Origin of the sequence: Edaphosphingomonas laterariae (genome assembly GCF_900188165.1) — a bacterium.
GTDB classification, from domain to species: domain Bacteria; phylum Pseudomonadota; class Alphaproteobacteria; order Sphingomonadales; family Sphingomonadaceae; genus Sphingomonas_E; species Sphingomonas_E laterariae.
In genome coordinates, this window is the sequence record NZ_FZOS01000019.1 from 1 (window position 1) to 54,261 (window position 54,261).

Sequence of the window (54,261 nt, forward strand, 5' to 3'; positions counted from 1 at the left end):
CCCGTTACGACAAGCTCGCCGCCAACTTCCTCGGCTTCGTCAAACTCGCCAGCATCATGCTCTGGATCAAATAATTAAATCGTCACTACAGCCTAAGCTCTTTGTTTGCCGCGCTTTCCGAGTCAGCAGGTGATTCCACCTGCTTAGAGCTCTAGCTATTCTCGCGCGGCGCGTAACGCCGCGCCGGCAGCGAAGGGCGTCAGCGCGACCAGCAGCAGCGAGGCGGCGGCGAGCAGCTTGAGGCCGCCATTGTCCTCGGCCGAGAGCGCGCCCGCGCCGAAGATCAGGATCGGCACGGCGAGCGGCAGCATGACGAGGCCGGCCAGCGCCCCCGCGCTGCGCAGGCCGAGGGTCAGCGCACTTGTCATCAAGGCAAGCGCGGCGAGCCCCGGCGTGCCGATGGCGAGGCCGAGTTCGAGGCGGACGAGTGTCGCCCCGTCGAGCTTGAGCAGGGCGGAAGCGGGCAGGGCCGCGATCATCAGCGGTGGCCCGAAGCTCAGCCAATGGGCGATCAGCTTCGCGGTGGCGACGGCTTCCTCGCTGATCCCGCGCGTCGCGAACTGATCGAGCACGCCTGCATCCTGATCGGGCGCGAGCAGGCGATCGACGGGAAGCAAGGCGGCGAGCAGCGCCGCCATCCACAATGCGCCGCCGCCGGTGGCGGCAAGCAGCGTCGCATCCGGCCCGATCGCGAAGGGGAAGAGCGTGGCGACGAGCAGGAAGAAGAGGAGCGGCAGGGTGGCGCCGCCGCCCCGGAAGGCGCGGGCGAGATCGCGGGCGAGGATGCGGGCGAGCGGGTTCATGCCCGAAACCGGATCGGCTGCGCGTCGTCCAGCCCCAGCGGCTGGTGGCTGGCTGCCAGGATGATGCCGCCCTGGGCGCGGTGTGCGGCCATGGTGGCGGCAAGCCGATCGAGCGACGCGGCGTCAAGGCCGTTGCCGGGTTCGTCGAGCAGCCAGATGTGCGCGCGGCCGGCGATCAACCGGGCGAGCCCGGCACGGCGCGCCTGACCGGTGGAAAGCATCCTGACAGGCACTTCGGCGATCGCGCCCAGGCCGACGGCATCGAGCCCGGCCGCCACCGCGTCGCGGCCCTGCCCGTCGACACCCGCCCAGAAACCCAGCGCTTCGCCCAGCGGCTTCAGCGGATCGAGCGCGTGGCGTTCATCGGCCAGCGCGATCGTGCCTTCGCGGTGGATCGCCCCGGCGGCAGGGGCGAGCAGCCCGGCGGCCATGCGCAGCAGGCTCGATTTGCCGGTGCCGTTGGGGCCGGTGATCAGTGCCGCATCGCCGGGGCCGAGCGCGAAGCTCAGCCCTTCGAACAGCAGCCGATGGCCGCGCAGGCAGGCGACGCCATCGAAGGCCAGCCGTGCATCCCCCCCGGCCGCCATCATCCGACGGCATCCTCCAGCGCGTGCATGTCGGCATCGGACAGGCCGAAATGGTGGCCGACCTCGTGAACTAGGACATGGGTGACGAGCGCTTCGAGGCTGACCCCGGTTTCCACCCATTCGTCGAGCAGGGGGCGGCGGTAGAGCATGATCCGATCGGGGAGCGCGGCAATGTCGCTGACCGATTTTTCGCCGATCGGCGTGCCATGATAGAGGCCGGTCAGTTCGAACGGATCCTCGATGCCCATGCTGTCGAGCGTGGCATCGTCGGCGAAATCCTCCACGAACAGGGCGACATTGCCCATATGATCGCGGAACGCCTGCGGGATGCGCGCCAGCGCCGCGCGGGCAAGCGCCTCGATCTGATCGGCGGAGGGGGCGAATGTCCCGGTCATGTTCGCGGCATATATGGGAAAGCCGTCGCTTCCAATCGTTCCAATCTCGTCACCCTGAACTTGTTTCGGGGTCCATTGACGTTACGGTGATTTTCGAATGGAGCGACAATGGATGCTGGATCAAGTCCAGCACGACGAGATTGAGAGGGATGCCATGATCGAAGCCCTGAGCGATGCCGAGCGCGCCGATGCGCTCGAGGCGCTGGACGAATGGGATTATGACGAAGCGCGCGATGCGATCACGCGGACCTTCACCTTCGCCGATTTCCCGCAGGCCTTCGCCTTCATGACGCGGGTCGCGCTCGTCGCCGAGAAGATGGACCACCATCCCGAATGGTCGAACGTGTGGAACCGCGTGGAAATCCTGCTGACCACGCATGACGCCGGCGGTCTTTCGACCCGCGATGTCGTGCTGGCCGAGACGATCGACGCGATGGTTACCGGTTCTTAACCATAAGGGGCGATTCTTGGCAGCATGACAGGCCAGGATCGCCCGTGACCGCGCCCTATCTCCGTGGGCCAGGATCGATCCGCACCGATCGCGAATCGGTGCGGGCGGCGATCGGCCGCGCCGCCGAACGGACGGGCGCGAACTTCACCTATCTGCTCAACCAGGCGAAAAGCGAAAGCGGGCTGAACCCCTTCGCCAAGGCCAGCACGTCGAGCGCAGGCGGGCTCTACCAGTTCATCGATCAGAGCTGGCTGGGCGTGCTCAAGCAGCATGGCGACAAGCATGGCTATGGCTGGGCGGCCGATGCGATATCGTGGCAGGGCGGGCGCTGGCGGGTCGATCCTTCGGCGCGGCAGGCGGTGTTCAACCTGCGCAACGATGCCGATGCCTCGGCCCTGATGGCGGGTGAATTCGCGCAGGACAATGCCGAGGGGCTGGCCGCCGCGCTCGGCCGCACGCCGACATCGGGCGATCTTTATTTCGCGCATTTCCTGGGACTGGCCGGCGCCAAGAAATTTTTGAAGGCGGCGGCCGCGAGCCCCGATGCGCCCGCCGCATCGGTTTTCCCGCGTGAGGCGGCGGTCAACCGCTCGATCTTCTACAACCGCGCCGGCGAAGCGCGCAGCCTGGCGCAGGTCTATGCGCTGATGGCGAAGAAGGTCGACGGGCCGACCGAGATCGCACCCGCCGGCAACCGGATGGATACGCCGTTGCAGATGGCGGCGCTCGATATGTCGGCGGGGGTGCGGATGACCGGCACGCCGCTAGCCGCCACGCCGCCGGCGACTTCGGCGGATGTACGGCTCGTCGATCTGCCGGCATCGATCGCGCCGCAGGCACCGTCGCGCAATGGCACGACCGATGCGGCGCCGTCCGACACGATGATGGCGCTGGCCGATCGCGCCGGCGTGAACGTGCTGCGGCCCAACCCGCAATTCGCGGCGCTCGCTTATCTGCTGGTCGCCTCACCCTTCGACACGGATGGCGACCGCGACGAACGTCGCGCGATCTGACGCCGCCTCGCGCTCGCTATCGCTCCACCTGCGCCAGTTCCACCGGCGGCGGGCCATCGAACATCGGCCGATCCTCGGCGCCCGCTGGCTCCACCGGATCGGCACCGCCCGCGCTCCAGGCCAGCGTGACGGACATGCGGCGGTTGCGCGGATCATAGAGGTTCGACGGCACATAAGGTTCGCGCGAGGCAACGCCTTCGATCCGGGCGAAGCGATCGCCGATCACGCCCGACGATCCGAGGGCCGACCGGGTCGCCTCCGCGCGCGCGGTCGATAGCGTCCAGTTGTTCACGCTGCGCCCGGCGGCATAAGGCAGGGCATCGGTGTGGCCGCGCACGATGATGTCGTTGGGCACCGCCTGGATCAGCTTGGCGACTTCGCCGACCAGCTGGCGGGCATCGGGCAGCAGGCTATCGGTGCCGATCGAGAACATCGCGAAATCGGCCTCGTCCACCAGGTCGATGCGCAGCCCCTCCCGCGTTTCGGTGAAGCGGATATTCTTGTGCATCCGCGCCAGCCGGGGATCGGCCTTCATCCGCGCCTCAAGCTGTTTCCTGAGCGCGGTGAAGCGCGCGCGATCGCGGCTGCGGATCGCGGCCGCGCCTTCCTTGGCGCCGCCCGTGGCGTCCTTGGGAATGGTCAACCCACGGCTGCCGGTCTGCGTCGCGGCATGGGGATAATTGTCCTTCGCGACGATCGAATCGCCGCCGAACGGTCCGTTGGAACCCGCGCTCTTCTGCCGCATTTCGACCAATGTGGGCGAGAAATAGTCGGCGATGCCCTTGCGCTGCTTCTCGGTCGTCGCACCCAGGATCCACAGCAGCAGGAAGAAGGCCATCATCGCCGTCACGAAATCGGCATAGGCCACTTTCCAGGCGCCGCCATGGTGGCCGCCATGGCCGCCATCGACGATCTTCTTGACGATGATGATCGGGCGCGGTTCCGGCTCGTTACGGCCGCGCTTGGCGTTGGTGGCCATGGCTTAGCGGCCGCGCATGCCATCGAACACGTCGGCGAAGGCCGGCTGGTTCGAATGGCTGATGCTGGAGCGCGCGGCTTCGATCACCAGCGGCAGCGGGTGGCCGTGCAGCGAGGCGATGATGATCTGCTTCACGACATGATAGATCGCGGCGTCGCTTTCGATCACCTGCCGGCAGCGGCTGGCGAAGGGGCCGACGATGCCATAAGCGAGAAGCACGCCGAGGAAGGTGCCGACGAGCGCGGAGCCGATCATGCCGCCCAGGATCGCCGGCGGCTTGTCGATCGAGCCCATCGTCTTGACCACGCCGAGCACGGCCGCGACGATGCCGAGCGCGGGCAGTGCGTCGGCCAGGTTCTGCAGCATGTCGGCCGGGCGGATCTCGTCATGATGGTGCGTCTTGAGCGCGTTATCCATCACCTCCTCGACCGCATGGGGATCGAGCGTGCCCGACGAGACGACGACGAGGCGCAGCGTATCGGTGATCAGGTGGACCAGCGTCTGGTCCTTCATCAGCTTGGGATATTCCTGGAAGATGTTGGAGGATTTCGGATCCTCGATATGCGGTTCCAGCGCCACGGGGCCATCGGTGCGCAGCATCTTCATCAGGCTCGACACCAGGAAGATGACGTCCAGATAATCCTTCTTGTTGTAGCGGGTGCCCTTGAACACCTTGCCCAGGCCGCCGCCCAGTTGCTTCAGTTCCTTCATCGAATTGCCGGCGATGACCGCGCCGAGCGCGGCGCCGCCGATGATCAGCATTTCGTGGGGAATGGCGTGGAAGACGGGGCCAAGATCGCCGCCGGTGATGGCGAAGCCGCCGAAGACCATCGCCAGCAGGACCACCAGACCGATTGCCGCGAACATGCACACCCCCACGAAGCCACAGGCGGAGCAGGAGCCGATCGCGATTCCTGGTCCTTTCAATGAGGGTTAACGGCGGGAATTCCGGGTCTTTATGCTTAAGCTGACGTTAGCCGAAAATAATTGACGGTGCAGGGCATCAGCCCAGCAGGTCGAACAGCGTCTGCCGGTTGATCCGGGTGAACACGGCCTGCGCGGCTTCCAGCGACAATTGCTTGGCCTGCAGCTTGGCGACGGTTTCCGGGATGTCGGTATTTTCCAGCTTGCCGCGCTCTTCCGAATGGACGAGCCCCGAACTGGCGAAGCGTTCGCGCGCGCTGTCCAGCCGCGCCGCGCGCACGCCCTGATCGCCGCGCACGATCGCGGTGTTGTCGACGGCGAGCAGCACCTCGTCGAGCGCGATGGTGCTCGCGGCCTCGCGTTCGGCCTTGTCGGTCAGTTCGATGGCGTCCGCCGCCCCGCTGATGATCGCGGCGAGGCCCTTGGGGCCGCTCGCGGTCTGGAGGTTGGTGAACATGCCGTCCTGCGGCACCGACGGCGCGATGAACACGCCCGGGCCGATCGGCACGGCCAGCGGTGTGCTGTCGGGAAACAGCAGCTGCCCGCGCGAATCCTTGGTCTGCGCGATATCGCCGATTTCGGCCGCGATGCTGCGCAGTTCGACGGCGAAGGCCTTGCGATCGGCATCGTTATAGGTGCCGTTGTTGGCGAAGGTCATCAGCTCGCGCGCGCGATCGAGCATCGATGTGATGCCCGACAGCGCGGAATCGGCGCGGGTGGCGAGCGCGGAGGCGGCGTCGATATTCTTGGCCCACACCCCCTCGTTCGCCTGCGCGCGGCGGATGTCCGCCACGCGGGCGGAGGCGGCGGGATCGTCCGATGGGCGCTGCAGCCGCGTCTCGTTCGAGATGTCGGACTGGGCACGGGCGATATCGGCGGCGAGCTTCTGCTGGCGGTTGATTTCCGCCGAGAGATGGTAGCGGGTGCTGTTGATCATCGCCGATACGCCTTCAGAACAGATCCAGGATGGATTGCATGGTTTCGCGCGCGACCTGAATGATCCGTGCGGAGCCGTTATAAGCCTGCTGGAACCGGATGAGTTCCGCCGCCTCGCGATCGAGGTCGATGCCGATCACCTCGTCGCGCGATTGGAGCGCGGCATCGCGGCGCGTGCCGGTGACGTCGGCTTCGGTGCGCGCGGAGGACGTGGCCTGCGCATGACCGGCGACCAGCGCCGCCATCCGGTCCTCGGCACCGCCGGCGCGCAAATTCTGCAGCGCGATCAGGTTGCCGTTGGCGGTGACGGTGGTGCCGTCGGTCGACGCGGCGGGCACCGCATCGGGATCGGTGATGGCAAGCGCGATCGAGGCGGCCGCGCTGCCCGTGGCGGCGACGCTCATCAGCGGCTGGCCGGGATTGCCCGCCGCATCGAGGCCGGCGGCGGACCAGGTGTTGACCGTCGCGGCGAAGTCGGCGGCGATCGCATCAAGGCTGGCGCGACGATCGGCAACCGTGGCGGACACGTCGATCAGGCCGCCGATGCTGCCACCGGGCATGCCGATCGGCTGGGTGCCGCCATCGACCGAGGCGAACAGGGTGAGCGTGCCATTGGCCGCCTGCGCCACCGCGATCGGATTGGGGATGACGCCATCGACGAGCGAGGATTTGCTGTTGCGCGCCAGCTTCAGCGTGACGGTGCCGTTGGTGCCGAAGCTGGCGTCGATATCCAGCCGCGAGCTCACCTCGTCGATCAGCTTGTCGCGCTGATCGAGCAGGCTGGCATGGGATGCGCTGCCGGGTTCCGAACGGAGCAGCGCGCCGTTCAGCTTGGCCAGTGCTTCCAGATTGCCGTTCACCGCATCGACATTGGCCTGCGCATCCTTGGCGATGCCTTCGGCCGTGCGGGTCAGGCCCTGCGCCGTGGTGCGGAACGCGGTGGCGGTTTCGTCGAGCGCGGACAGCAAGGCGCGGCGCGGCATGGCGTTGCCCGGATCCGCCGCCAGCGCATCGGCGGCGTTGTAGAAGGCGGTCAGCCGCGCGCCGATGCCCGCATCGCCATCGTCGAGCGCGCTTTCGGCGGTTTCCAGCCATTGCGCGCGCGCGGCGGAGCGGCCGGCTTCGGCGCTGGCGACATGCACTTCCTTGTTGCGGAACTGATCATAAGCGCGGGTGATCGCGGTGATCTGGGTGCCGGCGAACACGGTTCCGCTGCGATAGGTGGGGTGCATCGGCAGCGATGCCACCTGTTCGCGCTGCGCCGTTCCGCGGCGCGCGAAGCCCGGCGTTTCCGAATTGGCGACATTGTCGCTGATCGCGGAAAGCGCGGTCTTGTAGGCGGAGATGCCCGAGGCACCGATGCTCAGAAGGTCGCTCATTTGCCAGTCTCTACGGCGGGGCCATCCGAATCTTTAGAAAGTGTTGCGATCGCCGTGGCGACGGGCTTGGGCGCGAACTGCGTCAGCAGCATCTCCGCGATGCCGAGCGCGCCCTTTTCCGCCATGGAATCGGCGGTGCGCGCATCGGCCATGTCGCGAAACTGATCGCCGGCGGTGGAGCCGAGAATATCCTCGCCCAGGCTCGCCGAACGCATCGACGAGATCATCTGGCGGAGGAAGACCGCCTCGAACGCCTGCGCCGCTTTCTTGAGCCCCGCCTGATCGGTGGGCTTGGGCGCCAGGCTGACGCCCGATGCAAGTGCGATGGGTGTCGTCATAGCACGATCAGCTCCGCCTTCATCGCGCCCGCCTGCTTGAGCGCTTCGAGGATGGCGACCAGATCGGCCGGCGAGGCGCCGATCGCGTTCACCGATTTCACGATGTCGGCAAGGCTGGCGCCGGGCCGGAAATCGAACATCGGCCTGCGTTCTTCCTCGACCGCGATGGTGCTCGCCGGTTCGAGCGCGGTCTGCCCGCGCGAGAAGGGGGCGGGCTGGACGATGGTGGGATCCTCGTCGACGCGCACGGTGAGCTTGCCGTGGCTGACCGCCGCCGGCGCGATGCGGACCGCGCCGTTGATGACGACGGTGCCGGTGCGGGCGTTGACGATCACGCGGGCGGGGGCGTCGGCCGGATCGACGGGCAGATTTTCGATCTGGCCCATCAGCGCGGTGCGCGCTTCGGCGCCGGCCATCGCGCTGATTTCGATCGTCACGGCATCGATGGCGCGGGCGCGGCCCGGCCCGATCGCGCCGTTGATCGCGCCGGCGACGCGGCCGGCGGTGGTCAGGTCCGCCTCGGCCAGGTTGAAGATCAGCGCCGGGCTGTTGGCGAAGCCCGCGTCGACCGCGCGCTCGACCGTGGCACCGCCCGGAATGCGGCCCGAAGTGGGGATGTTGACAGTCAGCTTGGAACCATCGGCGGCGTCGATGCCAAGGCCGCCCACCGCCAGATTGCCCTGCGCCATCGCATAGATCTGGCCGTCGGCGCCGGATAGCGGCGCCATCAGCAGCGTTCCGCCGCGCAGCGACTTGGCCTTGCCCAGCGCCGACACCGTGATGTCGAGCCGCTGGCCCGGCTTGGCGAAGGCGGGCAGTTCCGCCGTGATCATCACCGCCGCCGCATTCTTGAGCTGCGGGTTGATCCCGGCCGGCAGGTTGAGGCCGAAGCGCGATGCGACGCCCTTCATCGCCTGCGTGGCATATTCCAGGCTGTCGTCGCCCGTGCCGGCGAGGCCGACGACGATGCCATAGCCGGTCAGCTGGTTGGGGCGGACGCCCTGGAAGGTGCCGAGATCCTTGATCCGTTCGGCATAAGCCGGCGCGGTGCCAAGGAGGAGGGCGGCAAGCCCGGCGAGGAGGAAACGGATCATGGCTCCAGGCATCCTCAGAAGGGGCTGATGATCGAGAAGAACTGGCTGAGCCAGCCCGGCTTGCTAGCCCGCGCGACATCGCCCTTGCCGGCATAGCTGATGCGGGCATCGGCGACGCGGGTGGAAAGCACGCGGTTGTCGGTGCTGATGTCGGCGGCGCGGACGAGGCCGGAAATACGGATCATTTCGTCACCGCGATTGAGCGTCAGCAGCTTTTCGCCGCGCACCAGAAAGGTGCCGTTGGGATAGACGGCGGCGATCGTGACGCTGATTTCGCCCGACAGCGCGTTCGACTGGGTGGCGGCACCCTTGCCGTCGAACTTCGCGCCGCCGCTGGCGGTCACGTCGGACGGATCGAAGAAGGAGAGCGGCCCGGTCGTCGGCGGGGTCAGGCCAAGGCTGCCCGAACGATCGGTGTTGGCGGCGGCGCTCTTGCTCGCCTGCGTGCGTTCGACCAGCAGGATCGTCAGCACATCGCCGACCATCGAGGCGCGCGCGCCGCTGGTCAGCGCGGCATAGCCGTTCGCGGCCTGGAAGATCGCCCCATTGGCGGGCGGCGGCGGCGGCGGCGGCGCATAAGCCGGCGCATAATCGGGCTTCGGCTTCTTGGGGCCGAACAGCCCGGCCGTGGCGGGCGCGGCACCGAGGCCGAGCGAGACGCCGGCGGCGACCGCGATGGCGAGGGCGCGACGCATCCGATCAGAACTGCTGGTTGACATATTGCAGCATCTCGTCGGTCGCCGAGATCATCTTGGAATTGACCTCATAAGCGCGCTGCGTCTCGATCATGTCGACCAGTTCCTCGACAACATTGACGTTGGACGCTTCGAGCGAGCCCTGGCGGATCGACCCGCGCCCATCGAGCCCGGCGGTGCCGACCTGCGGCGCGCCCGAGGCAGGCGTCTCGCCCATCAGGTTATTGCCCATCGATTCCAGCCCGGCGGGGTTGGTGAAGCGCGCGGTTTCGATGCGGCCCAGTTCCTGCAATTCGGTCTGCCCCGGCAATTGCGCGGAGATCGTGCCATCGGTGCCGATGGTGATCGATTGCGCGCCTTCGGGCACCTGAACCTGCGGGATCAGCGGCATGCCATCGTCGGTGACGATGGTGCCGTCGGCCGACAGCTTGAAATCGCCCGCGCGGGTGTAGCCGGTGCGGCCATCGGGCAGCTGGATCTGGAAGAAGCCCGACCCCTCGATCGCCATGTCGAGCGCGCCGCCGGTCGTCTGCAAGGTGCCCTGCGTGTCGATCTTGGCGGTGCCCTTCACCTGCACGCCCGAGCCGAGCGAGGTGCCGGTGGCATATTTGTTGTCGGCCGAAGACGGGGCGCCGGGCGCCGTCATCGCCTGATAGGCCAGCGTTTCAAAGCTGGCGCGGTCGCGCTTGAAGCCGGTGGTGTTCACGTTCGCGAGGTTGTTCGCGATCACGCGCATCCGCAGGTTCTGCGCATCGAGCCCGGTGCGGGCGACGTGGAGGGCGGCGTTGGTCATCGTTGGCTATCCTTCGCGTTCGCGCTCAATCGGGCAGGCGCATGAGATCCGCGGCCGAGCTGTCGAGCTCCTTGGCGGTGGTGACGAGCTTGATGTTCATTTCCCACGATCGGCTGGCGTCGATCATGTCGACGAGCGCCTGGGTGGCGTTGACGTTGGATCCTTCGAGGCTGCCGGCCTTGATCCGCGCGAACGGATCGGGCGGCAGCGCGCCGCCGTCGCGGACGCGGAACAGACCGTCGAGGCCCTTGGCGATCTGCGATCCGACGGGGCTGACCAGCTTGAGCCGATCGAGCGGCTGCATCGGCTGGATCGGGTCCGCGCCTTGCGGGCGATACCAGATCTGCCCCTGTTCATCGATCTTGAGGTCGTCGGCCGGCGGCACGGTGATCGGCCCGCCATCGCCCAGCACCGGCGCGCCATCGCCGGTGGTGAGAAGGCCGCTCGCCGCGATCATCAGGTCGCCGCGCCGGGTATAGGCCTCCTCGCCATTTTCGGCCTGAACGCCAAGCAGCGCATCGGCTTCCAGCGCGATATCGAGGTTGCGGCCGGTTTCGGTGATGACGCCGGCGCGCATGTCCGCCGTCACCACTTCCTCGGACGAAGGGGCCCGGCTCTCGAACCCCTCGCCCTTCAGCCACAGCGGGCGGACCGACGCCATTTCGGCGCGGAAGCCCGTGGTGCTGGCGTTGGCGAGGTTGTTCGCCGTCGTCGCCTGGCGCGCCATCGCGCCACGCATCGCCGAAAGCGAACTGTAGATCAGCCGGTCCATGGCGTCTTGCCCCTAGCCCCCTGCCTTAGTTGCGCAGGTTGATGATCGCCTGGGTCATCGTGTTCGCGGTTTCGATGGCCTTGGCGTTCGCCTGGAAGTTGCGCTGGGCGGAGATCAGCGCGACCAGTTCCTCGGTGATGTCGACGTTCGAGCGTTCGAGCGCGCCCGACTGGATCGTGCCGAAGCTGTCGGCGGATGCGGTGCCGACGATCGGATCGCCCGATTCACCGGTGACCGTCCACTTCGCGTCGCCGATCTGGCGCAGACCCGAAGGGTTGGCGAAATTGGCGAGGATCAGCTTGCCGAGCGGCTGGGTTTCGCCGTTCGAGAAGCTGGCGGTGACCAGCCCGTCGGGCGCCACCGTCACGCCGTCGAGCTGGCCGGCGGCAAAACCGTCCTGGCTGACCGACGAGATGGTGAAGGGCGCGGAGGCCTGCTTCGTGGAAAGGCCGAAATCGATGCTCATCGACAAGGGCGCGATGGCGCCGACCGGCTGCGCATCGGCATATTGCACCGGGTTCAGCGGCCCCTGGATCTGGCCGGCGTCATTGAAGGTCAGCGTCAGCGGCGTCGGCGGGGTGGGGTTGGCCGGATCGGAACTGATTTCCTGATCGCCGATGAACAGGCGCGCTTCCCACTGGCTGGTGGGATCGGCCGAGGTCGGCAGCTTGGTGCGCGTGAAATAGAGCGTCGCCGGCAGCGCGTTGCCCACCGCGTCATAGACGGTGGTCGCGGTCGACTGGTTGTAGCTGTTCGGATCGAAACGGCTGAATTCATACGGCGTGTCGACCGTATAGGCCGGACGGGCCGAAGGCAGGTCCGCGCTGACCGGCAGCGTCACCGCCATCTTGAGCAGGCTGGTCGCCTTGGGCTGGCCCGAGGTGAGCGGCAACTGCAGGTTGCGGGTGGCATCAAGGCTGGTGGCCGTCACCGAACCGCGGCTGTCGACCGGCAGCACCTGCAGGAAGGCGCCCGACGAGTCGGTCACGAAACGCTCCTTGTCGACCGAGAAGGTGCCGTTGCGCGTGAACGCGACCTGGCCGCCGGTGATCCCCGAACGGGTGACGAAGAAGCCCTGACCGGACAAAGCGAGATCGAGCGCGCGATCGGAGGTTTCGAACCCGCCCTGCGTGAACTGCTGGGTGATGGCGCGCAGGCGCGTGCCCTGACCGGCGATCGCGGAGGATTGCAGCGGCGCGGCCGAGATGATGTCACCGAATTCGGTCTTGCTCTTCTTGAAGCCCGTCGAGCCGACATTGGCGACGTTGTTGGACACGACCGAAAGATCGGTCTGCGCTGCCTTGAGGCCGGAAAGCGAGGTGTAGAAGGACATTGCGGGTCTCCGTCAGGAAATCTGGAACAAGGTTGGCGGCCGTCAGGCGAGCCGCATCGCCTCTTCGGGCTTGACGATGCCGAGCGGCGTGATGAGCTGGGCCGCGCCGCCGGCGGCGGGCGACTGGACGCCGTTGATCATCGTCCAGCTGGAAATGGTGGTTTCCATCGCGCCTTCGGCGCCATAGGCCGTCACCATCACCTTCAGCGGGCCGGTGGCGAGGCTGTTGCCGTCTTCATCCTTGGCATCCCAGCTATAGCCGAGCGTGCCCTTGCTCTCGGCGCCGAGATTCTGGGAATGGACGACCGCGCCCGACGCATCGACGAGGTCGATCTGCACGTTGGTCGCGTCCTCGGGCAGTTCGGCCTCGAAGGCGTAGCTGCCATCGGCCAGCGGCGTCGCGGTCGACGATCCGACCAGCGCGGCCTTGCCGATCCAGGTGGCGACATTGCCGATCCGCGCGGAGGCGAGGTCGTCCGCCATGGATTTCAGGCTCTGGTTCATCTCGGCGATGCCCGAAACCTGCGAGAATTGCGCCATCTGCGCGACCATCTGGGTGTTGTCGACCGGATCGAACGGATCCTGCGTCTTCAACTGGGTGGTCATCAGCGTCAGGAACGAATTCTGGTCGAGCGTGCCATTGGGCGCCGCCTTGGCGCCGCCCGACCCCAAGGTGTCGAGATAGCCCTGTCCGGTGATCGAGGTCATTTGCCGAGCCTCAAGGTATCGAGGGTGAGTGTTTTGGCGGTCTGCAGAACCTGGACGTTGTTCTGGTAGGCCCGGGCCGTCTCCAGCATCTCGACCATTTCGGCCGCGCTATCGACGTTGGCTTCCCAGACATCGCCATTGGCATCCGCCAGCGGGTGATCGGGGGAATGCTTCTTCACCGCCTCGCTGGCCGATGTCTGGATCGACTGGACCTGGACGGTGGCAACGCCGGCGCGATCGGTGACGGGCATGAACACCGGCTTCAGCGCCTTGAACGCCGATTCCTTGTTGCCCGACACCGAACCGGCATTGGCGAGGTTGGAGGCGGTGGTGTTGAGCCGCACCATCTGCGCGGACATCGCGCGGCCGGCGATGTCGAAAACCGAAAGCGGGTTGGCCATCGTCATTCGCCCTTCAGCGCCGTCATCAACGTGTTGATGCGGCCGTTGAGGAAGGAGAGCGTGGTGCGATACTGCACGGCGTTCTCGGCGAAGATGGTCTGCTCGGTCGACAGCTCGACGGTGTTGCCGTCCTGCGTCGGCTGCACGGGCACGCGATAGCCGACATTGGCGGCGGTGGCGGCATCGGTTGCCGTGCCGCCCTGCGCCATGTCGAGCGCCTTGGTGAAATCAAGGTCGCGCGCCTTGTAGCCGGGCGTCGAGGCGTTCGCGATGTTCGAGGCGAGCATGGCGAGCCGCTGGCTGCGAAGCGCCAGCGCGTCCCCATGAACACCAAAAACCGTATCGGACGTCACCATGACGAACTTTTCCTCTAAAAGTATCGGAGGGGCGGTCGTTCCTTGCAGTGTCGGCACGGCGCCATTCCGGTCGTGCCGCTATCAGCAAAGGCCGTGCCAGAACGGGAAAACACCGGATTTCTGCGGGTCTGTGCGGATGGCGCAGGGGCGCCCGGCAAGCCTTTGCCGGGGGCGGCAATTTTTTGCCGCTCGACCGGCAATCCCATGGATCGGGGCCGGATCGGGCGGGCGGGACCGGCACCAGATGGTTTTTCTCGAACAGATCGGCCGCTTTTTCGACCCGCTTTCGCTGCTGATCGTGGTCGGCGGCGCGCTTGTCGTCGCATGGCTGCGGTCCGCGCGCGGGGAGGCGGCGGCCGCCTTCGCCGCGCTCGGGCCCCTGTTGCGTGCCGATCCCGAGGCGGATGCCGCCGCTGCCGTGCGTGTCGCCAATGCGATCGAGGCCGTGGCGCAGGCCAAGGGGCTGGCCTGTGCGGATCGCGTCGAAACCGCGGGGCGATTTCTGCGCCAGGCCGCCTTTCAGCTCGCTTCCGCCCCCACCGCCGAAAGTTTCGCGATCTGGGCGGATCGCGAACTGGAGGATCGCCGCCGTCGCCATGCAGCCGCCAGCGGCTTCTGGAACGCGGTGGCCGATACCGCACCGGCGATGGGCATGATCGGCACGATCATCGGCCTGATCGGCATGTTCGCGCAGATGGACGATCCCGCGCGCATCGGCCCGCATATGGCGATGGCGCTGCTCACCACGCTTTACGGCATCCTGCTGTCGAGCGTGATTGCCGGGCCGATCGCCGCGCGGCTGGAACGGCTGTCGGAGGCGGAACTGGCCTGGCAGCTGCGCGTGCTCGATCGTTTCACCATGCTGGCGCGGGCCGAACTGGTGCCGCTGCGGCCGGTGCTGCGGGCCGCTTCGTGACGGCCGCGCGCAGCCCCCGCTGGGCGGTGAGTTTCGCTGACCTTTGCCTGTTGTTGCTCGGCTTTTTCATCCTGTTGCAAGTGCGGAACGATCGTCCCGATCTGCTTTCGGCGGGGCTGCGTTCGGCCTTCGGCACCGCGCCGGCTGAGGGCGTGGCCGGCGCCACCCATCAGGCCGCCGCGCTGTTCCAGCCGGGGGAGGCGGTGCTGACCCCGGCGGCGAGTGCAATGCTGCGGGGGCTGGGCGCCCGGGCGCGTGCCGATCGCAAGGCGCTGCGTATCATCAGCCAGGGCAGCGACGGCGGCGCGCGGCGCTTCGACCGGTGGGAACTGGCCGCAGCGCGGGCGGCGGCGATCGGCCGGGCGGCGAGTGCCGGGGGGCTGGCCGAGGGGGATATCGAGATCGCCCTGCCGACGACGCAGGAAAGGGCCGGAAAGGGGCAGAACATCACGCTTCTGCTGGTGCCGGCGGGTTGATTGGCGCGCTTCTTGCGTATGTCGTGCTGAATCAACGGGATTGAGACGATGCAACGCAATTTGACCCTGATCGGCCTGACGCTGGCCATGGCCTGTCCCGCTTATGCGCAGGTGGGGCGGCTGGAAAATCTCGACGCGCTGGAACGGCGGCTGGTGATTTCGCTGGGGGCCGATATCGGCCAGCCGGGCGGCCCCGTCGCCCCGCTCGATCGGCGCATGAAGCTTGCTGCCTGCCCCGGCGCGGCGGTGATCGAGCCGCCGGTGGCGGGCGCGGCGGTGTTGCGCTGCGTGGAAATCGGCTGGCGCATCCGCGTCCCGGTGGCGGCGGGCGGCACGATCCGGCAGGCGCAGGCCATGCCGGCGGCGCGGCCGGCACGTCAGGCGCCGGTGATCCGGCGGGGCGATCCCGTCGAAATCCGCGCGGAACAGGCCGGTTTCGTCGTTTCCAACCAGGTGATCGCCGAACAGGATGGTGCGCCGGGCGAACGGATTCGCGTGCGTTCCGGCGTGAAATCGGCGCCGATCATGGTGGAAGTGGTCGATTTTGGTGTGGTTCGCGTTCCCGGCATTTAAAGAAAGTTGCGGGCTGCCGTTATAGGCAGATATGGACCGAACCATGTGGGCCCGAAGGACGGAAAGATGATCGACAGCATCGGACCAAAAGCGACGGGAAGACCGGAGGCAGGCCGCACCGGCGGCGTGCAGCGCGGAAGCGCCGGCGGCAAGGTTGCCGCGGTGCCGGCGGTTGGTGGTGCCGAAGAGGCGCCGGCGCCCGCCAATCCGGCGAAGGAGATGGCCGCCACCGGCGCGCCCATCGATCACGCGCGCGTGCAGGAAGTGCGCGCCGCGATCGCCAACGGCGCCTATGCGCTGGAAGTGAAGGCGATCGCCGCGAAGATGATCGCCCTCGATCTGCCGCCGCGCGGATGAGCCTGGCCGTCGTCGAACGCCTGATCGACGCGGCGCGTGGGCTGACCCGCGCGCTCGACCTGCATGATGTCGCCGCGATCGAGGCGGCCACTGCCGATTTCCGCGATGCCACGGCCGCCGTCCAGGCGACGGGTGGTTGGCGCGAAACCCCCGAACTCAAGGCCCGCATCGCCGAAGCGATGGCCGAGGCCGATGCCGCGCGGCTGCGCTCGGCTTATTATGGCGATGCCACACGTCGCCGGCTGGAAGGTCTGGCCGCTTTGGGCGCCAATATTCCGGCGCCCATCGCCTACGGCCGCCGCAAGGCCTGACGGCCCCCTCTGACGGCCCCCCGCCTGCCGGCGGTTCCTGTTTGATTGCCGCGCGGTCCCCAGCCCCGGCTACCCCATATCCCCGCAAATATCGGCCTGCGACCTGGCTTTCGGCGCGGCCCGACATATCATGCGGGTCATGGTTAAAATTGGCACGACCCTTGCTTCTTTCTCACCCGAATATCCGTGGGAAGACGCATGGCGACCAACGCTTTGAACAAGACCATCTGGGCCGATGCCGGCAAGAGCGCGATCCTGCCCTTCGCGACATTGATGCTGGTCGGCCTGATGATCGTGCCGGTGCCGTCGCTGGTGCTGGACATCGGCTTCATCACCAACATCATGATCAGCCTCGCCGTGCTGATGGTCGCGCTCAACGCCGCCAAGCCGCTCGATTTCTCGTCCTTCCCCACGGTCCTGCTCTTCGCCACGCTGCTGCGCCTGTCGCTCAACGTCGCGTCGACCCGCGTCGTGCTGGTCGACGGGCATGAAGGCGCGGACGCCGCCGGCCATGTCATCGAAGCCTTCGGCCATTTCCTGATCGGCGGCGACTGGGCGGTCGGCATCTTCGTGTTCGCCATCCTGATGATCATCAACCTGGTGGTCATCACCAAGGGCGCGGGCCGCGTGTCGGAAGTGTCGGCGCGCTTCACCCTCGATGCGCTGCCCGGCAAGCAGATGGCGATCGACGCCGATCTCAATGCCGGCCTGCTCACGCCGGACGAAGCCAAGGCCCGCCGGGTCGAGGTGGCGACCGAGGCCGATTTCTACGGATCGATGGACGGTGCCTCCAAATTCGTGAAGGGCGATGCCGTCGCCGGCGTGCTCATCCTCGTCATCAATATTCTGGGCGGCCTGATCCTCGGCGTGATGAGCCACGGCATGTCGATGGCCGATGCCGCCGCCGCTTATGTGCAGCTTGCCATCGGCGACGCGCTGGTCGCGCAGATCCCGGCGCTGCTGCTGTCGATCGCCGCCGCTGCCATCGTGACGCGCGTGTCTTCGCCCTTCGACCTGTCCGGCCAGATCACCAGCCAGTTCGGTTCGGCCAAGGCGTGGGCCCCGGTTGCCGGCATCCTGTTCCTGCTCGGCGTGATGCCGGGCATGCCGCACTTCATCATCCTGCCGGCGGCGGGTGTCGCCGGCTGGGTCGCTTGGCGGTTGCGCAAGCAGCCCGCGAAGGAAGCCGCCGCGCTGGCGGCCGCCGAAGCCGAAGCGGCGGAAAGCGCCGCGGCCGAACCGGTGCCCTCGACGATCGGGTGGGACGAAGTGTCCGACGGCGCGGTGCTCGGCCTCGAACTCGGCTACGGCCTGATCGCGATGGTGGACGAACGCAAGGGCGCGCCGCTGATGGCGCGGATCACCGGCATTCGCCGCCAGCTCAGCCGCGAACTGGGCTTCGTGGTGCCGATGGTGCGCGTGCGCGACAATCTGGCGCTGGAACCCAATGCCTATCGCATCACCGTGGCCGGCGTGATCATGGGCGAGGATGAATGCTGGCCCGAAGACCTGCTCGCGCTCGACAGTGGCGCGCTCGAAGGGCGGGTCGAAGGGCGTGAGGTGCGCGATCCGAGCTTCGGCCTCGAAGCGGTGTGGATCGCGCCCGACAAGCGCACCGAAGCGGTGGTGGCGGGCTATACCGTCGTCGATCCGGCGACGGTGATCGCCACCCATCTCAACCAGATCATCGCCAATGCCGCCGCCGATCTGTTCGGCATGGACGAGGCGCAGAAGCTGCTCGACGCACTGAAGGAAAGCGCGCCGCAGCTCGTGCAGGGGCTGACCCCCCAGCCGCTGACGCTGGGCCAGATCGCCGGGCTGTGCCGTGGCCTGCTGGCCGAAGGCGTGCCGCTGAAGGATTTCCGCCGCATCGCCGAGGCGATGGTCGAATCCGCGCGCGAAGAGGCCGATCCGTCGGCGATGCTGGAAGCGGTGCGCATGCGCATCGGCCCGATCATCATCCAGACGCTGGTGCCGATCCGCATGCCATTGCCGGTGGTGACGCTGGATGGCGGGCTGGAGGCGCTGCTCGCCCAGGCGGTGCGCGCCGGGCCCAATGCCAGCCACCCGTTCGAGCCGGGGCTGGCCAACCGCGTCGTCAGCGCGGTGACGGAAGCCGCGCAGCCGCTGCTCGCCGAAGCACGCCAGTTCGCGATCGTCACCTCGCCACTGGCGCGGCGGCCGCTCGCCCGGCTGCTCAAACCCCATCTCGCCGACGTGCCGATCCTCTCCTTCCTCGAAATCCCGGACGGCAAGCCGGTCGAGGTGGTGGCGGTCGTCGGCGGCGCCAATCAATCCGCAATGCCCGAACTGGTCCGCTGAGGATGGTTCGGGTGATGGTTCGGGACATTATCGTGAGGGACGCGATTCATGGCCTTCGGTAACGCGGCGGTCAGCCAAACCTATCAACGCCGGCCGGCGCGCATCGCGCCGGGGGAACTGGCGCGCGAACATATGCCGCTGGTCCGGCGCATCGCCTGGCATGTCCATGGCCGCGTCTCGAACGCGATCGATGTCGAGGATCTCGTCCAGATCGGCATGGTCGCGCTGGTCGAGGCCGCCAATAATTTCGAGGATCGCGGCTTCGCCTTCTCGACCTATGCGACGATGCGGATCCGCGGCGCGATGATCGATCATCTGCGGCGCCATGCCAGCATCTGCCGTTCGGCGATGGGCCGGCGGCGCGAGATCGCCGGCGTCCGCGCGAAGCTGGAACAGATGGTCGGCCGGCCGGCCACCGATGCCGAGATGGCGGACGCCATGGGCATGTCCGCGCAGGATTATCGCGAGGCCGTCGACAGCACGGCATCGGTTCGCCAGGAATCGCTGGACGAGGTTTATTCGGACCAGTCGATGTGGTTCGCCGATGTCGAGGATCGCATCGATCAGACGCTGGAGCGCAACGAACTGCGCGACGTGCTGGCCGGCCATATCGCCGACCTGCCGGAGCGCGAGGCGCTCGTCCTTCAGCTTTACTTCGTCGAGGAAATGAACCTCGACGAAATCGGGCTGACGCTCGGCGTCGGCGCCGCGCGCGTGTGCCAGATCAAAAAGGCCGCGCTCGATCGTCTGCGGACGAAGCTGGCCGACTACCGTTGAGGCGGCGGTCGATCCGGTCGACCTTCTCCGTAATGCTGTTGATGCGGTTGGCGAGCTCGGCCTGGCCGTCGCGCACCGCGTCGAACCATTGGGCGTTGCTGCCCGTCGCCTGATAGGCGACCAGATCCCTGCGGAAATCATCCAGCGCCGCGCGCAGCTCGACCGGGTTGGCGGCAGCGACCGCGGCCGATGCGTCAGCCTTGCCATGCCCGGCCGACGCAGGCTGGGCTTCGCCAGGCTGTGCCGATGCGGGGGCATTTTGCCGGACAGCGGCTTCGAGTGCCGCGATCCTCTCGTTCGCCAGCGCCATGTTGCGGCTCGCCATCAGCAGGCCGACGGTGGCGACAAGGCTGGTGAACACGGCGAGCGACGCGATGGCAAGCGGCAGGTTGCCGGCCAGCGCGGCGAAGCGCGACGGCTTGGCCGGGGCGTTCTCGTCGGCTGTCGCGTCGGCTGTCTCGTCGGTATCCGCAGTCGACGAACCCGCCGGTGCGGCGGCCGCGTCGGCGGTGGGCTGGGGCGCGGGGGTCGGCTCGCTAAAGTCGACGCTGTTGTCTAGCGCTTCGGCTTCCACGTCCTTGCTCATCGCCGCTCCTCCTCGCTGTCCTTATTGCATTTAAAATGAGGGCCCCCGGCGTGTGAGGGTTTACGCCGGGGGCCCCGTTTTTGCCCGTTAAGGAGGACCAGTTCCTTAGCGGAGCAAGCTCAGCACGCCCTGGCCGCTCTGGTTGGCCTGGGCCAGCATGGCGGTCGCCGCCTGGCTCAGCACCTGCGCCTTGGCGAGGTTCGTCGTTTCCTTCGAGAAGTCGGTATCCTCGATCCGCGAACGGGCTTCGGTGATGTTCGTCTGCGACGAGGTCAGCACGTTGACGCGGGTTTCGAGGCGATTCTGGATCGCGCCGAGATCGCCGCGGGTGGCCGAAACCTTGTCGATCGCCTTGTCGATCGCCTTCAGCGCATTCTTCGCGCCTTCGGTCGTGGTGATCGAAAGGCTGCCGGCGAGCAGCGTCTCGTCACCGCCCTGCGTGGCAAGGCCGACCTTGGCGACCGAAGCCGCGCTGCCTTCGACGCGGATCGCCGCACCGTCCGACGACGAGAGCGTGATACGGCCGCCGATGGTGACGCCGCCCGAACCCAGCGTGCCGGTGCCGGCTTCGCCTTCGAACGAGGTGACGCCCGTCACCATCGCGTTGGCGTCGTCGACCGTGATGTTGGCGCCCTGTTCGGACGTCAGGATCAGCGCGCCATTGTCGTCGGAGGTCGCCCGGATGCCGTTGATGCCGGCATTGTTGATCGCGGTCACGACGTCGGACAGGTTCACCGCGCTCGAAAGATCGACGGTGGCGCCGTTGATCGACACGTCGGCGCTGGCGGCCGTCAGGTCGACGCTGAGCTTGACGACGGTCTTGGCGGTCGCTTGGACGCCGGTCTGCGACGAGACGGCGTTGATCGCGGCGGCCTTCGACAGCGCCGAGCCATCGGTCGACTTGCCGACCGCGACGCCGTTGATCTTCACGTCGTCGGTGGTGGCAAGCGCCGCCGTGGTGTCGACCGCCGACGAAGCGAAGTTCGCGCCGTCCGACGTTTCGTTCAGGCCGAGCGCCTTGACGTCGGCCAGCGTGCCGGCGCCGCCGACATAGCCATTGGCTTCGTTCTTGGCCTGGACCTTGATGTCCGAACCATCGACGCTGCTCAGCGCGACATAGCCCTTATAGGAGCCGGCCGTGAAGCCCGCGCTGGTCGGCGCCGAACCGGCGATCACGATGTCCGCGCCGGTGTCGTTCGACAGGGCGATCGTGCCGTTGTCGTTCAGCGTGGCGGTGACGCCGGAGGCATCGCGGTTGATGTTCTTGACTAGCTCTTCCACGCTGCCCGAGGCACCGATGCTCTGGCCGTTGATCGTGATCGCGCCGGCAACGAAGGTCGTGGCGTTCGGCTGCGCGCCGGTCAGCGTGTTGTACGCCGTCGCCTTGACGTTGGTGTTCGACGTGTTGGTATTGATCGCGGTGGCGAGCGCGGTCGCCGTGTCGCCGGTCGGCGCGGTGGCGAAGGCCGCCTTGCCGTTGATCAGCACGTCATCGGTGGCGAGGCCCGAAACCGATCCGACGCGGCCGGTGGTCAGCTGGCCATCGACCTTATAGCCGTTGAGGCCGAGATCCTTGGCCGAGGTGCCGCCGATCGAGAAGCTGACGGTGTCGCCCGCCTTGGTGCCGGTCTGCAGCGAGACGTTCTTCGACGAACCGTCGAGCAGCTTGATGCCGTTGAACGAGGTGGTGGCGGAAACGCCATTCACTTCGGTCACGAGCTGCGTGAGTTCCTTCTGGAGGGTTTCGCGGTCGCTGGCCGAGTTGGTGCCGTTGGCCGCCTGGACGGCCAGTTCGCGCATGCGCTGCAGCATGTTGGTGACTTCGCCGAGCGCGCTTTCAGCCGTCTGCGCCATCGAGATGCCGTCATTGGCATTGCGGATGGCAACGGCGAGGCCCTTCACCTCGGAGGTCATGCGGCTGGAGATCGCCAGGCCGGCGGCGTCGTCCTTGGCGCTGTTGATGCGCTTGCCGGTCGACAGGCGTTCCATCGCGGTCTGCAGCGTCTGGTTCGCGACCCGCGAACCGTTCTGCGCGCGCATCGCGCCCACATTGGTGTTGATGACAGTCACGGTCGTTCCTTTCCCGCTCGATAAGCCGGCTGTCCGACCACTGGTCCATGGCAGCCACGATCCGGGTAACGGCGGGGCGCCAAGGAGCTTTAGGGGAAGGCACGCGCAAATTTTTTTCACGGCGCGACCGGTTTCGATGAAACGGTTCTACGTGTGCGGGCGCGCCTTACGCGCGGGCCTGCGTAGCGGCGCAGGCGCGGCAAAGATGGCTAATCGACAAAATTAAGTGGTTGGTAACCATCAAGCCATATTTTGACCCTGCAACGGCCGTCTGGTGACGGCGAAGTGGGGGTAGCCGGATGCGGACGATCGGTCTCAGCGAAAGGGCGGCAGAAGCCAATCCGACGCTGGCGGGCTGGTTGCAGGGCATCGGTTTCGATGCCGCGATCATCCCCGGCGGCGAGCCCCGCGAGCGCGACGAGATTCGCATCCTGGCCGCGGACGAGATCGCCCACGCCACCCATCGTGATCTGATGGTGGAGTTCGAATCGGGGGCGCCGCATTACCGGCCCGCCGCCAAGGGCATGCCGGCGCAGATGCGCTTCGGTTTCGAGGACATGGCCTTCGGCCACGCCCTGATCGCCGAACTGGTGCGCCCGCCGGTGCGGCCCGCCTGCGGCGAACCCGCCAGCGCCAAATTCCTCGCGCTCGCCACCAAGGTCGCGCGCTCCGACGCCACCGTGCTCGTGCTCGGCGAAACCGGCACCGGCAAGGAAGGTGTCGCCCGTTACATCCATGCGGTCAGCCCGCGTGCCGACAAGCCGTTCGTCGCGGTGAACTGCGCCGCGCTGCCCGAAACCATGCTCGAAGCGATGCTGTTCGGCCATCAGAAGGGCAGCTTCACCGGCGCCGCTGCGGCCAGCGAAGGGCTGTTCCGCGCGGCCGATGGCGGCACCCTGCTGCTCGATGAGGTGGCGGAAATGCCGCTGGCGCTGCAGGCCAAGCTGCTCCGTGCGCTGCAGGAACGCGAAGTGCTGCCGGTCGGCGCTACCAAGAGCGTTTCGGTCGATGTCCGCGTGATCGCGGCGGCCAACCGCGATCTGGCCGCCGAAGTCGCCGCCGGCCGGTTCCGCGCCGATCTTTACTGGCGGCTCAACGTCATGCCGCTCAACCTCCAGCCGCTCGGCGCGCGTCGTCAGGATATCCGCGCGATCACCGCCGCGCTGCTCGTGCGCCACATGCCCGAAGGCGATGGTTTCGCCTGGCCGACCTGCGCCGCGCTCGATCGGCTGATGGCGCATAGCTGGCCGGGCAATGTCCGCGAGCTTGAAAATGTCCTCCAGCGCGCGCTGCTGCTGCGCGATGGCGATCGCATCGACGCGGGCGATCTCAGCATCGAGCCGGCGATCGGCGGTCCGGCGGCGTCGGTGCAGCCGCTTGTCCACGACGACGAAGCCGCAGAACCGCAGCGCCTGGCCGATGTCGCCAAGGCGCACCAGCATCGCGCCATCGAGGAAGCCCTGGCGGCGACCGGCGGCCACCGCCTGCGCGCGGCCGAACGGCTCGGCATCAGCGAGCGCACCCTGCGCTATCGCCTCGCCGATATGCGCGCAGCGGCGTGAGGGGCTAGGGCATGAGCCGGATCGACAGTTCCAGCCTGCTGCAGATGCGCAGTGCGATCCTGCAGCAAAATGCTGCGCTTCAGCGTGCTGCACAAAAGCCGGCGGAAGCCGCGCCGCTCGCCACGCCCGCCGTGGCCGAGCCCCAGAAACCCGCCGATTTCACCAGCGCGCTGGGCAAGGCGATCTCGTTGGTGAACGAGATGCAGGCCAAGGCCGGCGCGGTTTCCGAATCCTACGAACGCGGTGAAACCACCGATATTGCTGCGGTCATGCTGCAGCGCGAACAGGCCAGCCTCGGCTTCCAGGCCACCCTTCAGGTCCGCAACAAGCTCCTTGCTGCTTACAAGGACATCATGAGCATGCCGGTGTAACCCATGGCCGAGATCGCAGCTTCTCCCGACGGCGCCACCCCAGGTCGCGCGCTTGCCATCCCCACCGCCGGGCGCCCGCCCGCCGGCCAGATGATCGATCGCCTGAAGGGCATGATGGATCAGCCGGCCGTGCAGCGCAGCCTGCCGATGATCGGCCTGGTCGCGATGCTCGGCATCGCCGCGCTGGCCTGGATGCTTTTCGCCCAGCCGCCGCAGCGCGATCTGTTCCGGGGGCTGGCCGATGGCGACAAGGCCGCCGTGGTCGACGCGCTGACGTCCGCCGGCGTCGATTATGCCATCGACCGCGATACCGGCACGCTCACCGTTTCCGACGCCGATTTCTATCGCGCCAAGATGCTGCTCGCCCAGGCCGGCCTGCCCAAGAGCGCGCCCGACGGCGATGCGATGATCAGCTCGCTGCCGATGGGCGCCAGCCGGGCGGTGGAAGGCGAACGCCTGCGCGGCGCCCGCGAACTCGATCTGGCCCGCACCATCGAACAGATCGACGCCGTCGCCGCCGCGCGCGTCCACCTCGCGGTGGAACAGCCCAGCGTGTTCCTGCGCGATGCCAAGCAGTCGGCCGCGTCGGTGATGCTGCAGCTCCAGTCCGGCCGTTCGCTGGGCGATGCGCAGGTCAAGGCGATCACCCATCTCGTCGCGTCCTCGGTTCCGGGCCTCAGCCCCGATGACGTATCGATCGTCGATCAGACCGGCAAGCTCCTGTCGGGCGCCGGCGGCGATGCCGTCACCGATGCCAGCGAACGCCAGATCGAAATCCAGGCGAAGATGGAACAGCGTTATCGCGAGGCGCTGGACAAGCTGCTGGTCCCGATCGTCGGCGCCGGCAACTACACCGCCGAGGTGCACGCCGATCTCGATTTCGCCGAGGTGCAGGCCACGCGCGAAAGCTATCCCAAGGATCTTGGCTCGGTGCGCGCCGAACAGGGCGCCTGGACCAAGGAAGGCGGCCCCGATGGCCCGCAGGCCGTGGGCGGCATCCCCGGTGCGATTTCCAATTCGCCGCCGCCGGCGAGCCAGGTGGCCGCCGCACCCGGCGGCGCCGTCACCCCGCCGGTGCCCGGTGCGCCCGACGCCCCCGGTGCGACCGCCGCGCAGAGCCGCACGAACGAGAATTACAGCCGCACCTTCGAACTGGGCCGCGAAGTCTCCGTCACCCGCAATCCGGTCGGCACCGTGCGGCGCCTGTCGGTCGCGGTGGCGCTCAAGGACGTCAACGGCAAGCCGCGCCCCCGCGCCGAGCTGACCGCGATCGAGGATCTGGTGAAGGGCGCGGTCGGCTTCGATCAGAACCGGGGCGACACCATCGCCGTCAACAGCCGCAAGTTCGCCGACGTGAATGTCGAACCGGCCGGCGGCAATTGGTGGGATGCGCCCTGGGTCGCGCTCGCCGCGCGCAATCTTTCGGCGCTGCTGATCGCCGCGCTGCTGGTGTTCGGTGTCGCCCGCCCGCTGCTCAAGCGGCGCATCGCGACGGCGGCGCAGCGGGCCGAACAGGCGGCTGCCCAGCGTGAATTGCAGCGCAGTCAGGTCGGCCGCGAAATCGCCCAGACCATCGCCAGCGAAACGCGGATCGATCCCGCCCAGCCGGTGACGCTCGACATGATCGAGGCGACGCCCGGCTATGCCGAACGCGCCGAACTGATCCGCAGCTTCGTTCGCCAGGATCCCTCGCGCGCGGCGCTGGTGGTCCGCGATCTGATCCGCGCCGACAACCCTTCAGGAGATGCCCGCAATGGCTGACGTCGACACGCTGACCCGCCCGAGCGAGCGGATGCCGGCCGGCTGCGAGGCCGCGGCGATCCTGCTGATGCTGCTGGCCGAGGAAGAAGCGGCCGAGGTGCTCGCCCGGCTCGATCCCGATGAGGTGCAGATGCTGGGCGGCGCGATGTTCGGCGTCGCCGACGTGACCGAGCATCAGGTGAACGGCGTGCTCGATCTGTTCGTCCACCGGGCGCGGGCGCGCACCACGATCGGCTTCGGGGCCGATCGCCATATTCGCGGCATGATGGAACGCGCGCTGGGCAATGACCGCGCCGACAATATCATGGCACGGATCACCCCGCCGACGCGCACCAACACGCTGGACGCGCTGAAGTGGATGGACCCGCGCACGATCGCCACGCTGATCGAGAACGAACATCCGCAGATCGGCGCGCTGGTGCTGGCGCATCTCGATCCGCCGATCGCGGCCGATGTCCTCCAGCTCGTCGACGAGGAATTGCAGACCGATCTCATCTACCGCATCGCCAAGCTGGGGCCGGTGACGTCGGAAGCGCTTGAGGATCTCGAACGCGTCCTCCTCCGCCAGCTCGGCCACACGATGCGCGGCGGCGCCACCTCGCGTCGCGGCGGGGCCAGCGAAGCGGCGAAGATCGTCAACAACACGCGCACCGCCGCCGAACAGCGGATCATCCGTTCGCTCGGCCGGCTCGACAAGACGCTGGCGCGGACGATCGAGGACGAGATGTTCGTCTTCGACAACCTGAACGCGCTCGACGAAAAGAATCTCGGCACGCTGCTGCGCGCGATCGACAATTCGATCCTCGTCGTCGCGCTCAAGGGCGCGGACGAACGGCTGCGCAACAAGATGCTCGGCTGCATGTCCAGCCGCGCTGCGCAGTCGATCATGGACGAAATGGCCGAACGCGGCCCGATGCGGCTGGCCGAGGTGCAGGACGCGCAAAAGGAGATGCTCGCCATCGCCCGGCAGCTGGCGAATGCGGGCACGATCAACCTGGGCGGAAAGAACGACGATTATGTCTGATATGTGGAGTGCCGCGACCGGCATCGCCGCCGCGCGCCTGGGCGATTTCGTGTGCGAGCCCAACCTCAGGAACTTCACCCCCTGGCTGCGGCGCAGCGATCCCGCGCCGCGCGTCGTGGAACCGGCGGTCCGCGCGCCGGTCGCCGAACCGGAGGTCGATATGGCCCAGATCGAGGCGGATGCCTTCGCCGCCGGTTTCGACGAAGGCCGGCGGACGGTGGAGCTGGAATGCGCCGCCGAGCGCGATGCCGTGCTGCGGCTGGCCGAAACGCTGGAGGCCCTGCGCCCCGAACCGCATCACGAACTGGGCCTGCTGCTCGCCGAAACGGTCGAACGGCTCGTTCGCCAGATCGTCGGCGAGGTGACGCTGGATCAGGATATCATCCGCGCGCGCGCCGATGCTGCGGCGGAGCTGATCGCCGAAGAATCGATCCCCGCCCGCATGCGCCTGTCGCCGGATGATTTCCAGCGGCTGCAGGGCGCCGATCTGCCGGTCGCCATGATCGCGGACGAGGCGATCGTCCCCGGCATGGTGCTGGTCGAAACCGGCGAAGGCTGGATCGAGGACGGCCCCGAGGTCGGGCTGGAAAAGCTGCGCATCGCGCTCGACAAGATGGGGGTGCCGCGGTGATCGCCCAGGGTTCGACGATGCCGGCCGCCACGGGCGCGCTCGCCGGCCATGCTGCGGCGCTGCTCGACAGCATCGACATCGCCCATATGGGGCCGCGCCGGATCGGCAAGCTCGCCGCTTATGACGGGCTGATGCTGGAAGCGACCGGCTTCAACCAGCCGATCGGATCGGGTGCGCGGGTGATCGACGCGGAAGGCAATGCCTGCCGGGCGGAGGTCGTGGGATTTCGCGGCAACCGCACGCTGATGATGGCGCTCGATGCCGATGCGCCGCACATCACCGGCGCGCGGGTCGAACCGGACAGCAAGGGCGGCTCGGTCGCGGTCGGCGTCGAACTGCTCGGCCGCGTGATGGATGCGCTGGGCGAACCGCTTGACGGGCTAGGCCCGATCACCGCCAGCCACCGCTGGCCGCTCGCCGGCCGGCTCGGCAATCCGCTCAACCGCGCGCGCGTCACCGAACCGTTCGATATGGGCGTCCGTGCGATCAACGCATTGCTCACCGCCGGCGTCGGCCAGCGCATCGCCATCGCGGCGGGCTCGGGCGTCGGCAAGTCGGTGCTGATGGGGCAGATGATCGCGGGCGCCGAATGCGATGTGATCGTCGTCGGCCTGGTCGGCGAACGCAGCCGCGAGGTTTCGGACTTTCTCGCCACCAAGCTCTCCGGCGCGGTCCGCCAGAAAAGCGTCGTCGTCGCGGTGCCGGCGGATCACCCGCCGCTCCTGCGCCTGCGCGCGGCGATGCGGGCGACGGCAATCGCCGAATTCTTCCGCGAGGCCGGCCTGCGCGTCCTGCTGCTCGTCGACAGCCTGACCCGCGTCGCCCATGCCCAGCGCGAAATCGGGCTTTCGCTGGGCGAGCCGCCGACGATGAAGGGCTATCCGCCCTCGGCGCTCGGCCTGATCCCGCGCCTCATCGAACGCGCCGGGGCGGATGCACGCACCGGCGGCTCGATCACCGCGATCTACACCGTGCTCGCCGATGGCGACGATACCGACGATCCGATCGTCGATACCGCGCGCGCCATCGTCGACGGGCATATCATCCTGTCGCGCAGCCTGGCGGAACAGGGCGTCTTCCCGGCGATCGACGTCGGCAAGTCGCTGAGCCGCGTCATGTCCGACATCGTGGCGCCGGAACATCTGCGCGCGGCGGCCAATCTGCGCCGGCTGTGGGCGGTCTATGAGGAAAATCGCGATCTCATCCTGATGGGTGCCTATCGCGAAGGCAGCGACGCCCAGATCGACGAGGCGATCGCGCGTCACGCCGAAATCCACGCCTTCATCAAGCAGGGGCAGAAGGATCGGATCGACTATGCCGAGTCCGCCGCGATGCTCGGCCACGGGTTCGGCCAGTGAAGTCGGTGGTCAAGCGCCGGCAGCGGATCATCCGCGTGCGCCGCGCCCAGCATCTGCAGGCGCAGGCCGTGGTGGCGCAGGCCGAAGGGCGGCTCGCCTCGCTGGAAACCAGTTCCGACAGGCTGCGCCAGCTGCGCGAAAGCCTGAATATGGCGCCGGGTGTTGCGTCGGGCGCCGCGCTCGCCAACGCCGCCGAAATGGCCATGCGCCTCGATAATGCCCGCGACGGGCTGCGTGACGCGATCGTCGGCGCCAAGGCAGCCGTCGACAAATCGGCCGAACTGCGCCTCGAAGCCCGCATCCGCCAGGAAAGCGCCGAGCGCCTGGGCGAACAGGCGGCGCGCGCGCTCGAAGCCTATCGCGAACGCCGCGCCCCCGGCGCCGGCCGCCGGCGCACCTTAAGCGACGAAGGGAAATCGGCATGATCGGGCATGCGGCGACATCGCTGGGTTCGCTGCTGGCCGGGCTCCGGCTGTCGATTCCGGGCGGCAAGACCGGGGCGGCCGAGGCCGCAGCCGGGTTCGACGCGGCGGTGGCGGGGCTGGGGGGCCTCGTCCCGTCCGCGTCGGATGGTGGGCCCGTCGCGGGGCTCGTCACCGATGCGCCGGCGACGGCCGAGGCCACATCCGCCGCGACGATCGGCGCAACGGTGGCAGCCGACGATATGGCGGCGCCCACGCTTGGCGACATATTGGGGGCCGCCGGCCTGACGCTTGTTGATGGCGAACCTACGGCGCCCGCTGCGGCTGGCCAGCCCGCATCGCTACCGATCGCTGCACCGCCGGGCGGCAAACCCGCTGCGCCGCCGACGATATTGCCGGTCGGCGATGGCCTGCCGCTGGTGGCGATGCCGGAGCGGCTGCGCCCCGTGATCCTGACGCCCGCCGATTTCGATCAGCCCGCGCCAGCGGAAGGCGAAGGCGACGACGCGGGCGATGGCGATCCGATCGAAATCGTCGATGCACCGGTGGAGGATGCCACGCAGCGCGATTCGGCGATGGCGGCCGCGATCATTCCCGCGGCGATCGTCGTCCCGCCGCCACCCGTGCAGGCGGCGGGCGGCCCGGCCGTGCCGTCGACCGAAGCCGAGGCCGACGAAGCCTCCGTTCGTTCCGCCGGGCCGCAGCCGGCGGTTAGCCCCGTCCCGGCGCAGGCCGGTGGGACAGCACCGATCATCGCTGCCGACCGGAGCGCAATGGCCGCTGCGGCTCCGGCCGACATGCCGACGGCTCCTGCTACACCCGCTTCGGCTGATCCGACCGCGCCGCGCTTGTTTGCGCCCGCCGATGTTCCGGCCCGGTCCGTGAGCCGTGGGCCGCAGGAAGCGATCGCTCCGCTCTATACCCGTCCGGTGGTTGAATCGGCGGCGCGGCCGGCCCAGATGCCGGTCGCTGCTCCGGCGACCGCAACCATGGTAGCGAGTGATTCGGTGATCGAAGCGCCGCGTGGCGACGTCTCAGCAGCCAGCGACGCGGTTGCACCCGAATTGGCGGACGCCGGGACGGCGCCGGTTGCGCCGACCGCGCCAACCGCAACCCCGGTTCCGCTTGCGGCGCCCAGTGCCACGGCGGCGCTTCCCGATGCCGCCGCGCCGTCCGCGCCGGCCAATACCGTCGATATCGGGCAGGTCGTTATCGGCCATCAGCTCGATCTCGCGCGCGACAGCGCCTGGCTCGATCAGCTCGCCCGCGACATCACGGCCGCCGCGGCGATCGATTCGCGGCTCCAGTTCAAGCTCAATCCCGAACATCTCGGCTCGCTCCATGTCGAGCTGATGCGCGGCGACGACGGCGCCTCGGTGCGCCTGACCACTGAAAATGAGGCGGCCCGCGCGATTCTGGCCGATGCGCAGGGGCGGCTGGTGGCCGAAGCGCGCGCGCACGGCATGAAGATCAGCGAAACCCATGTCGATCTCGGCCAGCAGGGTGGCCAGGGGCAAGGCCAGGGCCAAGGGCAGCGCGGCTGGGCCGATGGCCAGCCGGGCCAGCCCCATCCGCAATCGCAGAACGCATATGTAAACGCGTCGGTAACCATGAACGCGGTAGATGCGGATCAATCCGAACGGCGGGGCAATCCTCGCGAACGCTATGCATGACGGGAACTGAATCGTGAGCGACGAGACCAGCAAGGCGCCGAAGAAGAAGGGCAAGCTCAAGGTGGTGCTGTTGTCCACCGTGGGCGCGCTGATGCTGCTTGGCGGCGGCGTCGGGGCGGGGCTGTATGCGGCGGGCGCGGGGCTTGCCGGTGGCCACAAGAGCGAGCCGGAAGATCCCAACAAGCCCAAGCTCGTTCCCAAGGATGGCGGGCAGGAAGCCGCGCATGCCGGCGACAAGCAGGCCCGCGCGCTGGAAGAAGTGGTCGATCCGGGCCGCTACAAGGCCACTTATTACGATCTCGCGCAGAACTTCACGTCCAACCTGCGCGATTCGGACGGGTTCATGCAGGTGTCGCTCGGCGTCTCCACTTATTACGACCAGCGCGTCATCGATCGCGTCAAGGCGCATGAGATGGCGATCCGCTCCGCCGTGCTGATGACGCTGGCCGATCAGGATTCGTTCGTGATTTCGACGCCCAACGGCAAGAAGGAGCTTCAAAAAGCGCTCAAGAAAGCGATAAACGAAGTGCTCGTTCGGAAAGAGGGCTTCGGGGGCGTGGACGACGTGTATTTCACCAATTTCATCATCCAGTGACGTCATGACGGACGACGCGATGAGGGATGACAAGGCCCTGCTCGGCGACGACGCGCTCGGCGCCCTGATGGCGGAGCTGACCGAAGTCGAGAGCCATGGCGCGGATGGCGGCCATGATGCCGTCGTCCGGCCCTATACTTTCGGCCAGGACGGCTATGGTTCGGCCGATCGCCTGTCGGGGCTGGAACGGATGGCCGAACGGCAGGCCCGCCACCTGCGCGCGGTGATCGAACCGTTCGCGCGGACCAAGGTGCAGGTGACGCCCGAACATCACCAGACGATGCGCTTCGATCGCTGGCGCGCCGAATTGCCGAGCTTCACCAGCCTCAACCTCTATCGCCTGCGCCCGTTGAAGGGCGGCGTGCTCGCCGTGATCGAGCCCGAATTCGTGACCGCGATGGTCGACGCCTTCTACGGCGGCAGCGGCACGGCCGTTCGCCACCGCGCGCGCGAATTCACGCCGACCGAGGAACGACTGCTGACCCGGCTGGCCGATGGCGTGATGGAAGGCGTGGTCGATGTGTGGGCCGATGTGACGCCGCTTTCGGCGAGCTTCGTCTCGCGCGAGACGAATGCCGCTTATGCCAGCCTCGTCCGGCCCGACGAGCCGGTGGTCGTCCAGCGCTTCATCATCACGCCGGGCACCGGCCGCTCGTCCAGCCTGTCGATCATCTATCCGCTTGGCGCGCTGCGGCCTTATGAAACCCAGCTTGCCGCCAAGGTGCATACCGATCACGGGCCCGCCGACAGCGAATGGCGCGGCCGCATGGTGCAGGCGCTCAGCAATGTCCGCCTGCCGGTGCGCAGCGTGCTCGCGCGGCCGGAACTCACCGTGGCGGATCTGATGGCGCTGAAGGTGGGGGATGTGATCCCGATCAGTCTTGCGCCCAAGGTTCCGCTGATTGTCGCCAACCGCCGGCTGGCTTATGGGACGATCGGGGAACAGGAAGGCCGCGCGGCCTTGATGGTCGAACATGTCGAACAGGGACAATGAGATGAGCGAAGGGGGCGAAGCCGCATCGGTGCCGGCCGATCCGATGGCGGGCCGCAATCTGCGGCTGCTGGCGGATATTCCGTTGCGCCTTTCGGTCGAGGTGGGATCGACCTCGCTGAAGCTATCCGAACTGCTCGACCTTGCCGAGGGCAGCGTCGTCGAACTGGATCGGCAGGCCAATGAACTGCTCGACATCCTGGTCAACGGCACGCTGGTCGCCAAGGGCGAGGTGGTGACGGTGAACGGCCGCTTCGGCATCCGCATCGTCGATGTCGTCGCCGCCGACGCGCGGCTCGCGGGGCTCGAACGCCGCGCATGATGACCGCTTATATCCTGCGCCTTCTGATCCTGCTGCCGCTGGTGGCGGGCATGGCATTCGCGACGCTCTGGCTGTGGCGCAAATTGCAGCCGGGCATGACGATCGGCGCGCGCGAACGCGCGGTGAAGGTGGTCGATGCCGTGCCGATGGGCGCGATGGGCCGGCTGGCCGTCGTCGAATTTTCGGGCAAGCGTTATCTGGTCGGCGTGTCGCGCGGCCGGATGGACCTGATCGCCGAAGGCGAGATTCCCGACGGGGCGGTTGATCATGCTGGCTGAGGCGCGGCCTCGCCGATCCACCTTGCTTGTGCTGGCCGCGCTGGCCGTGGCCCTGTTCGCGGCCTTGTTCTGGGCGCATCCCGCGCTGGCGCAGGCCGCCGCGCCCGCGCCGCTGCCGGCCCCCGGTGGCCCCGGCGCGCTCGATCGGGCGATGAGCACCATTTCGGGCGATGGCCGCCCGCTGTCGCTGTCGCTGCAGATCCTCGTCCTGATGAGCCTGCTGACGGTGCTCCCGTCGCTGGTGCTGATGATGACGAGCTTCACGCGCATCATCATCGTGCTGTCGATCCTGCGCCAGGCGCTCGGGCTACAGCAGACGCCACCCAATCAGGTGCTCGTCGGGCTCGCCCTGTTCCTGTCGCTGTTCGTGATGCGGCCGGTGATCGCGGAGATCAACACGGCCGCCTACACGCCTTATGGCGCCGGCCAGATTTCGATCGAGGAAGCGATCAAGCGGTCGGGCACGGCGCTGCACGGCTTCATGGTCAAGCAGACACGGCAGACCGATCTCAAGCTGTTCGCCGATCTCGCCCAGTCGCCGCCCTTCGCCAAGCCGGCGGACATCCCCTTCTCGATCCTGCTGCCGTCCTTCGTCACCAGCGAACTCAAGACCGCGTTTCAGATCGGCTTCCTGATCTTCCTGCCCTTCCTGATCATCGATCTGGTCGTCGCATCGACGCTGATGGCGCTGGGCATGATGATGCTGTCGCCGTCGATCGTATCGATGCCGTTCAAGCTGCTGCTGTTCGTGATGGTCGATGGCTGGGCGCTGACCATGGGGTCGCTGGCGGGGTCGTTCGTCACATGATCGCGGGCCCCGACTATTTTGTCGGTGTCGCCCAGCAGGCGCTGTGGGTGCTGGCGCTCGCGTCGGCGCCGATCCTGATTCCCGCGCTGGCCGCGGGCCTGATCCTCGGCATGATCCAGGCGGCGACGTCGATCAACGAACAGACGTTGAGCTTCGTGCCCAAGCTGATCATCGTCGGCGTGGCGCTCGCCATTTTCGGCGGCGCGATCATGCTGCTCGTCGCCGATTTCACCCGCGACATGTTCGCCCGCATCCCGGATCTGATGCGATGATGCCCACCGGCTTTGCCGGGGTCGAAGCGCAGCTCTGGTTGTGGATGCTGGCCATGATCCGCCCGGGCGCGGCCTTCATCGCGGCGCCGGTGTTCGGCAGCCCGCAGGTGCCGGTGCAATTGCGGCTGATCGTGGCGCTGGCCGTGGGCATTCCGGCCACGGCGGTGGTGCCCTTCACTCTGCCCGACGCCGGCATCGCCTCGATCGAGGGATTCGTCATGGTTGTGGGCGAGGTGCTGGTGGGGCTGGCATTGGGCTTTGCCGTCCAGATCGGCTTTTCGGCGGCATTGCTGGCGGGCGAGACGATCGGCAGCGCCATGGGCCTCGGCTTTGCCAGCATGGTCGATCCGCAATCAGGGCAGTCCAGCCCCGCGCTCGGCCAGTTCCTGTCGATCCTCGGCACCTTCCTGTTCCTGTCGATCGGCGGGCATCTCGCGCTCGCCGCCCTGGTGTTCGAAAGCTATGTCGCGCTACCCCCCGGCCAGGCCTGGCTAGGTGCGGAAAGCCTGAAGGGGCTCGTCGATTTCGGCGGCATCGTGTTCGCGGCGGGCGTCGCCATCGCGCTGCCCGTCGCCTTCGCCATCATCCTCGTCCAGGTGGTGATGGGCATGCTCGCCCGGTCGGCGCCGGCGATGAACCTGTTCGCGGTCGGCCTGCCCGCCGCCTTGCTCGCCGGCATCATCCTGCTCGCCATCGCCGCGCCGGTGATGGCCGATGCGATCCTTGCCGCCATCCAGCGCGGGCTGGAAATGGCGGGCACGCTGGCACGGGGCGGCTAGATCGATTCTACCCCGCTCAACGCTTCGTTAACCATCTTGGCGCAGTGCTGGTACTCCATTTCCGGAGGCGTGATTGTTCGAGGCGGCCGACAAGGACCAGAAAACCGAAGCCCCGACCGAGAAGCGCAAGCGCGAGGCGGTCGAAAAGGGCGACGTTCTTCAGTCCCGCGAACTCGGCACCGCGCTTGTCGTGCTGGCCGGCGCGGCGTGGCTGGCGCTGGCCGGGCCCTGGCTGGTCGGCGCGCTGGAGGAGATGCTGCGCGCCTCGCTCACCTTCGACAGCAGCGCCGTCAGTGATTTCGATCCCTCCCGCGCGCTTCTGATGATGCTGGGGATCATCGCGCTGCCGGTGGTCGTGCTGTTCGGCCTCACCATGCTCGCCGCGATCGGCACGCCCGCCGCGCTTGGCTCGCTTGGTTTCCGCTGGGGCGCGGTCGCGTTCAAGGGCAACAAGCTCAACCCGCTTAGCGGCATCAAGCGCATCTTCGGCATGCAGGGGCTGATCGAACTCGGCAAGTCGCTGGCCAAGGTGCTGGTGCTCGGCGCGGTCGGCTGGTGGCTGATCGCCGATCAGGCGGGGTTGATGGTCGGGCTGGGCGGGCAGGATATCCGCACTGCGATCGGCGATCTCGGCGGCAGCTTCGTCTTTGCCGTGCTGGTGATGGCGCTGGCGCTGGTCGCGATCGCCGCGATCGACATTCCCGCCCAGATCTTCCAGCGCAGCGGCCGCCTGAAGATGACCAAGGACGAGGTGAAGCGCGAGCATAAGGAAAATGAAGGCTCGCCCGAGCTGAAGGCGACGCTGCGCCGCAAGCAGCATGAAATGAGCGCGTCGGGCCGCAAGGCGGTGGCGGAAGCGACGGTGGTGCTCACCAACCCGACGCACTTCGCCGTTGCCCTGCGCTATCGTCCGGGCTTCGATGCGGCGCCGGTGGTGGTGGCCAAGGGGCGCGGCGTGATCGCCGATCAGATCCGCCAGCTCGCCCGCGAAAGCGCGGTGCCGATGCTCAGCTATCCGCAGCTGACCCGCGCGATCTATTATACGTCGCGGACCAACCAGATGATCCGCGACGACCTGTATCTGGCGGTCGCCACGATCATCGCCTTCGTGTTCAATATCGATCGGGCCATGGCCGAAGGGATTTCCCAGCCCGATATCGCCGTGCCCGAAGCCGCCCGCTTCGACGAAGACGGGCGGCAGACGGGCTGATTGGGCGGGCCGATCCGGCGGATGGCCGGTTACGGCGCCATCACTTCCAGCGTGGTGACATAGCCGAGCCGGCGTTCGGTGGCGTTGGGAATGCTCGCCTTGGCGTCCGTCGCGCTGGCGTTCAGCCAGTACATGCCGGGTTCGGCCCAGTCGATCTTCACCTCGCCATTGGCGTCGGTGGTATAGTCCTTCTCGCCCAGCGCGTTGCGATAACGGATGCCGCCGGGGATCACCGTCACCTTCAGGCCGCTGGCGGCCTTGCCGTCGATCACGAAGCGGAAGGTGGCCTGCTCGCCCGCGACAAGGTCGTTGGGATGGGTGACGGGCACCAGTTCCAGGCCCTTGCCGGTCGGCTTCAGCACGCCGTCGCTGGGCGTGCCGGAGGTCACGAAGATCTCGTTGCGGTTCCAGCCTTCGGTCAGCTTCACGTCGGTCGCGCCGGCGGGAATGGCGGTCGCGATCTGATCGGCCCGGGTGCCGCGCGGCAGGCGCTTTTCCTCGCCGTTCAGCTTGTAGCTGCCCATGATGCCGCCGCCCGAATTGGCGATCTTGTACGTGCCCTTCTGCGTCAGGTGCACGTCGAAGGTGCTGCGATAGCGGCCGGTCGCGCCATTTTCGATCTTGGTCTCGCTGCCGTCCGGCGCCCAGGCCTTCATATTGTCCAGCCGGATCGGCTGATGCTCGAAGTAAAAAAGGTCGTTGGATACGGCGGCGTCGACCGTCACCCACACGTCGTCGCCCGAAACGATGGTCGACGAAGGCAGCATCCACTGGCGATGGGCCGAAGCGGCGGTGGCGACAATGCCAAGGGCGGCGGTGGCGGCAACGAGGCCGGCAAGGCGAAAGCGCATGGGTCTATCCTCTCTGGATCGGATCAGGGCTTGAAGGTGGCGACGACCTGGCCGAGCTCGGTCTTGCCGGCGGCGCGGACGGTCTGGCCCGGCTTGGGCGGCCAGGCGAAGGGAAGCTGAAGCAATTCGCGGCCGCCCACTTCGCGGGCCGCTTCGACGAACAGCACATAATTGCCCGGCGCCAGATTGGGCAGGCCGCCCTTGCCGGCGGTGAAGCTCGCCTTCTGCGGGCCGGGCGCCCGCGTCGCGCCGCTGATGCCGGCGGCGGGGAACTTCATCGTCCGGCCGGATTTGCGCCACCAGGTGCGCATGTCGCGCAGCCACTTGGTGCCCTCATTGGCCTTCATGTCGTCGTCATACCAGACGGCGACGGTGTGGGCGGCGGGCTGGCCGGCCTGTTCGATCCACATCGCGACATAGGGCCGGTGATATTCGGCGACCTTGAGCTGCGGGATGTTGACCGTGACGTCGATGCCAGCGGCCGCGGCTGGCGTGGCGGCGAGCGTGGCGGTGGTGGCAAGGCTCAGGCTGACGGTGCGCATCGGTTTCCCTCAGTGGATGAAATAGACCGCCAGGATGGCGGGGATGACGAGGCCCAGGCCGACGATCGGCCAGGTGCTGGGCCGCTTCGGCGCATGGAGCTGGAGGAGGAACAGGCCGGTCAAGGCGAAGATCAGGCAGGCGCCGGCGAAGATGTCGATGAACCATTTCCACGCGGTGCCGGAATTGCGGCCCTTGTGAAGGTCGTTGAGCCAGGCGATCGCCCCGCGTGACGTTTCCTCGGCGGTGACGCCGCCGGTCGCCCGGTCGATCGCGATCCAGCCGTCGCCGCCCGGGCGGGGCAGAGCGAGGTAGATTTCGTCGGCCGACCATTCGGCGATGCCGGTGGCCGGCACGTCGAGTTCCTTGCCCAGCCAGCTGGCCACGGCGGCCGGCAGGGGCTTCTTGGCGTCCGCCGCCTCATCGGGGGCGATCGCGGGCAACAGCCCGTCGGGCAGCTGCGCGGTCCGTTCGGTCGTAACCGGTTCGGCCTCGATCTCGGCGGCGTGGTTGAGCGTGATGCCGGTGATGGTGAACAGCAGCAGGCCGATCAGGCAGATCGCCGAACTCATCCAGTGCCAGGTGTGAAGCTGCTTCAGCCAGAAGGCGCGGGCGGACTTGCGGCTGCGCGCCGGCTTGCCGGCCGCCCGGCCGTCAGTTTTGCGGTCGGTGGACCGAATGTTGAGGGAGGTGGGGGAGTCGGGCATTGGCTGCCCGCATAACGCGACTGATTTTCGATAACAATCTTATTTGCGAACGGATCGCAGAAACCCCCTCCCCGCCGGAGGAGGGGGTTTGCGAAGCTATCGCGACAGCAGGCCGCGGGCCTGGCTGGCGATCTGGGCGAGCATCGCGGCGGTGGGCGCCGGCGCGGTGCGCGCGCGATCGACAAGGGCGCGGAACTGGGCGACGCGCGATTCATGCGCGGCGAGCCATTTTTCGACCCCCGGCAGCGGATCGCGCTTGCCGTCCCGCGTCAGGAAATCGAGGCGAAGCTGCTCGAAATCGCGCGCCAGCCCCGAAGCGAGCAGGCGTTCCCACGGATCGGCCGAAACGAAGCGCAGCGCCGCCGCCTTGGCCCAATCGAGGCCGAGCGCTTCGCCCAGCCGCACATAAGCGGTCGTCGCCGAAACCTCGTCGACATTGAGCCGCTGGGCGAGCGCAGCCGTCCCGACCGCGCCGTCCAGTTCGTCGAGCCGGACGATGCGCTTGACCAGCTTGGCATCGGCGCCGGCCGCGAGCAGCTTTTCGCGCAGCGCATCGGCCTGCACGCGGGCTTCGTGGCGCAGCAGCTTTTCGGCCGCCGCGTCGAGGCGGCTGACGCCTTCGCCGAAGCGGGCGACGATTTCGCCCGCCTTCATTTCCGCACCGCCCGACCGGATCAGATCGGCGATGTGGAGGCGCGCTGCCGACGATGTGGCTTCGAGCAACTGGAAGCGCGCATCTTCGGACAGCTTCGCCTGTTCGATCGCGGTGTAGATCGCTTCGAGCCCGAAGATCGCATCGGCCGCGAAATAGCTGGAGGCGACCTGCGCGAGGCTGATGCCTTCTTCTTCGGCGATTTCGAACGGCGCGACGAGGCCGAGCCGGTTGACCACGCGATTGGCCATCTTGGTGGCGATGATCGCGCCGCGCAGACGGTGCTGATCGATCGCATCGCCGAAGCGTTCGCGCATCGCGGCCGGGAAGGCGGCGTGGAGCAGCGGATCGAGCAGCGCATCATTGGCGATGTCGGTCTGTTCGATCGCAGCCTGCAGCGCGAGCTTGCCATGGCTGAGCAGAATGGCGAGTTCGGGCCGGGTGAGGCCGCGCTGATCCTGCGCCCGCCGGAGCAGCTCGTCCGATCCTTCGAGGCCTTCGACCTCGCGGTCGATGCGGCCCGCTGCTTCCATGATCTCGATCACGCGGACCTGCGCCGGCAGCGCCGCCGCACCGCCGCGTTCGGCGAGCGACAGGCCGAGCGTCTGGAGGCGGTTATCCTCCAGCACCAGCGCGGCGACATCGTCGGTCATGCTGGCGAGCAGCGCGTTGCGATCCTCGAAACCGAGGCGGCCTTCGATCATCTCGCGGTTGAGCGGGATCTTGATATTGACCTCATTGTCCGAACAATCGACGCCGGCCGAATTGTCGATGAAGTCCGTATTGATCCGCCCGCCGCGCAGCGAATATGCGATGCGGCCCGCCTGCGTGACGCCGAGATTGGCGCCTTCGCCGACCGCCTTGGCGCGCACGTCCTCGCCATTGACGCGGTGCGCGTCATTGGCGGGATCGCCCACTTCGGCGTTATTTTCCTCGCGCGCCTTGATGTAGGTGCCGATGCCGCCGAACCAGAGCAGATCGACCGGGCTTTTCAGGATCGCGGAGATCAGCGTCGACGGATCATAGCTGCCCGCCGCGAGGCCGAGCACCGCCGCCGCTTCCTTCGACAGCGTGATTTCCTTTTGCGTGCGCGGGAAGATGCCGCCGCCGGCCGAAATCAGCTTTTCGTCATAATCCGCCCAGGACGAACGCGGCAGCTTGAACATGCGCGACCGTTCCTTCCAGCTCGCCGCCGGATCGGGATCGGGGTCGAGGAAGATGTGGCGGTGATCGAAGGCGGCGACCAGCTTGATCGCCTTGGACAGCAGCATGCCGTTGCCGAACACGTCGCCGGACATGTCGCCGCAGCCGGCAACCGTGATCGCGTCCTTCTGCACGTCCACGCCCATTTCGAGGAAATGGCGCTGCACCGATACCCACGCGCCGCGCGCGGTGATGCCCATGCCCTTATGGTCATAGCCCTGGCTGCCACCGGACGCGAATGCGTCACCCAGCCAGAATTTGCGTTCGAGCGCGATCGCGTTGGCGACGTCGGAGAAGCTGGCCGTGCCCTTGTCCGCCGCGACGACGAAATAGGGGTCGTCGCCATCGCGGATCACCACCTTTTCGGGGTGGATCACCTTGTCCTCGACGATGTTGTCGGTGATCGACAGCAGCGAACGGATGAAGATGCGATAGCTTTCGGTGCCTTCGGCCAGCCACGCATCGCGGTTCACCGCCGGGGAGGGGAGCTGCTTGGGATAGAAGCCGCCCTTGGCGCCGGTCGGCACGATCACCGCATTCTTGACGAGCTGGGCCTTCATCAGGCCGAGAATCTCGGTGCGGAAATCGTCCCGCCGGTCGGACCAGCGCAGGCCGCCACGCGCGATCGGCCCGCCGCGCAGGTGGATGCCTTCCACGCGGGGCGAATAGACCCAGATTTCGCGCCACGGGCGCGGGGCGGGCAGGCCGGGAATGGCCGCGCTGTCGAGCTTGAAGGCCAGCGCCTCTTCCGCCGCGGGGGCGAAGGCGTTGGTGCGCAGCGTCGCCTGCACCAGCGCGCGGATGCGCCGGAGGATGCGATCGTCGTCGATCGCCGCGACCTGGACGAGCGCGGCGTCGATCGCGTCTTCCGCCGCCTTGGCCTGCTTGGCGCCGGCATGGGCGGGATCGTGCAGCGCGGCGAACAGATCGATGATCCGGCGCGCGGCCACCGGCGCCTTGCGCAGCGCCTGCGCCACCGTATCCAGCCCGTAGGACAGGCCGGTCTGGCGCAGATAACGGAACCAGGCGCGGAACAGCACCACGGCGCGCGGATCGAGCCCGACGGCGATGATCAGCTGGTTGAAGCTGTCATTTTCCGCCCGGCCTTCCAGCACGGCGGCGATCGCCCGTTCGGCGACGTCGGCGCGCGCCATCAGCGCATCGGGGTCGATCGTTTCATCCAGCTCGAGCAGATATTCGTGGATATAGCCGATCTTGCCGCCATCGAGCGCGGTGGGCGTTTCCTTGAGCACGCGGAAACCGAACGCTTCGAGCACGGGCACCGCATCCGACAGCGGGATCAGCCCGCCGAGCCGGTAGCTTTTGAGGCGGAGCTGGCGTTCGCCGTCCTTGGGCAGACGATAGAGCCGCGTGCCGCGATCTTCAGGCGTGTCGAGCCCGCGCAGGCGGACCATGTCGCGACCGGCCTCGTCCGCCGGATAGCGGTTGCGATAATCGAGCGGGAAGGCCGCGCCATAAGCGAGCAGCAGGCGGGTGGCCTGGCCGGGGCCGACCTGTTCGGCGAGCGCGGCTTCCACCGCCGGATCCCAGCCGCGCACCATCTGCACCAGATCGGCATCCAACGCGGCCGGATCGGGCAGCGGAACGCCGGGCTTGAGATCGAGCGTGTAGCGGATCAGCGCGAGATCGCCGTCGCCCAGTTCGATCGCCCAGCTGGAGATGGTGGCCCCGGCATGATCCTCGACCATCTGGCCGATCGCGGTGCGGCGGCCGGTGGACAGTTCGTCGCGCGGCAGCCAGACGAAGGCGAAGAGATGACGTTCGAGCGCCGAGGGCGACAGCACCAGCTTGGGGCGCGGACGATCGGCCAGCGACATGGCGGTGAGCGCCAGTTCTTCCAGGCTGGCGGCATTCACCGCGACCAGAATGTCGTGCGGCAGCGATGACAATGCGTGGCGCAGCGCCTTGCCGGCGTGGCCGGACGGATCGAAAGCGTATTTTTCGTCGAGCGCGTTGAGCCGCGCGCGGAGCACCGGCACCTTGTCCGAAGGCGCGCGCAGCGCGGCGCTCGTCCACAGCCCGGCATGGAGCGAGACGCCCGCAATCTTGCCGTCGACGCGGTGCGGCAGGACGATCAGGTCCATCGGCACGCGGCGGTGGACGGTGGCGACGCGATCGGCCTTGAGCACGAGCGGCGCTTCGCCACCCTGTTCGAAGCGGGCGATGGCGGAATGGAACGCCTCGTCGCTCCACACCGAATGCTTGGGGTTGGCGAGGATACCGAGCCCGTTGCGGTGATGGCCGTCGATCAGTTCGACACGGTGGCCGAGCAGGGTGAAATGCTTGTCGCCGAACCAGCGCAGCAGGGCGGCGCCTTCGCCATCGGGCAGGCGATCGCTGTCTTCGCGCAGCGCGGCCTGCAGGCGCGGCCAATCGGTAACGGCGGCGCGCACGTCAGCCAGCACGGCTTCCAGTTCATCGGTGAGCGCGCGGCGGGTGCGGGCATCGGCGCGCGCGATTTCCATATAGATCATCGATTCGCGGCGTTCGCCGCTGGCATCGCCCGGCAGGATCGCGGTCAGCCGGCCTTCGCCGTCGCGGCGCACGGGCACCACGGGGTGCAGCAGCCGGTGGATGGCCAGCCCGCGCGCGCCGATGGCGCCGGCCACCGAATCGACCAGGAAGGGCATGTCATCGTTGATGACGGCCAGCCGCATCGTCCAGCGGCCTTCCTCGTTACCGATCGATTCGAGGCGGATCGCCGCCTTGTTGGGCGCGCGTTCGGCGGCGGCTTCGGCGACGAAGGCACCGGCCGCCGCGCGGCCTTCATCGGTCAGGTCGACAGTTTCGCCGGGAAGCGCCCCCCGGGTCAGCGCGTCGGCAATCGCCGCGGCAATATTGTCGTCAATCGTCTGGGGATGCGCTTGGCTCGTCGCCGGCATTTTCCACTCCTGGAGCCTGATCGATCGACGGGGAAACGCTGCGCGCTTCCGCTGAAACCGTCAATCAGGCTCTCTCCTTTGGTTGAGACAGGGATTCACGATTCAGGCCAACCCGCCTGAAACGATCACGGACCAGTCGGCGGCTGGATCGCCGCTTCTGGCTGTTCCTGCCGAACTTATGCGCCCGCCCAATGACGGCGGCAAGGCGGGAGAAATCCACGCAATTCCGCGACAGGAAGGGGTGCCGGAGGGGCGCGGAGGGCGCGCCTTGCGCAGTGGCTGCGTAATATAATTACGCTAGTGGAAAACGAATCAGCGAATGCTGCGGCGCAGCGCCTGTTCGAGCAGTTTTTCCTCGCCGGTGACGGGTGCGAGGATCGCCACCGAACCGTTCGGTTCGCGCCGGCCGACGAGCAGCAGGAATTCATCGGCGACGGGGCCAAGATCGACATGCGCGCGCGGTGGCGCGGCGCGCAGCGCGGTCCGCGGATCGGCGGGGGCGGGGCGATGCGCCGGTCGGCGCGCGGCACGCTCGGCGGCGACCAGCCCCTTGAGTCCGCCTTCATGGCTTTCGAGCAGCCCGCGCAATTCGCCCAGGCCGACATCGGTGCGGCGGGCATAAGCCAGCGCGGCGGCGAATTCGGTCAGCCGCGTCTTGTCATAATCGGCGCCGAAGACGAGCTTCACCACCGGCGTCATCGGCGCGCGCGCCTGCGCCTTCATCCCGCAATCGGCCAGCAGTTCGGCATATTCGTCGGGCCGCGCCTCGGCGACGAGGGCAAAATCATAAGCCAGGCCGAGCGCGCGATAGAGCGCGGCGCGGGTGCGCGCGCGCGCGGTGCGGGCGGCGTCGGCGGTTTCGCGGGCGAGCGCCAGCCGATCGGCGAGCCCGATTTCGGCGGTCGCGTCATAGCCGCCTTGCTCGTGGACGGCATCGAACCAGTCGGCGTCGAAATCCTCCTCGGCGATCGGGAAGGGGGCGGCGGCATTGGGCCCATCTGCCCAGATCGGCGCCGGCGACGGCGCGGCGAGCGCCTGGCCGATCTCCAGCGACAGCGCATCGGCCTCGGCCGCGCTCACCACTTCCTTCCAGCTGATCACGCCGTAAACGAAGTCGATCGTTTCCCCGCCCGATGAAAAGGGCATCAGGATGCCGCGATAGAGCGTGTTGGCGCCGCGCTGGTTGACGAACTCGGCCTCGAAGCCGATCGGCGCGCGATTGGCGATGATCTCCAGATAATGATCGGTCAGCCGCGACAGCAGCGATCCGCCCGGCACCTCGGCGATGGTCGGCGGGACATCGGCATAATCGCCCTCGTCGCGCAGATCGGCGCCCATCACCGCGATGGCGGGATTTTCGGGGTCGCGGCTGAAATCCAGCAGCACGCTGTTCGGCCCGAAATCGGCGATGCCGGCCGGATCGAGATCCTGAATCGCGGGGAAGGGGCGGCCGGCAAGCAGCGACACCCAGTAATTATAGGCGCGGACATGCATGCGCCGCTCGTCGCTGCCGATCGCGGGCGGCGCATCCATCTGGGGCTCGGCTGCGGAAAGCTCCGCCTCAGCCTCGATCGTCGGCACCGTATCCATCCTAAATCGCCTTCGGCCGGGAAGATTCGGTGCCGATCATCCGGCATTGTGGTTTACGTTCGGTAAAATTGCCCGCCTGGCCAGGAAACGCATCGAGGGTGCTTGCCAGCCCCAAAAACGGCTGGTAAGGGCCGCCACCTTGCCACGCCGCTTTAGCTCAGTTGGTAGAGCATCGCATTCGTAATGCGGGGGTCACAGGTTCGAGTCCTGTAAGCGGCACCAGGCACACCAAAAGTGCCGGAAATTCGCAGAAATCGCAGAAAAGCGTTACCTGGCTCTTGCTTGGATGCTGCTGCCTGCCCGCCGGTGATCCACCCAAGAGAAAAGCAGGCAGCGGTGAGGGCGGTCCTTAGGCTATGTTATCCTAGGCGCGTCGCGACGTGCCTCCGGCAACCCGCCATCGCCATTGTCGCGCCCGGCGCTTATGCTGCCCGCTGCATGCTTCCCGCCCTCATCTTCTCGGCCTGCGCCATGACGTTGATCGTCGGGGTTCGCTATCTTGTCGTCAGCGGGGCCTTCGCGTGGGCGACGGCGCGGCGTTATCCCGGCCTGTATGCGGGGCAGGGGCGGCAGATCCGGCGGGAGATCGGCTGGTCGCTCGCTTCGGCCGCGATCTATGGCGTGCCCGCCGGCGTGCTTGCCTGGGGCTGGGACCAGCATAGCTGGACGCGCATCTATAGCCACGCCGCCGATTATCCGCTCTGGTGGCTGCCGCTGTCGGTGCTCGTTTTTCTGTTCGCGCACGATACGTGGTTCTATTGGACGCATCGCTGGATGCATCGCCCGGCGCCGTTTCGCGTCGCCCATGCCGTCCACCATGCCAGCCGCCCGCCCACCGCCTGGGCGGCGATGGCCTTCCACCCGTGGGAGGCGCTGAGCGGCGCCATCGTCATCCCCGGCCTTGTGCTGATCGTGCCGATCCATGTCGCCGCGCTGGGCATCGTGCTGGCGGTGATGACGGTGATGGGCGTCACCAACCATATGGGCTGGGAGGTCTTTCCCCGCTATTGGGTGCAGGGCAAAATGGGGCGCTGGCTGATCACGGCAAGCCACCACCAGCGCCATCATACGGATTACAGGTGCAATTATGGCCTTTATTTCCGCTTCTGGGATCGCCTCTGCGGCACGGATCGCGGTCTCGGCGCTTTCGATCATCGCGGCCGGGGCGGCGGTGCCGGCGCAGGCGGGGGTGACGACGCGGCTTGATCTCGGCATCAGCGGGTTGCGCTCGGTCGAAGGCAATATCCTCGTCTGCCTCACCCAGAATCCGAAATATTTCCCCGATTGCTCCGGCGATCCGGCGCGCCGCACGCTGACCATCGCGGCGGCCCGCGCCACCGGCGCCCACATTCCCGATCTCGCGCCCGGCCAATATGCGCTGTCGCTGGTCCATGACGAAAATGGCAATGGCAAGCTCGACACGCGGCTCGGCATTCCGCGCGAAGGCTTTGGCTTCTCACGCAATCCGCCGATCCGCTTCGGCGCGCCCAGCTTTTCCGCCGTGCAGTTCCTCGTGTCGGGGGCCGAGATGCGCCAGCCGATCCGCGTGAGATATCTGTTCTAGGCGCGAGGCGCCGGACAGGCCGCGTGTCGCCGTCTGTGCTGCAGTGCAAAAAAAAGGGCCGGTTCCCGAGAGAACCGACCCGAAAGTCTTTAGGAGAGGATGCCTGAAAGGCCCGTTCCTTTTGCGCCTGCGAAGGTTATGTTGCAAGTGCGAAATACAAGGTGATGATTGCAAATATTGCAATCATTGCGTCTGGCGCATCCGTAATGCCGGTGGACCCGCCGCGCCCGACGGCCTACAAGGGCGCATCCCCGGGGGACCCTGCGCACAGGGTTGAGAGGTGGCTGTCCGGCCACGACCCGCTGAACCTGATCCGGCTGACACCGGCGTAGGGAGGGTAAGACCGCAGCCCGTCTCCGCGACGGCCGTGGACCAAGCCCGCCTCTACGAAGATTGGAGACGAGCTGATGGCCGATATTCCCGCGCGCACCGAAATGAAGGTAACCACCGGCCCCATTCGCGGCAGCCGCAAGATTCATGTCGGTCCGCTCAAGGTGGCGATGCGCGAGATCGAGCTGGAGCCGTCCTCGGGTGAGCCGCCGCTGCGCGTCTATGATTGTTCGGGCCCCTATACCGATCCCGATGCCCGCATCGACATCATGGCCGGCCTGCCCGAATTGCGGCGCGACTGGATTCGCGCTCGCGGCGATGTCGAGGAATATGACGCCCGTGCCGTCCGGCCCGAGGATAATGGCCTGAAGGGCCCGGATCGTTCGGGCGGCGTCCAGCCTTTCCCCAATGTCCGCAAGCGCCCGCTGCGCGCCAAGCCGGGAATGAATGTCAGCCAGATGCATTATGCGCGGCGCGGCATCATCACGCCCGAGATGGAATATGTGGCCGTGCGGGAAAATCTCGGCCGTGAGATGCTGCGCGACAGGCTGGTCCGCGACGGGCAGGATTGGGGCGCCTCCATCCCCGATTATGTGACGCCGGAATTCGTGCGCGACGAGGTCGCCCGTGGCCGCGCGATCATCCCCAACAACATCAACCACCCGGAAAGCGAGCCGATGGCGATCGGCCGCAATTTCCTGGTCAAGATCAACGCCAATATCGGCAATTCGGCCGTCGCGTCGGACGTTGCGTCGGAGGTCGACAAGCTCGTCTGGTCGATCCGCTGGGGCGCGGACACGGTGATGGACCTTTCGACCGGCCGTAACATCCACGACACGCGCGAATGGATCCTGCGCAACTCGCCGGTGCCGATCGGCACGGTGCCGATCTACCAGGCGCTCGAAAAGGTCGGCGGCATCGCCGAGGACCTGACGTGGGAAATCTTCCGCGACACGCTGATCGAGCAGGCTGAGCAGGGCGTGGATTATTTCACCATCCATGCTGGCGTGCGCCTGCCTTATATCCCGCTCACCGCCAAGCGCGTGACGGGCATCGTTTCGCGCGGTGGCTCGATCATGGCGAAATGGTGCCTCGCCCATCATCGCGAAAGCTTCCTCTACGAGCATTTCGACGAGATCACCGAGATCATGAAGGCCTATGACATCGCTTATTCGCTGGGTGATGGCCTGCGCCCCGGATCGATCGCCGACGCGAATGACGAAGCCCAGTTCGCCGAACTCTACACGCTGGGCGAACTCACCAAGCGCGCCTGGGAACAGGATGTGCAGGTGATGATCGAAGGTCCCGGCCATGTGCCGATGCACAAGATCAAGGAGAATATGGACAAGCAGCTCGAAGCCTGTGGGGAGGCGCCCTTCTACACGCTTGGGCCGCTCACCACCGATATCGCGCCGGGTTATGACCATATCACCTCGGGCATCGGCGCCGCGATGATCGGCTGGTACGGCACGGCGATGCTCTGCTACGTCACCCCCAAGGAGCATCTGGGCCTGCCCGATCGCGACGACGTGAAGGTCGGCGTCGTCACCTACAAGCTCGCCGCCCATGCGGCCGATCTTGCCAAGGGCCACCCCGCCGCCAAGCTGCGCGACGATGCGCTGAGCCGCGCCCGTTTCGAATTCCGCTGGCGCGACCAGTTCAACCTCAGCCTCGATCCGGATACGGCCGAGCAATATCATGATCAGACGCTGCCGGCCGAAGGCGCCAAGACCGCGCATTTCTGCTCGATGTGCGGGCCGAAATTCTGCTCGATGAAGATCACGCAGGAGGTCCGCGATTTCGCCGCGAAGCAGAATCAGAGCGCGGACAGCTTCCTCGCCGCCGGCGATGCTGAAGCCGGCATGGCCGAAATGAGCGAGAAGTTTAAGGAGAAGGGCGGGGAGATCTACCTGCCGGCCGCCGAATAGACCGCGCCGCCCCGCCAGCCTTCACGACCCTCCCGGTGCGATCGCGCCGGGAGGGTTTTTCATGTCCCCTCAGCACCGCCTCGCAGCCACCGCAAACCCCCTCGCGAGCCTGTCTGCGCACCCCCCGCGCCATCGGCTCGCCGCACCATCCACTCCAATTGCCCGCACAAGCCGGGGTGCCCCGGCCAGCGTTCATCTGGCCGCAAGGTTGGGCTGAACAGGCACGAAATCCATGGCGCCCGGTGCAGCGAAAGCCCGCACTTCGCAGGGCGCCAGAAAGAGGGGATTCCGGTTGCCGACACGCCGACATGGGGGCGGCGGCCGGACAAGCAGCTGCGATCCCGCAGGCCCCTGATCGAGTTTGAAGGAGTCGTGCGAATGAATATCATTACCAAAAGCCCCAAGGCCCTCTTGCTGCTCGCCATGCTCACCGGCGCCGCCTCGGCGAGCATCGCGGCCGACACGCAGGATCCCAAGACCGATCTCACCGTCTACGGCACGGCCACGCCCGAAACGGCGGCCGAAATGACCGAAGGCCCCGAGGTCGAAGGCATCATCTCCGCGCGCAGCGGCGATAAGGTCCAGGTCACCACCGCTGACGGTGCCAGCACCGTCGTCACGGTGACGGATGCCACCCGGATCAGCGCGAGCAAGGGTCTGCTCGGCCTCAACAAGGATAAGCTCGCGGCCAGCTCGCTGCTCAACGGCCTGCCGGTGTCGATCAAGACCATGCAGTCGGGCGGCGGCCTGGTCGCCAGCCAGATCAAGCTGCAGAACAAGGATCTGCGCACCGCGTCGATGATCCGCAACGGCACCGATCAGCGTTTCGCCGAACAGACCGCCGCAACCGAGGCGCTGCGCGGCCGCATGGGCGATATCGATCAGTATAACGTCAAGGGCACGACCAGCGTGAACTTCGACACCGGCAAGGCCGTGCTGTCCGAACAGGCGAAGGCCGATCTGTGCGCCGCCGCCGCCTCGGCCGAAGGCATGGACAACGCCCTGCTGCTCGTCGTCGGCTACACCGATTCCACCGGCACGCAGGATTTCAATCAGGAACTCAGCGAAAAGCGCGCCGGCCGCGTCGTCAACTACCTGCAGCAGGCCTGTGGCTGGAAGCCCTATCGCATGCTGACGCCGACCGGCATGGCCGAAGCCGATCCGGCGGCCACCAACGACACCGACGAAGGCAAGGCGCAGAACCGCCGCGTCGCCGTCAACATCCTCGTCAGCAAGGGCCTCGACGGCCTGTAAGGCGCATGGGGTGGGCATCGCGCCCACCCCGGCCATTGCCGCATCGGAAAGTAGCGCTGAAGCGCCGATCGGGCGCTTGCCACGATAGGCCCGGGCGGCTGGCTCCCTACAGAAAAGCCAGATTGTTGATCAGTCTGGCGACCTTGCCCGTATCGCCGGCTTCCACCGCATCGGCGATCCGGGCCCAGGCGGCGGCGCTGGTGGTGCAGCGTCGTCGCGTTTCCTCATGGCGGGTTGCCAGCGCCTCGCAGGCGGCGCGCGACGCCAGGGCACGATAATCGATCGGGCGGGGCGTCACGGCGTCAACATTCTGCGGGCGGATGGGGCAGGGATATTTCGGCTGTCCAGCGCACATGATAGGCGGCCGCCAGCTGTTCGTGAACGATGCGGGAACACAGGCAGGCCGCACGCTGGGCGGCGGCAATCGATGCCGTTTCTCGCGAATGGAAATAATCTGATCGACTATATGGGGTCATCATGCGGCTCCACTGGCAAGCGGGAGCGCGCGTTCGTCTCTCAGTCACCGGAAGCCTGCTGGGATTCGGCCGGCGATGTGGCATCGTAAACCTCTTTGCCGGCGGACGCCAATCCGGCGTGCCTTTTCCCTCCAGCGTGCTAATGCTCTGTTTTCGTGGCCCGGAGGTTGCTTGCCCATTCATCGCCAAAGGCAGCGTCTGATATCCGCTTTCGCCACGTTGCGGAGGGGAACCGCCTTCCTTGGCGGCGGCTTGCGGATGGCGGGCAATGATAACCCGCCGGCCATCGCAGGCCGGCTTCGCCACAAGGTGATCGGCAACGGCCTGCGCGAACTCGATCGATTCCTGAGCGTCCTGATCGACGAGGTGGCGATGCTGATGCCGCCCGATGATATCGATGCCGTTCGCGTCGGCCGGCAACGCAACACGGCGAACAAGCTGCGCACGCTCCACACCGCCCTGGGCCGGTCGAGTCCCGATCATGATCGGCTGCGTGCGCTCGGGCGTTCGCGCGACTGTCTGTTCTATTGCGATGGCGTCGTCACGCGCAGCGACAGGCGGCATGGCACGATGATGACGATCGGCTGGCCATGTGGTGAAAATCAGGTCGGCGGCCTGATCGCCGTGGGCGAAAGGCTGGTCATAACCCCGGCAGATCTTGCGTCGGTGTGCGGCTTTTACGATCGCCTGGGGGGCGATCTGGTCGGCGTGCATCCAGTTCCGGGGCGCGCGCGGTTGCCATTGGCGCCCATGTCGCCTATATCGGCTGACGCTAACGTCGCCTGCGACGGAACTTGAGGCCGATAGGGTCGATCCTTCCATTTCTCGCTGCCTGGCTCTGTCCGGCATTTCGCCGGCCGGATCATCGTGTCTTCGCGAAAGGAAGCATCATGCCGATTGGTACCGTCAAATTCTTCAACGCCGACAAGGGTTATGGCTTCATCGCGAACGAGGATGGCTCGGGCGACAGTTTCGTCCATATCAGCGCGGTCGAGCGTGCGGGCATGGCGACGCTCAACAAGGAGCAGCGCCTGAGCTACGAATTGGAAACGGACCGCCGCGGCAAACAGTCGGCAGTCAATCTCCAGTCGGCCTGATCGCCGGTGGCCAAGGAGGAGTTGCTGACCCTCGACGGCCAGATCGAAGAGATTCTTCCCGATGGACGCTTTGCCGTCCGGCTGGAAAATGATCACCGGATCATCGCCTACACGGCGGGCAAGATGCGACGCTATCGCATCCGCTCCGTCGTGGGCGATCGCGTGATCGTCGAAATGACTCCCTATGATCTGGACAAGGGGCGCATCATTTTTCGTGAAAAGACGCCGGGCGCAGGCCCGGGGCCTCGCCGGGGTAATCGTCGTTAGCGCGATTTCGAAGCGATCGGAATCGATCGCTGGTTAAGAAATCGCTGTAAAACAATAAACTAGGGCGGTTGATTTGATGCAATCAGATCCTAAGCCGCTCTAGCACTTTCCGAACAATATCAGCGCGCAGCTGCGCGCCTAAGGATAGCATGCAACATAGTTCTGATTATCGTCTTGAGGCGCGCTCCGCCATCCAGCGTGAGCGCCCTTTGATGAGCCGCCGTAAATCGGCCCATCTCACCCGACGCGAACTGCGTCAGATCGTTGCCGAAATCATCGGCTGATCGACATTCTACAATGATCCGGCCGTCGGCGATCGCTGGCTTCCTTTGCGGAAGCCGTTGGTCGTGGGCAGCCGGCCGCGTCTGAAACATCTTTCCTACACCCTGGGCCTTATGGTCTATCCTGTCGGATGGAACAGCCCACATCTTGCGCGCCTTTGGCCGCCCCGCCGGATCGCGCCCGCTGGACGCCTGCGAAACAGCGCATCTTCCTTGTCGCCTTGCTCGAATGCGGGTCGGTCGCGCGGGCTGCGCGCGCGGCGGGTATGTCGCGCTCGAGCGCGCACCGTCTGCGCGCCCGGCTCGCCGGCACTGCTTTCGATCGGGCATGGGATCAGGCGCGGGCGGCGCATGCCCGGCGGCTGGCCGATCCCTTCGGCCCCGATGCGCTGCCGACGCCCCCATCGCCATCCGCTGTCGCCACGCCGGGGCGCCGCTGATGCATCTCACGGCCCCTGCGCGCGCGCCGGTGGCGCAGGGCGGGTGCCGCATAAGCGCGGCCCTGTCGCGCGCATGTCGCCGGGCTGGCGCGGCGGCGTCGCAAGGGTGTCGCGTCGCTGTCCCGGGGACGGCGCCCTGCCGTCGCCATTCGGGGGCTTCCCCGCCGCAAGGCGCGGCCCGTCCGCGTGCAGCCCTCAACTTCCTCAACCCGGTGATGTCGCCCAGTGGCCCTGCCTATTGGATCCGCACCCACATTATCGCGGCCACGAATCCCGAGATGCCGTGCACGTTGCAGAACCGCTTCCTGATCGAGGCGGCGAAGCGCAATGTGCTGCCGCTCGATCCGCGCTCTGAAAACCTAACCCTCGCGCCAGCGAAAGGGTGGCCGCAGTGCTGCCATTTTGAGCCGCTCACCGATGACGAAGCCGAGGAAGGGGGCATAGCGCCTGATCGCCAGTTCGATGCAGATCGGGCCGAACACTCCCAATGCCATGCTCAGCGCGAACAGCAGGTAAATGTTGACCGTCAGTCGATTGGCCATTGATGCGAACATCGCGTGGATGCTCAGCGTCAGCTGATTGGCCAGTGATACGAACACCGTATGGTAAAGGTAGATCGAATAGGAGAAGACGCCGATCTGGGTGAGCGGGCGTGACGCGGGGAATTTGATCAGTAGCAACGTGCAGGCTGCCATGCCCAATATCAGTTCAACCGCATTGTTGTGGGTGATAATGCCGTCGGAGGAGAGCGCGTAGAAATTGATCGAAAACAGCATCACGCAGAGCATGATCGCGGGCCAGATTATTCGGTCAAAATGATTTGAAATCGCTTCCAAATGACGATGCAGAACCACTCCTGTCAGAAAATATGGTGCGAGATAGAAGGCATGTCCTATGGAAAATATGTCGATATTTCTCAATGGACTGAAATATAGAGCGCATGAGAAAATGAGCATGAAAACACATGCTCTTTCTGTGTGCTTGTAAAAATATCTATCAACGGCTGATGTGATCAAAAATATGATGAATATGGATTGAATGAACCACAAGTGATTATATGGATATATGGCATATTGTGCCATGCAGTCGAGCCGGCATGGCTCCTTGTGGCCGACAATGTTCTTAAGAATTATGATCGCAAATGCCGTGGTGAAATAAGGTATGAGCAGGCGTCCTATCTTCCTTTTCAGGAATGCGCCGTTTTTTCCGGCGCCAATTGGGCGCATGGCATAGATGAAGCCAGAAAGGATGCTGAACAGCGGCATGCGGATGGGCGCGAATGCCTGCTCGAACAGGGTGACTAGAACCAGACTTTCGGGGCCGACCACCGCTACAGCGCCCGCGACGCTGTGATTGGCCACCAGCAGCAGGCAGGCGAGGCCGCGCACCGAATTCAACCGCTCGCGATCGACAATCGGGTCCGCCATGCTTCCCCCTCTCGCCTTGCGCCGGGGGCGGGCACGCCGGCCGCCACTGCAAACAAGGCCCTGCAAAAGCACAACCAACGCCGCCGCGCCTCTGATCAGAGCGGGATGCCGGAAACAGTCCACGCACCGCTGCCCTCCAGGCTTCAAGAGCCGATGGAAGGCTCCCGCTCTGGCAGATTAACAGGCCTATCGAATGATATAGGGCAGAGGCCGCGAGGTCATATGGGCAACGCGGTAGGCCGGCCTGCTCAAAGGCGGTAGTTTCGGCTAACCCGATCGGACGAGGGCGGTTCGGGATGTGCCGCTGCTGCTCCGCACATCGGAGTGGCGCTTTCCCGGCAGGAAGCGC

Annotated in this window: 58 protein-coding genes, 1 tRNA gene, 2 pseudogenes and 1 riboswitch; of the genes and pseudogenes, 35 read left to right on the plus strand and 26 right to left on the minus strand. The window is 66.9% G+C overall.

Annotated elements, in window-relative coordinates:
* Positions 1 to 155: 155 nt before the first annotated feature.
* Genes CHB74_RS14905 through CHB74_RS14915 form a run of 3 tightly spaced genes read right to left on the minus strand, consistent with a single transcriptional unit; the run spans position 156 to position 1,785 of the window.
* Positions 156 to 803, minus strand: coding sequence for a heme exporter protein CcmB (locus CHB74_RS14905; protein WP_089220437.1), 648 nt, complete (start codon positions 801 to 803; stop codon positions 156 to 158).
* Positions 800 to 1,393, minus strand: a complete 594-nt coding sequence (gene ccmA / locus CHB74_RS14910; RefSeq protein ID WP_089220438.1) for a heme ABC exporter ATP-binding protein CcmA — start codon at positions 1,391 to 1,393, stop codon at positions 800 to 802. The genes CHB74_RS14905 and ccmA overlap by 4 nt, the downstream gene beginning before the upstream one ends.
* On the minus strand, positions 1,390 to 1,785 hold the full coding sequence (locus tag CHB74_RS14915) for a metallopeptidase family protein (protein ID WP_089220439.1): 396 nt from the start codon (positions 1,783 to 1,785) through the stop codon (positions 1,390 to 1,392). Before CHB74_RS14915 ends, ccmA begins: the two co-directional genes overlap by 4 nt.
* A gap of 154 nt (positions 1,786 to 1,939) precedes the next feature.
* Between CHB74_RS14915 and CHB74_RS14920 the strand changes: the two genes are divergently transcribed.
* Both CHB74_RS14920 and CHB74_RS14925 read left to right on the plus strand, forming a co-directional pair.
* On the plus strand, positions 1,940 to 2,236 hold the full coding sequence (locus tag CHB74_RS14920) for a 4a-hydroxytetrahydrobiopterin dehydratase (RefSeq protein WP_089220509.1): 297 nt from the start codon (positions 1,940 to 1,942) through the stop codon (positions 2,234 to 2,236).
* Between the two features lie 44 nt (positions 2,237 to 2,280).
* Positions 2,281 to 3,249 (plus strand): hypothetical protein, encoded by a 969-nt coding sequence (locus CHB74_RS14925; protein ID WP_089220440.1) that lies wholly within the window; start codon positions 2,281 to 2,283, stop codon positions 3,247 to 3,249.
* 16 nt (positions 3,250 to 3,265) lie between these two features.
* Here the strand turns inward: CHB74_RS14925 and CHB74_RS14930 are convergent, their stop codons facing one another.
* The 13 genes from CHB74_RS14930 to flgB form a co-directional block, all read right to left on the minus strand.
* Positions 3,266 to 4,228 carry a flagellar motor protein MotB gene (locus CHB74_RS14930; protein ID WP_089220441.1) on the minus strand — a complete coding sequence of 321 codons (963 nt, stop codon included), beginning with the start codon at positions 4,226 to 4,228 and terminating at the stop codon, positions 3,266 to 3,268.
* A gap of 3 nt (positions 4,229 to 4,231) precedes the next feature.
* Positions 4,232 to 5,095, minus strand: coding sequence for a flagellar motor stator protein MotA (motA, locus tag CHB74_RS14935; protein ID WP_089220442.1), 864 nt, complete (start codon positions 5,093 to 5,095; stop codon positions 4,232 to 4,234).
* Positions 5,096 to 5,231: 136 nt separating this feature from the next.
* Positions 5,232 to 6,089: a flagellin gene (locus tag CHB74_RS14940; protein ID WP_089220443.1), complete on the minus strand. Its 858-nt coding sequence runs from the start codon at positions 6,087 to 6,089 to the stop codon at positions 5,232 to 5,234.
* 13 nt (positions 6,090 to 6,102) lie between these two features.
* The gene (gene flgK / locus CHB74_RS14945; protein WP_089220444.1) at positions 6,103 to 7,467 is read right to left on the minus strand and encodes a flagellar hook-associated protein FlgK; all 1,365 of its coding nucleotides are present in this window, start codon (positions 7,465 to 7,467) and stop codon (positions 6,103 to 6,105) included.
* Positions 7,464 to 7,805: a rod-binding protein gene (locus tag CHB74_RS14950; protein ID WP_089220445.1), complete on the minus strand. Its 342-nt coding sequence runs from the start codon at positions 7,803 to 7,805 to the stop codon at positions 7,464 to 7,466. Before CHB74_RS14950 ends, flgK begins: the two co-directional genes overlap by 4 nt.
* Positions 7,802 to 8,899 (minus strand): flagellar basal body P-ring protein FlgI, encoded by a 1,098-nt coding sequence (locus tag CHB74_RS14955; RefSeq protein WP_089220446.1) that lies wholly within the window; start codon positions 8,897 to 8,899, stop codon positions 7,802 to 7,804. Before CHB74_RS14955 ends, CHB74_RS14950 begins: the two co-directional genes overlap by 4 nt.
* Before the next feature lie 14 nt (positions 8,900 to 8,913).
* A complete protein-coding gene (locus tag CHB74_RS14960; RefSeq protein ID WP_089220447.1) occupies positions 8,914 to 9,594 on the minus strand; it encodes a flagellar basal body L-ring protein FlgH in 681 nt (226 codons plus the stop codon).
* A gap of 4 nt (positions 9,595 to 9,598) precedes the next feature.
* On the minus strand, positions 9,599 to 10,387 hold the full coding sequence (gene flgG, locus CHB74_RS14965) for a flagellar basal-body rod protein FlgG (RefSeq protein WP_089220448.1): 789 nt from the start codon (positions 10,385 to 10,387) through the stop codon (positions 9,599 to 9,601).
* 25 nt (positions 10,388 to 10,412) lie between these two features.
* Positions 10,413 to 11,159, minus strand: a complete 747-nt coding sequence (locus CHB74_RS14970) for a flagellar basal body rod protein FlgF (protein ID WP_089220449.1) — start codon at positions 11,157 to 11,159, stop codon at positions 10,413 to 10,415.
* Positions 11,160 to 11,184: 25 nt separating this feature from the next.
* Complete coding sequence (locus CHB74_RS14975; protein ID WP_089220450.1) at positions 11,185 to 12,492, minus strand: flagellar hook protein FlgE; 1,308 nt, start codon at positions 12,490 to 12,492, stop codon at positions 11,185 to 11,187.
* 42 nt (positions 12,493 to 12,534) lie between these two features.
* Positions 12,535 to 13,200, minus strand: coding sequence for a flagellar hook assembly protein FlgD (locus tag CHB74_RS14980; RefSeq protein WP_089220451.1), 666 nt, complete (start codon positions 13,198 to 13,200; stop codon positions 12,535 to 12,537).
* Positions 13,197 to 13,601 (minus strand): flagellar basal body rod protein FlgC, encoded by a 405-nt coding sequence (gene flgC / locus CHB74_RS14985; RefSeq protein ID WP_425442295.1) that lies wholly within the window; start codon positions 13,599 to 13,601, stop codon positions 13,197 to 13,199. The genes CHB74_RS14980 and flgC overlap by 4 nt, the downstream gene beginning before the upstream one ends.
* A gap of 2 nt (positions 13,602 to 13,603) precedes the next feature.
* Positions 13,604 to 13,957, minus strand: coding sequence for a flagellar basal body rod protein FlgB (flgB, locus tag CHB74_RS14990; protein WP_089220453.1), 354 nt, complete (start codon positions 13,955 to 13,957; stop codon positions 13,604 to 13,606).
* Between the two features lie 244 nt (positions 13,958 to 14,201).
* Here flgB and CHB74_RS14995 point away from each other — a divergent pair, with 244 nt between their 5' ends.
* From CHB74_RS14995 to CHB74_RS15025, 7 genes are all read left to right on the plus strand, one after another.
* A complete protein-coding gene (locus CHB74_RS14995) occupies positions 14,202 to 14,873 on the plus strand; it encodes a MotA/TolQ/ExbB proton channel family protein (protein ID WP_089220454.1) in 672 nt (223 codons plus the stop codon).
* 80 nt (positions 14,874 to 14,953) lie between these two features.
* The gene (locus tag CHB74_RS15000) at positions 14,954 to 15,349 is read left to right on the plus strand and encodes an OmpA family protein (RefSeq protein ID WP_342746605.1); all 396 of its coding nucleotides are present in this window, start codon (positions 14,954 to 14,956) and stop codon (positions 15,347 to 15,349) included.
* Positions 15,350 to 15,397: 48 nt separating this feature from the next.
* Positions 15,398 to 15,922: a flagella basal body P-ring formation protein FlgA gene (locus tag CHB74_RS15005; protein ID WP_089220456.1), complete on the plus strand. Its 525-nt coding sequence runs from the start codon at positions 15,398 to 15,400 to the stop codon at positions 15,920 to 15,922.
* A gap of 66 nt (positions 15,923 to 15,988) precedes the next feature.
* Positions 15,989 to 16,279 carry a flagellar biosynthesis anti-sigma factor FlgM gene (locus CHB74_RS15010; RefSeq protein WP_089220457.1) on the plus strand — a complete coding sequence of 97 codons (291 nt, stop codon included), beginning with the start codon at positions 15,989 to 15,991 and terminating at the stop codon, positions 16,277 to 16,279.
* Complete coding sequence (locus CHB74_RS15015) at positions 16,276 to 16,590, plus strand: hypothetical protein (RefSeq protein WP_089220458.1); 315 nt, start codon at positions 16,276 to 16,278, stop codon at positions 16,588 to 16,590. Before CHB74_RS15010 ends, CHB74_RS15015 begins: the two co-directional genes overlap by 4 nt.
* Positions 16,591 to 16,788: 198 nt before the next feature.
* Positions 16,789 to 18,912 (plus strand): flagellar biosynthesis protein FlhA, encoded by a 2,124-nt coding sequence (flhA, locus tag CHB74_RS15020; RefSeq protein WP_089220459.1) that lies wholly within the window; start codon positions 16,789 to 16,791, stop codon positions 18,910 to 18,912.
* A 48-nt stretch (positions 18,913 to 18,960) separates the two neighbouring features.
* The gene (locus CHB74_RS15025; protein WP_089220460.1) at positions 18,961 to 19,689 is read left to right on the plus strand and encodes a sigma-70 family RNA polymerase sigma factor; all 729 of its coding nucleotides are present in this window, start codon (positions 18,961 to 18,963) and stop codon (positions 19,687 to 19,689) included.
* Here CHB74_RS15025 and CHB74_RS15030 read toward each other — a convergent pair.
* The 3 genes and pseudogenes from CHB74_RS15030 to CHB74_RS22800 form a co-directional block, all read right to left on the minus strand.
* The gene (locus CHB74_RS15030) at positions 19,637 to 20,275 is read right to left on the minus strand and encodes a hypothetical protein (RefSeq protein WP_089220461.1); all 639 of its coding nucleotides are present in this window, start codon (positions 20,273 to 20,275) and stop codon (positions 19,637 to 19,639) included. The genes CHB74_RS15025 and CHB74_RS15030 overlap by 53 nt on opposite strands.
* Before the next feature lie 105 nt (positions 20,276 to 20,380).
* Positions 20,381 to 20,632, minus strand: a pseudogene (locus tag CHB74_RS22795) (flagellin); the annotation flags it as partial.
* Between the two features lie 1,302 nt (positions 20,633 to 21,934).
* Positions 21,935 to 22,465: pseudogene (locus tag CHB74_RS22800) on the minus strand (flagellin N-terminal helical domain-containing protein); the annotation flags it as partial.
* 179 nt (positions 22,466 to 22,644) lie between these two features.
* Here CHB74_RS22800 and CHB74_RS15040 point away from each other — a divergent pair.
* The 16 genes from CHB74_RS15040 (at position 22,645) to flhB (ending at position 36,402) form a co-directional block, all read left to right on the plus strand.
* Positions 22,645 to 23,907, plus strand: coding sequence for a sigma-54 interaction domain-containing protein (locus CHB74_RS15040; RefSeq protein ID WP_089220463.1), 1,263 nt, complete (start codon positions 22,645 to 22,647; stop codon positions 23,905 to 23,907).
* 11 nt (positions 23,908 to 23,918) lie between these two features.
* Complete coding sequence (fliE, locus tag CHB74_RS15045; RefSeq protein WP_089220464.1) at positions 23,919 to 24,278, plus strand: flagellar hook-basal body complex protein FliE; 360 nt, start codon at positions 23,919 to 23,921, stop codon at positions 24,276 to 24,278.
* A gap of 3 nt (positions 24,279 to 24,281) precedes the next feature.
* On the plus strand, positions 24,282 to 26,039 hold the full coding sequence (gene fliF / locus CHB74_RS15050; protein WP_089220465.1) for a flagellar basal-body MS-ring/collar protein FliF: 1,758 nt from the start codon (positions 24,282 to 24,284) through the stop codon (positions 26,037 to 26,039).
* Positions 26,032 to 27,063 carry a flagellar motor switch protein FliG gene (gene fliG, locus CHB74_RS15055; protein ID WP_089220466.1) on the plus strand — a complete coding sequence of 344 codons (1,032 nt, stop codon included), beginning with the start codon at positions 26,032 to 26,034 and terminating at the stop codon, positions 27,061 to 27,063. Before fliF ends, fliG begins: the two co-directional genes overlap by 8 nt.
* Positions 27,056 to 27,694 carry a FliH/SctL family protein gene (locus CHB74_RS15060; RefSeq protein WP_245842949.1) on the plus strand — a complete coding sequence of 213 codons (639 nt, stop codon included), beginning with the start codon at positions 27,056 to 27,058 and terminating at the stop codon, positions 27,692 to 27,694. Before fliG ends, CHB74_RS15060 begins: the two co-directional genes overlap by 8 nt.
* 86 nt (positions 27,695 to 27,780) lie before the next feature.
* Complete coding sequence (locus CHB74_RS15065; RefSeq protein WP_245842953.1) at positions 27,781 to 29,052, plus strand: FliI/YscN family ATPase; 1,272 nt, start codon at positions 27,781 to 27,783, stop codon at positions 29,050 to 29,052.
* Positions 29,049 to 29,477 (plus strand): hypothetical protein, encoded by a 429-nt coding sequence (locus CHB74_RS15070; protein WP_089220468.1) that lies wholly within the window; start codon positions 29,049 to 29,051, stop codon positions 29,475 to 29,477. The genes CHB74_RS15065 and CHB74_RS15070 overlap by 4 nt, the downstream gene beginning before the upstream one ends.
* Positions 29,474 to 31,147 carry a flagellar hook-length control protein FliK gene (locus tag CHB74_RS15075; RefSeq protein ID WP_089220469.1) on the plus strand — a complete coding sequence of 558 codons (1,674 nt, stop codon included), beginning with the start codon at positions 29,474 to 29,476 and terminating at the stop codon, positions 31,145 to 31,147. The genes CHB74_RS15070 and CHB74_RS15075 overlap by 4 nt, the downstream gene beginning before the upstream one ends.
* Positions 31,148 to 31,160: 13 nt before the next feature.
* Positions 31,161 to 31,742: a flagellar basal body-associated FliL family protein gene (locus CHB74_RS15080; protein WP_089220470.1), complete on the plus strand. Its 582-nt coding sequence runs from the start codon at positions 31,161 to 31,163 to the stop codon at positions 31,740 to 31,742.
* Between the two features lie 19 nt (positions 31,743 to 31,761).
* On the plus strand, positions 31,762 to 32,736 hold the full coding sequence (locus CHB74_RS15085) for a flagellar motor switch protein FliM (protein ID WP_245842950.1): 975 nt from the start codon (positions 31,762 to 31,764) through the stop codon (positions 32,734 to 32,736).
* Position 32,737: 1 nt separating this feature from the next.
* A complete protein-coding gene (gene fliN, locus CHB74_RS15090) occupies positions 32,738 to 33,055 on the plus strand; it encodes a flagellar motor switch protein FliN (RefSeq protein WP_089220472.1) in 318 nt (105 codons plus the stop codon).
* Positions 33,052 to 33,333, plus strand: coding sequence for a flagellar biosynthetic protein FliO (locus CHB74_RS15095; RefSeq protein ID WP_089220473.1), 282 nt, complete (start codon positions 33,052 to 33,054; stop codon positions 33,331 to 33,333). The genes fliN and CHB74_RS15095 overlap by 4 nt, the downstream gene beginning before the upstream one ends.
* Complete coding sequence (gene fliP / locus CHB74_RS15100) at positions 33,323 to 34,141, plus strand: flagellar type III secretion system pore protein FliP (RefSeq protein WP_089220474.1); 819 nt, start codon at positions 33,323 to 33,325, stop codon at positions 34,139 to 34,141. Before CHB74_RS15095 ends, fliP begins: the two co-directional genes overlap by 11 nt.
* Positions 34,138 to 34,413 carry a flagellar biosynthesis protein FliQ gene (fliQ, locus tag CHB74_RS15105; RefSeq protein ID WP_089220475.1) on the plus strand — a complete coding sequence of 92 codons (276 nt, stop codon included), beginning with the start codon at positions 34,138 to 34,140 and terminating at the stop codon, positions 34,411 to 34,413. The genes fliP and fliQ overlap by 4 nt, the downstream gene beginning before the upstream one ends.
* Positions 34,410 to 35,192, plus strand: a complete 783-nt coding sequence (gene fliR / locus CHB74_RS15110) for a flagellar biosynthetic protein FliR (RefSeq protein WP_089220476.1) — start codon at positions 34,410 to 34,412, stop codon at positions 35,190 to 35,192. The genes fliQ and fliR overlap by 4 nt, the downstream gene beginning before the upstream one ends.
* A 73-nt stretch (positions 35,193 to 35,265) precedes the next feature.
* The gene (gene flhB / locus CHB74_RS15115; RefSeq protein WP_089220477.1) at positions 35,266 to 36,402 is read left to right on the plus strand and encodes a flagellar type III secretion system protein FlhB; all 1,137 of its coding nucleotides are present in this window, start codon (positions 35,266 to 35,268) and stop codon (positions 36,400 to 36,402) included.
* Between the two features lie 29 nt (positions 36,403 to 36,431).
* Here the strand turns inward: flhB and CHB74_RS15120 are convergent, their stop codons facing one another.
* The 5 genes from CHB74_RS15120 to CHB74_RS15140 all read right to left on the minus strand — a co-directional run bounded on the left by CHB74_RS15120 (position 36,432) and on the right by CHB74_RS15140 (position 44,848).
* On the minus strand, positions 36,432 to 37,253 hold the full coding sequence (locus CHB74_RS15120) for a DUF4198 domain-containing protein (protein ID WP_089220478.1): 822 nt from the start codon (positions 37,251 to 37,253) through the stop codon (positions 36,432 to 36,434).
* Between the two features lie 23 nt (positions 37,254 to 37,276).
* Positions 37,277 to 37,795, minus strand: a complete 519-nt coding sequence (locus CHB74_RS15125) for a DUF2271 domain-containing protein (protein WP_089220479.1) — start codon at positions 37,793 to 37,795, stop codon at positions 37,277 to 37,279.
* Positions 37,796 to 37,804: 9 nt separating this feature from the next.
* On the minus strand, positions 37,805 to 38,500 hold the full coding sequence (locus CHB74_RS15130; RefSeq protein WP_089220480.1) for a PepSY-associated TM helix domain-containing protein: 696 nt from the start codon (positions 38,498 to 38,500) through the stop codon (positions 37,805 to 37,807).
* Positions 38,501 to 38,596: 96 nt separating this feature from the next.
* Complete coding sequence (locus CHB74_RS15135; protein ID WP_089220481.1) at positions 38,597 to 43,258, minus strand: NAD-glutamate dehydrogenase; 4,662 nt, start codon at positions 43,256 to 43,258, stop codon at positions 38,597 to 38,599.
* A gap of 312 nt (positions 43,259 to 43,570) precedes the next feature.
* Positions 43,571 to 44,848: a PAS domain-containing protein gene (locus tag CHB74_RS15140; RefSeq protein WP_089220482.1), complete on the minus strand. Its 1,278-nt coding sequence runs from the start codon at positions 44,846 to 44,848 to the stop codon at positions 43,571 to 43,573.
* 146 nt (positions 44,849 to 44,994) lie between these two features.
* Here CHB74_RS15140 and CHB74_RS15145 point away from each other — a divergent pair.
* From CHB74_RS15145 to CHB74_RS15165, 5 genes are all read left to right on the plus strand, one after another.
* Positions 44,995 to 45,070, plus strand: a tRNA-Thr gene (locus CHB74_RS15145).
* Between the two features lie 216 nt (positions 45,071 to 45,286).
* Entirely contained in the window at positions 45,287 to 46,054 is a 768-nt protein-coding gene (locus tag CHB74_RS15150) for a sterol desaturase family protein (RefSeq protein ID WP_089220483.1), read from the plus strand.
* Entirely contained in the window at positions 46,038 to 46,412 is a 375-nt protein-coding gene (locus CHB74_RS15155) for a DUF2141 domain-containing protein (protein ID WP_245842951.1), read from the plus strand. Before CHB74_RS15150 ends, CHB74_RS15155 begins: the two co-directional genes overlap by 17 nt.
* 242 nt (positions 46,413 to 46,654) lie before the next feature.
* A riboswitch (TPP riboswitch) is annotated at positions 46,655 to 46,764 on the plus strand.
* A 55-nt stretch (positions 46,765 to 46,819) separates the two neighbouring features.
* Entirely contained in the window at positions 46,820 to 48,670 is a 1,851-nt protein-coding gene (gene thiC / locus CHB74_RS15160; RefSeq protein WP_089220484.1) for a phosphomethylpyrimidine synthase ThiC, read from the plus strand.
* 378 nt (positions 48,671 to 49,048) lie between these two features.
* The gene (locus CHB74_RS15165) at positions 49,049 to 49,924 is read left to right on the plus strand and encodes an OmpA family protein (RefSeq protein ID WP_089220485.1); all 876 of its coding nucleotides are present in this window, start codon (positions 49,049 to 49,051) and stop codon (positions 49,922 to 49,924) included.
* A gap of 106 nt (positions 49,925 to 50,030) precedes the next feature.
* Here CHB74_RS15165 and CHB74_RS15170 read toward each other — a convergent pair whose 3' ends face one another.
* Positions 50,031 to 50,222, minus strand: a complete 192-nt coding sequence (locus CHB74_RS15170; protein ID WP_144033804.1) for a hypothetical protein — start codon at positions 50,220 to 50,222, stop codon at positions 50,031 to 50,033.
* A gap of 436 nt (positions 50,223 to 50,658) precedes the next feature.
* Here CHB74_RS15170 and CHB74_RS15175 point away from each other — a divergent pair, with 436 nt between their 5' ends.
* From CHB74_RS15175 to CHB74_RS15195, 5 genes are all read left to right on the plus strand, one after another.
* Positions 50,659 to 51,198: a hypothetical protein gene (locus CHB74_RS15175; RefSeq protein ID WP_089220487.1), complete on the plus strand. Its 540-nt coding sequence runs from the start codon at positions 50,659 to 50,661 to the stop codon at positions 51,196 to 51,198.
* Between the two features lie 92 nt (positions 51,199 to 51,290).
* Complete coding sequence (locus tag CHB74_RS15180) at positions 51,291 to 51,497, plus strand: cold-shock protein (protein ID WP_089220488.1); 207 nt, start codon at positions 51,291 to 51,293, stop codon at positions 51,495 to 51,497.
* Between the two features lie 6 nt (positions 51,498 to 51,503).
* Positions 51,504 to 51,764, plus strand: a complete 261-nt coding sequence (gene infA / locus CHB74_RS15185; RefSeq protein ID WP_089220489.1) for a translation initiation factor IF-1 — start codon at positions 51,504 to 51,506, stop codon at positions 51,762 to 51,764.
* 149 nt (positions 51,765 to 51,913) lie between these two features.
* Positions 51,914 to 52,048, plus strand: a complete 135-nt coding sequence (locus CHB74_RS22645) for a hypothetical protein (protein WP_281253552.1) — start codon at positions 51,914 to 51,916, stop codon at positions 52,046 to 52,048.
* 128 nt (positions 52,049 to 52,176) lie between these two features.
* A complete protein-coding gene (locus tag CHB74_RS15195; RefSeq protein ID WP_245842952.1) occupies positions 52,177 to 52,485 on the plus strand; it encodes a LysR family transcriptional regulator in 309 nt (102 codons plus the stop codon).
* Between the two features lie 359 nt (positions 52,486 to 52,844).
* Here CHB74_RS15195 and CHB74_RS15200 read toward each other — a convergent pair whose 3' ends face one another.
* Positions 52,845 to 53,912, minus strand: coding sequence for an acyltransferase family protein (locus CHB74_RS15200; RefSeq protein WP_144033805.1), 1,068 nt, complete (start codon positions 53,910 to 53,912; stop codon positions 52,845 to 52,847).
* Between the last annotated feature and the right edge of the window lie 349 nt (positions 53,913 to 54,261).

Excerpts from the sequence above, each read along its gene's own strand:
- CHB74_RS14905 (WP_089220437.1), bottom strand. The coding sequence starts at position 803 with ATGAACCCGCTCGCCCGCATCCTCGCCCGCGATCTCGCCCGCGCCTTC.
- ccmA (WP_089220438.1), bottom strand. The coding sequence starts at position 1,393 with ATGATGGCGGCCGGGGGGGATGCACGGCTGGCCTTCGATGGCGTCGCC.
- CHB74_RS14915 (WP_089220439.1), bottom strand. The coding sequence starts at position 1,785 with ATGACCGGGACATTCGCCCCCTCCGCCGATCAGATCGAGGCGCTTGCC.
- CHB74_RS14920 (WP_089220509.1), top strand. The coding sequence starts at position 1,940 with ATGATCGAAGCCCTGAGCGATGCCGAGCGCGCCGATGCGCTCGAGGCG.
- CHB74_RS14930 (WP_089220441.1), bottom strand. The coding sequence starts at position 4,228 with ATGGCCACCAACGCCAAGCGCGGCCGTAACGAGCCGGAACCGCGCCCG.
- motA (WP_089220442.1), bottom strand. The coding sequence starts at position 5,095 with ATGTTCGCGGCAATCGGTCTGGTGGTCCTGCTGGCGATGGTCTTCGGC.
- CHB74_RS14940 (WP_089220443.1), bottom strand. The coding sequence starts at position 6,089 with ATGATCAACAGCACCCGCTACCATCTCTCGGCGGAAATCAACCGCCAG.
- flgK (WP_089220444.1), bottom strand. The coding sequence starts at position 7,467 with ATGAGCGACCTTCTGAGCATCGGTGCCTCGGGCATCTCCGCCTACAAG.
- CHB74_RS14950 (WP_089220445.1), bottom strand. The coding sequence starts at position 7,805 with ATGACGACACCCATCGCACTTGCATCGGGCGTCAGCCTGGCGCCCAAG.
- CHB74_RS14955 (WP_089220446.1), bottom strand. The coding sequence starts at position 8,899 with ATGATCCGTTTCCTCCTCGCCGGGCTTGCCGCCCTCCTCCTTGGCACC.
- CHB74_RS14960 (WP_089220447.1), bottom strand. The coding sequence starts at position 9,594 with ATGCGTCGCGCCCTCGCCATCGCGGTCGCCGCCGGCGTCTCGCTCGGC.
- flgG (WP_089220448.1), bottom strand. The coding sequence starts at position 10,387 with ATGACCAACGCCGCCCTCCACGTCGCCCGCACCGGGCTCGATGCGCAG.
- CHB74_RS14970 (WP_089220449.1), bottom strand. The coding sequence starts at position 11,159 with ATGGACCGGCTGATCTACAGTTCGCTTTCGGCGATGCGTGGCGCGATG.
- CHB74_RS14975 (WP_089220450.1), bottom strand. The coding sequence starts at position 12,492 with ATGTCCTTCTACACCTCGCTTTCCGGCCTCAAGGCAGCGCAGACCGAT.
- CHB74_RS14980 (WP_089220451.1), bottom strand. The coding sequence starts at position 13,200 with ATGACCTCGATCACCGGACAGGGCTATCTCGACACCTTGGGGTCGGGC.
- flgC (WP_425442295.1), bottom strand. The coding sequence starts at position 13,601 with ATGGCCAACCCGCTTTCGGTTTTCGACATCGCCGGCCGCGCGATGTCC.
- flgB (WP_089220453.1), bottom strand. The coding sequence starts at position 13,957 with ATGGTGACGTCCGATACGGTTTTTGGTGTTCATGGGGACGCGCTGGCG.
- CHB74_RS14995 (WP_089220454.1), top strand. The coding sequence starts at position 14,202 with ATGGTTTTTCTCGAACAGATCGGCCGCTTTTTCGACCCGCTTTCGCTG.
- CHB74_RS15005 (WP_089220456.1), top strand. The coding sequence starts at position 15,398 with ATGCAACGCAATTTGACCCTGATCGGCCTGACGCTGGCCATGGCCTGT.
- CHB74_RS15010 (WP_089220457.1), top strand. The coding sequence starts at position 15,989 with ATGATCGACAGCATCGGACCAAAAGCGACGGGAAGACCGGAGGCAGGC.
- CHB74_RS15015 (WP_089220458.1), top strand. The coding sequence starts at position 16,276 with ATGAGCCTGGCCGTCGTCGAACGCCTGATCGACGCGGCGCGTGGGCTG.
- flhA (WP_089220459.1), top strand. The coding sequence starts at position 16,789 with ATGGCGACCAACGCTTTGAACAAGACCATCTGGGCCGATGCCGGCAAG.
- CHB74_RS15025 (WP_089220460.1), top strand. The coding sequence starts at position 18,961 with ATGGCCTTCGGTAACGCGGCGGTCAGCCAAACCTATCAACGCCGGCCG.
- CHB74_RS15030 (WP_089220461.1), bottom strand. The coding sequence starts at position 20,275 with ATGAGCAAGGACGTGGAAGCCGAAGCGCTAGACAACAGCGTCGACTTT.
- CHB74_RS15040 (WP_089220463.1), top strand. The coding sequence starts at position 22,645 with ATGCGGACGATCGGTCTCAGCGAAAGGGCGGCAGAAGCCAATCCGACG.
- fliE (WP_089220464.1), top strand. The coding sequence starts at position 23,919 with ATGAGCCGGATCGACAGTTCCAGCCTGCTGCAGATGCGCAGTGCGATC.
- fliF (WP_089220465.1), top strand. The coding sequence starts at position 24,282 with ATGGCCGAGATCGCAGCTTCTCCCGACGGCGCCACCCCAGGTCGCGCG.
- fliG (WP_089220466.1), top strand. The coding sequence starts at position 26,032 with ATGGCTGACGTCGACACGCTGACCCGCCCGAGCGAGCGGATGCCGGCC.
- CHB74_RS15060 (WP_245842949.1), top strand. The coding sequence starts at position 27,056 with ATGTCTGATATGTGGAGTGCCGCGACCGGCATCGCCGCCGCGCGCCTG.
- CHB74_RS15065 (WP_245842953.1), top strand. The coding sequence starts at position 27,781 with ATGGGGCCGCGCCGGATCGGCAAGCTCGCCGCTTATGACGGGCTGATG.
- CHB74_RS15075 (WP_089220469.1), top strand. The coding sequence starts at position 29,474 with ATGATCGGGCATGCGGCGACATCGCTGGGTTCGCTGCTGGCCGGGCTC.
- CHB74_RS15085 (WP_245842950.1), top strand. The coding sequence starts at position 31,762 with ATGAGGGATGACAAGGCCCTGCTCGGCGACGACGCGCTCGGCGCCCTG.
- fliN (WP_089220472.1), top strand. The coding sequence starts at position 32,738 with ATGAGCGAAGGGGGCGAAGCCGCATCGGTGCCGGCCGATCCGATGGCG.
- CHB74_RS15095 (WP_089220473.1), top strand. The coding sequence starts at position 33,052 with ATGATGACCGCTTATATCCTGCGCCTTCTGATCCTGCTGCCGCTGGTG.
- fliP (WP_089220474.1), top strand. The coding sequence starts at position 33,323 with ATGCTGGCTGAGGCGCGGCCTCGCCGATCCACCTTGCTTGTGCTGGCC.
- fliQ (WP_089220475.1), top strand. The coding sequence starts at position 34,138 with ATGATCGCGGGCCCCGACTATTTTGTCGGTGTCGCCCAGCAGGCGCTG.
- fliR (WP_089220476.1), top strand. The coding sequence starts at position 34,410 with ATGATGCCCACCGGCTTTGCCGGGGTCGAAGCGCAGCTCTGGTTGTGG.
- CHB74_RS15120 (WP_089220478.1), bottom strand. The coding sequence starts at position 37,253 with ATGCGCTTTCGCCTTGCCGGCCTCGTTGCCGCCACCGCCGCCCTTGGC.
- CHB74_RS15125 (WP_089220479.1), bottom strand. The coding sequence starts at position 37,795 with ATGCGCACCGTCAGCCTGAGCCTTGCCACCACCGCCACGCTCGCCGCC.
- CHB74_RS15130 (WP_089220480.1), bottom strand. The coding sequence starts at position 38,500 with ATGCCCGACTCCCCCACCTCCCTCAACATTCGGTCCACCGACCGCAAA.
- CHB74_RS15135 (WP_089220481.1), bottom strand. The coding sequence starts at position 43,258 with ATGCCGGCGACGAGCCAAGCGCATCCCCAGACGATTGACGACAATATT.
- CHB74_RS15140 (WP_089220482.1), bottom strand. The coding sequence starts at position 44,848 with ATGGATACGGTGCCGACGATCGAGGCTGAGGCGGAGCTTTCCGCAGCC.
- CHB74_RS15150 (WP_089220483.1), top strand. The coding sequence starts at position 45,287 with ATGCTTCCCGCCCTCATCTTCTCGGCCTGCGCCATGACGTTGATCGTC.
- thiC (WP_089220484.1), top strand. The coding sequence starts at position 46,820 with ATGGCCGATATTCCCGCGCGCACCGAAATGAAGGTAACCACCGGCCCC.
- CHB74_RS15165 (WP_089220485.1), top strand. The coding sequence starts at position 49,049 with ATGAATATCATTACCAAAAGCCCCAAGGCCCTCTTGCTGCTCGCCATG.
- CHB74_RS15175 (WP_089220487.1), top strand. The coding sequence starts at position 50,659 with ATGGCGGGCAATGATAACCCGCCGGCCATCGCAGGCCGGCTTCGCCAC.
- CHB74_RS15180 (WP_089220488.1), top strand. The coding sequence starts at position 51,291 with ATGCCGATTGGTACCGTCAAATTCTTCAACGCCGACAAGGGTTATGGC.
- CHB74_RS22645 (WP_281253552.1), top strand. The coding sequence starts at position 51,914 with ATGCAACATAGTTCTGATTATCGTCTTGAGGCGCGCTCCGCCATCCAG.
- CHB74_RS15195 (WP_245842952.1), top strand. The coding sequence starts at position 52,177 with ATGGAACAGCCCACATCTTGCGCGCCTTTGGCCGCCCCGCCGGATCGC.
- CHB74_RS15200 (WP_144033805.1), bottom strand. The coding sequence starts at position 53,912 with ATGGCGGACCCGATTGTCGATCGCGAGCGGTTGAATTCGGTGCGCGGC.